Source organism: Leptolyngbya sp. AN02str, from assembly GCF_050565595.1.
Taxonomy (GTDB): domain Bacteria; phylum Cyanobacteriota; class Cyanobacteriia; order Elainellales; family Elainellaceae; genus Kaiparowitsia.
The window spans coordinates 1-57671 of record NZ_JBNXVR010000031.1 but is presented as its reverse complement, the minus strand read 5'-3'; the positions used below and the strand labels follow the sequence as shown (position 1 = coordinate 57671).

The window sequence follows — 57671 nt, the reverse complement described above, 5'->3', positions numbered from 1 at the left end:
GTGTTGCTCCTTGGCAGTTTAGATAAAGGTGGCTTTCAATACAAGCCACATTTGCTAGACCTCAACACTCTGTGTCACGAGTTGGTAGAGAGCTACCGCTTCAACAACACATACAAGCAAACGTTCATTTATACCCATCACGGCTGCTGCAGTGAGGTTTATACCGACCCATCCCTGATTGCCTACATCCTCAACAATTTGCTGTCAAATGCAACTAAGTATTCACCACCCCAAACCGAAATTCGGGTTCACTTGGAGTGCAGTCAACAGGCGATCGCGTTGACCGTTAGCGATCAGGGCATTGGCATCCCCTTAAAGGAGCACTCCTATTTATTTGAAAGTTTTTATCGCTGTACCAATGTTGGCAAGATAGAAGGTACCGGATTGGGATTAGCCATCGTTAAGCGCTGTGTCGATCTGCATCATGGGCGAATCGAAGTGCAGAGTACAGCCAACAAGGGAAGCACGTTTCGCATTTCGCTCCCGGTTGAATCTTTGAAACCGCAGTCCAGGTTCAGAGTTTAGGTCTACCTGGCGCAAACTCTAGAGTCCACACAGGCTAACCCACAACTTTCATGCCTCCGAGTGGATTGCGCACTGTGCAACCCGCAGAAACACCCTGAACTGAAACTGATACAAAGCGTTGGCTAGAGCTTTAATACAACCAGGCTGATGCGTGAGATGCTCAACCGTCAACGATGACGCAGAGCATCCACGGCTCTGATGCGTTGGGCGATCGCATCGCAAATGCTCAGAAAATCGCTCTTCTCAGAATGTCATGAACAATAGACATTTGGCGATCCCCATTTCGATCCCCGCACGAGAACTGTGTCATGAATTCATGACATTTCGATCCCAGAATGAGTTGATTTGTCGTAGAACCCTCAAAAATAAAGAACTCCACCCCTTGACCAATTCTGCGATTTTTCCCACTATAGGTACCAGAACATTGATCCCCATCGATCCCGCTTTATTAGAATCGGCTTTTTACACATGCTGATGACGGTTCAAGTTGGGTAACGACGGTTTTGTCACGATATGGGAAGGTAAACGACATGGCTCAAGAACGCCCACCCCTCGAGGAAATGACACTCCGGCAGCTTCGTCGGGTGGCTAGCGAATATAGTGTTTCGAAATATAGCCGGATGCGGAAGGATCAGCTCATTGCTTCCATTCAGGAAGCCCAGCGTGCTAGTGGCGCGCCTGTAGTTGTTCGCACAGTGGAGACACAAGAGGTCGTGGAAGCAGCAAAATTTGATGTTGGTCAGACGGATTTGACGGGTGGTGTGTTAGCAACAGTGGATGAGCCGCTGGCCGATTTGCCGGATGGATATGGCGAGAGCCGCATTGTGCTGTTGCCTCGCGATCCCCAATGGGCCTATGCCTACTGGGATATCCCGAACGACCACAAAGAAGAGCTGCGCCGGCAGGGTGGTTCTCGGTTGGCCCTACGCTTTTACGACGTGACAGATATTGATGTCAGCTATCAGCGGCCTCATAGCTTGCAGCAGTACGAATGCGATGAGTTGGCGCGTGAGTGGTATTTGCCCATTCCAGTGAGCGATCGCGACTACATGGTTGAAATCGGCTATATCTGTGCCGATGGCCGTTGGCTCATGTTGGCTCGTTCGACTCCTGCTCACATTCCTCCCGTTTATCCATCCGATTGGATTGAAGATCACTTCATCACCGTCGATTGGAATGAAGATTTGCGCGGTCAGCAAAAGTTTGATCTGGTGCCACCCAGTAAGCGCACATCGCCCAGTGCAGTTAGCGAAGCCATTTACTCCGAAATCTTCGGCATGGCACAAGTTGCTGAAGGTCAACGGGTGGATGGTTCCCTATTTGGCTCGATGCAGCATGTGGCCGGTTCCATCTCTGGTTCCGAGCAGTTTATGGCAGCTCAGGCAGTTAGCTCCTACATCTTCCCTTCGGGCGTGGGCCTGTGGGCCGTGCCCACCATGTCGGGCTTAACCATGTCTGGTGCTGGCTTCTCGGGATCGGCTCCTCCGGTGCGTCCCCGCAAGTTTTGGCTCATTGCCGATGCAGAGCTGATTGTGTACGGTGCAACCGAGCCCGATGCCACAGTTACGATTGGTGGCCAGCCCATCAAGCTCAGCCCCGATGGAACGTTCCGCTTCCAAATGTCCTTCCAGGATGGACTGATTGACTATCCCATCATGGCGGTTGCGGCTGATGGCGAGCAAACACGCTCCATCCACATGAAGTTCAATCGCGAAACGCCTGAGCGCAACACCAACACCAAAGATGAGGCAAAGTTGGAGTGGCTCTCGTAGGCTCAACGTTCATGCATTAATTTTCGTTTCCCTTACCTCCTCGCTCTCTGCCATGGCAGAGGGCGTTTTTTTAGGAGGCCGGATTTGTCAACGAATCAGGCCCTCGGCACTATTCAAAATCAGACCCTAAAACTCTAGAACTCTGTACTGCTCGCACAGCAAGCGGCACAGAGTTCTAGAGTTTTAGGGTTAATGATGGCTGCTTGCTGCTTGGATGAGTTAAAGCTGCCACACCCGCACCGTATTGTCTGAACTGCCGCTGACCAACGTTTTCCCGTCTGCACCCACCGAGAGAGCGTTTACACTATCTGTGTGGCCCACAAGGGTATCAACGAGTTCGCCCGTTTCTGCCGACCACAGCTTAATCGTAGAATCGCTGCTAGCGCTAAAAAAATGCTTGCCATTAGGCAAAAAGGCCACCGCATTCACATCGCGCATATGGTCTGAAAAATTGCGAATGATGCTCCCAGTTTGAATGTCCCAAAGCTTTATGGTTTTGTCGCGGCTGCCACTGACAAGTCGGCGGCTATCGGGACTGTAGGCCAAAGCATTCACTGCACTAACGTGGCCCGAGAAGAGCTTGATTTGCTCAGCGGTTTGCAAGTTCCACAACCGAATTTTGTTATCTAATCCACCGCTTGCAAATGTTCTTCCGTCGGGGCTGGCCACGATAGTTTTGATCATGCTGAGCACCCCTGGCAGAATGCGCAGTGTGGCACCGTTCGACACTTGCCAGAGCCGAATGGTGCGATCTTCGCCACCGCTCACTAACACCCGACCATCGGCTGTAATGGCGATCGCATTCACATCGCGAGCATGGCCCGTCATATTGCGAATCAGCGCTCCCGTTGGCAAGTACCAAATTTTAATCGTGCAGTCATCGCCAGCACTGGCCAGCAATTTGCCATCGGGGCTAATCGCCACTGTATTCACATCGCGAGTATGCCCAACCAAATTAAAGATCAGTGAGCCTCTTTCTGGATTCCACACTTTTACCGTGTCATCCAGGCTGCTGCTGGCAACGAGATTGGCGGTGGAATTATAGGCAACACTCGTTACCCAGGATGTGTGCTCGGTCAACGTATGCACACAGCGCCAGCCCGACGACTGCACAACGGTGCGGGCAACAACCTGGCGCGGCGGAGATGATGGCGGTTGAGATACTCTTGGCGGTGAACTAGGGAGCGATACGCCAGCCCGGTTGGGGGTTGCTTGGGGAGCCGCTGCCGCAGGACGAGCCTTGTTTGCATTTGGCGTGGCAGGTCGTGCCGTCCGCTGCTGCATGGGCGATCGAAACTGGGGAAATTGATTTTTGTTTGGCTTGTTGGAAGGAATGAAATAGTCTGCATTCAGGTCGCGCATCACATCATCGGCCGACTGGTAACGCTCTGCCAGCAAGTCCTTCAGCATCATGTCAAAAATGTGGGCGAGCTGATCGCTGACCACAACCTCACGCTCCGTCAAAAACTCACGCCAAATCCACCGTCCCTCCAGCGGATCGTATAGATTATCGGGGCGCGTCTGCGTCATGAGGTGAATGCAGGTTGCTCCGAGGCTGTAGAGATCGCTCGCGGGATAGGCCTTGCCACCCCGGAACTGTTCGATAGGGGCATACCCCTCAGTGCCAATGCGCGTGCCCGTTTGGGGATCTGCATCTCCAATTTGTTTGGCCACTCCAAAGTCAATCAGCACTAAGCGGCCATCGGCTTTGCGCCGCAAGATGTTGGAGGGCGTGATATCTCGGTGAATGACATTTTTGTTGTGAACAAAGCGCAGCACGGGCAGCAAGTCGGCTAATATTTCTCGGATTTGCCGTTCGTTGAAGGAGCCATTCTGGCGCATTTCTTGCAGCAAGCTCTGGCCTTCTACAAATTGCTGCACAAGATACAGGTAATTATCTTGCTCGAAGTAGGCTAGCAGTCGAGGAATTTGGGGATGCTCTCCCAGCTCATCGAGCCGGACGGCCTCTTGAGTAAACAGGCGAACCGCTTTTTCGAGCGACTTGGTGCCTTGCACTTGGGGCGAAAACTGTTTGATAACGCATTGGGTGCCCAAACGATCATCATCCAATGCGAGATAGGTGCGGCCAAACCCACCCTGACCAATGGGCTGAACTGGTCGGTAGCGCCCCCGTAGCTGCACTGCCAAAGTAGCCCCGCAGTTTTCACAAACCGTTGAGCCGTCCGGATTGAGAGGCTTGTTGCACTTTGGGTTGAGACAGCAGATCATGGCGGGTAGCGCACGTGGCGGGTATAGTCTAATTTTCCCTTGCTACAGGGCGATCGCGATCGCTTGGTTCCACATCCTGAGGTCTTAGGCTACCCGTTTACGTTCATAAGGAAGCGAAAGCAGGTGGATTATAGCGGCTGGGCAGCTGCGGTGAGTCAGCAAACCAAATCACTCGATGGGATGACTTGCGAGCGCTAAGAAGTTCATATTACAAGTGATCTTCTCGAGATGCCACTTTTCCGCCATGAGTCCTGAATGTGAGGCTAAATTCGCTGGGGCTTGTGATGTTGCGACGCCCGAAATTGGGGATTTTTGGCTGCATGTCTGAATCTTAGCTGCGCTCTAAATTTTGGTGGCGCGTTGAATCATGTGCCGGGTTGCCGAGGTGCCAGCTCGCGAATGGGCGGGTCTAGTCATGGATACGGCTGATGATGGGCGATCGCTCTACGGTGATATGACGGTTGCATGGAAATTTTACGGAGATCGTCAATCTGGCATTATGATAATCGTTCGATTAGGTTGGCAGCGCTGGAATGCATTTGCTTTATCGAGGGTGACTGGAGAACAACTTTGAGCCAAGATCATCAGCTTTCTCTGTTTTCGCCGATACAGGATGTCCAAATGCAGCGGTTTGTTGCCCCAACCGATTTGCCCGACCTAACCCAAGATGCACTGTTGAGCTGGAAGCAACGCATTTTTGAATTTCAGGAGCAGGTGCGGCATTGTGGTGTGCCAGAACAAGGCTCTCTTTTTCGAGCGGCAGAGCCAACGGGCACCTACCGTACCCAGCCGAAAGGGGTAGCTGTCGATGGAGAGACCGAGCCAGCCTCATCCCCAACGGTTTACTACGGCAATTTTGGGGGCGATCGCCCATTTCCCAAAGCCGAGGAGATTGATCCCTTTGCCTTGCCACCGCAAAATACCGAGTTTTGGCGCTGGAAAGCTGGAGATGAAGGCTGTGCTGCCCTGTACTTTGTGATCGATCATGAGCTGCCCATCATTTTGTACGTGGGCGAAACGGTGAAATCGAACCAACGGTGGAAAGGGATACACGACTGCAAGCGATATTTGCAGCTTTACATCAGTGCTCACCGAACCTATGATTTGCCCGTTACGGTGAATACTGGCTTTTGGCCCAACGCACCTCACGATACTCGCCAACGTCAGCGCATGGAATCGGCGCTCATTCGTCGCTGGCGATCGCCCTTTAACAAAGAAAACTGGACGTTTTGGGCAACTCCATTCGTGGGCGGAAAAGAAAAACGCCCTTAAGCCACGGCCACTTTAGGCTTTATGCACTTCATACTGAAAAACCAGGGGGTTGAATGATGTTTGGAGCGCTTAGCGTACCAAACGTCATTCAGCTGCGTAAGCCCTGAGGGTTTTGAGTTCTGGTTTTGAATGGGATCGAGGTACTTATAAACGAGGTACTTACAAACAAAAAGGCTGCCTGTAATGGGCAGCCTCTTTGCTGAGCGACAAAAGTTGCGAGTGGAAATCTAGAACCAGCGCAGTTCGGTGTACCCTTTTTGCGGACGGCTTAGCTCCATCTCATCGATCCAGTCCGTTGCCTTGTATGTGCCAAACACATGGTCCCACCAGTCGACCGCAAGGCCAAAATTGTGGTTCCACTGACCGTACTTATGATGCACGTAATGAACGGGCATCTTCATCCAAAAGCACTTCAGCGGATTTTCGTGCTGGAGTTGGTGGGCGTAGGCCGAAAACGCAGCAAACGCCAGCGCACCCAAAAACCAACCTAAACCTACCGGAAGCGATACCAAAAACATGGGCACCATGACCAAAATGGTGCCTTTAATGTAGTCCAAAAACTCCCAAACAACGCCCTGGCCCTCGTTGCGGCGATGGTGGTCGAGATGCCGCGCACCTGCCCCTTGAGGATACCAGTGCATAATTCGATGAACCCAATACTCCACCAGGCTCGCCAAAATAAAAGCGATCATAAACGAGGCGATCGCAATCACCATAGCTTGTTCAACCACTACTAATCTCACACTCACTACCCTTGTAGCTTAACGAATTGCACCGTTTATCGAGTGATTGAGGCATCCGGCGGATGAACTTCCGCCACACGCCACTTCACGATACATGACGACGCTAAAGTTTGTATTGTTGCGGATTTGTTAGAGAGTTGGATGGTGGAGTGTGCCAGTGTTGGGCCAGGAGCCTTATAAAATGACTGTAACCCCGTCTACGGCAATTTCTAACTGGGCAACATAGGAATTGTTGGATTTGAATAGCGAATCCCCAGAGAGGGCGTCAATGGCTTTGGGCGATCGCGATCGACTTGCCTCAGAAGGAGACAGTTGCAGAATCAGCTTGCCTGCATGAGCTGCCAACTTGGTGCCATCCAGCATGACGTAGCCGCCATAGTCCCAATCAAAGCCATAAAACTCAAACTCGCCCAAGATTGTCTTGAGCTCGGCCAAGGTCGTGCCAACCCGAATTCCTTCAACGGTGCCCCAGTCGCGCCCTATATCCATAATCGAAGCAATTTGCGATCGCTCTGGATTTTCCCAAATGATGGTGAACGATGCATCGACTCCTAAATCGATCGTTGTGCCCAGTTCAGCTTCGCCTTCACCAACCATCATCACATCATCTTCTAATACGGCTTCGCCAAATAGCGTTGCCAGGTCAGCGCGGGTCGTGGTGCGGGTAACAGGCCCAAGCCGTTCCCCCGGAAGAATCGTGCGATCGAGTGTGGCAATCGTGCTCGGTACGGTCTGCCCATGGGAGGGTGAAATTGAAATCGTCATGGTTGTTACTCTGAATAGTCTTGGTATAGGGATACAGCAATAAATCAACTGCTTCCGAGTTTTTACGGAACATTGCTCAAACCCTTGTACCCACTCTATTCAGAAGTTTTTCAAACTCATCCGGAGATTATTTTGTTGGGGCGATTTGGTAGTGCCACCGTCCAAATTTGTCCACGTTCAGTAATATTACTTGTCGAACTTTCAGCCAACCGAAGTCCGGCATATGCGATACCTCAACACCTCAAAATTCAACATGCGTTTTTTCCAAGTTGGGCGATCGCGACACCTTTCATCAACCATTCGCAGCGATCATCCTCGCTGTTCTCGCAAATTTGCCTGGATTCCATATTTTAAACTTGACCAATCTCAACGGCGCGATCGCACGATAAACCGAAGAGTATGGTTACAAAAGTTGATTTTTCTTCTCATGTAATATACCGCTGAGTAGATGTGTGGGGCATTCAGCGTTCGATAAGCTGGGTTTTACTCTGGTTGCATACATTTCTCATCGTGTTTTTGTTGCACCGTGCATCAGCGGCTAAGCTGGCTTGAGTTCCGTTGAAGACAGGGAACAGTGGCGCAAAGTGGCAGAAACATTTTGTTTCGTTTCATTGCAAAGCTCTAGTTTTGATTGAAGGGTGGAATGGTTTTGTGTATCTCTGGTGTCATTCATTGAGTTCACAGCACCATGGAGTCATTCAATCTTTCGTTGCAAAAACATGTTGTGAAATTTTGTGCGATCGCATTACTCAGTTGCTGACTGCTAGTGCTTCAGCTCCATCCTTTCTACTTCCATGAAACCTGTTAAAACGATTCCCAAAACGATTACGACATACTGGCAAGAATCGACTCTGTTTCGATATACCAGCTATGTCATTGCATTCTGCCTGAGTGCACTGTTGGTGGTGATTCCTGCGGCATTTTCCCAACAGCCCGTTGAGCTTAGCTTTATCATGCTGGCTCCCGAAACACCCTTCTTTGAGCCGTTAATTCGTGAGTTTGAGGAACAAAATCCCGACATTCGCCTCACGATGGTTGAAGGCCCCAACGCCGCAAATCTTGTTGAGGACTTGAATACCTCTGCCTACCTGCTGGGAAGTTCTCCCTATGACCTGATCAATCTGGACGTAGTGTGGACTTCCAAATTTGCGGCGGCGGGTTGGCTTATGGACTTGAGCGATCGCTTCCCTCCCGAGGCGCGTGAGCCATTTCTCGAAGGTGACATCGAAGGCAGCATTTACAACGGCAAACTCTATCGAGTTCCCTGGCGAACCGACGCAGGACTGCTCTACTATCGGCAAGATTTGCTCGATCAAGTGGGTGCCCAACCCCCCGAAACCTTTACCGAATTGGTTGATACTGCCAAGCAGGTGCAGCAAGCAGGCGCAGCCGATTGGGGATATCTCTGGCAAGGCCGACAGTACGAAGGTGCTGCGGCCATGTTTGTAGAGGTCTTGCAAGGATTTGGCGGCTACTGGATTAATCCCGACACGTTGGAGGTGGGGTTGGATCAGCCCGAGGCCATTGAAGCAGCCAGCTTTTTGGTGAGCACCATTCAAGAGCGAGTTTCACCACCGGGAACCACCACCTATATCGAAGAAGATGTGCGTCGTCTCTTTCAAAGCGGCAATGCGGTGTTTATGCGCAACTGGCCCTATGCGCTGCCGTTGCTGAATGAGGATGGATCGCCCGTACAAGGTAATGTGGGAACGCGCCCCATGGTATCGCAACCCGGTGTGGATGGCGGTGGTTGTCTCGGCGGCTGGGGTTGGGGCATTTCTACAACAACACAGCACCCCGAAGAGGCGTGGCGCGTAGTGGAATTTTTCACCAGTCCCGAGGTGCAAAAGCGATTTGCTTTGGAAGCAGGCTTTTTGCCCTCGATTCGCTCGCTCTATCAAGATGCGGAGCTGTTGGCCCAGTATCCCTACTACACCGACCTGTTTGAGGTGGTGCAAAATGTGGTGCCGCGCCCACTGACAGCGCAATATGCCCAAGCTTCAGATATTTTGCAGCGATACCTAAGTGCTGCATTTTCGGGACGCACTGGTGCAGAAGATGCGCTGCAGGCAGCGGCTCGCGAAACCCGTGCCCTGCTAGAGTCGGGGCGTCCTGCCGATGCACAAGAGACCAATGAACCGGAGGCCGTGGGATGACAAAAGACGTGATTGTACAGCGCGATCGCCGGGTAGGCTGGTTGCTTACATTGCCAGCCCTGTTATTGCTGCTGGGGGTGTTTGCCTATCCTATTGGTCAAGCCTTTTGGCAAAGTGCCTTTACCCAAAACCTGGGAACCCAACTCCAGCCAGAGTTTACAGGTATTGCCAACTATGTACGTATGTCGCAGGACGGGCGCTTTTGGCAAACGTTGTGGAATACCAGTATCTTTACCGTCTTTTCCGTATTGTTTGAGTTTTTGTTGGGGTTGGGGGTGGCACTGGTGCTCAACCAGGCATTTCGAGGCCGAGGGGCTGTGCGCACCATTGCCATTTTGCCCTGGGCCTTGCCCACAGCGCTGATTGCCCTGGCCTGGGCCTGGATTTTTAACGACCAGTATGGAGTCGTGAACGATATTTTGCTGCGGTTAGGAATCATTGACTCGGGCATTAACTGGTTGGGCAATCCAACGTTGGCGATGGCCGCAGTGATTTTTGCCGATGTTTGGAAGACGACGCCGTTCATTAGCATTTTGCTATTGGCTGGGTTGCAGTCCATTTCCGAAGACTTATATGAAGCGCACCGCATTGATGGGGCGACACCCTGGCAAAGCTTCCAGCAAATTACTTTGCCTTTGCTCATGCCCCAAATTGTAATTGCGCTGCTGTTCCGGTTTGCCCAAGCCTTTGGCATCTTTGACCTGATTCAGGTCATGACGGGGGGTGGCCCTGGCGGCGCAACCGAAACGGTGTCGCTCTACATCTATTCCACGGTGATGCGCTACCTGGACTTTGGCTATGGTGCCGCGCTGGTGGTGGTCACATTTTTACTGCTGGTGTTGGCGGTGGCGATCGCCGCCTTCTTCCTCAATCGTTCTCGATCTAACGCAAGTGGGGTGAGCTAAGCCATGACGACAACCTTTCCCGAATCCGTTCCACCATCCAGACATGGCCCAGAGCCATCGGCTAAGCAGCGTTCTGGCATCAACTGGCGATCGATTATTCTACCGATCGCCGTGGCCCTAGTCGTTATCTTTTGTTTGGCTCCGGTGTTATGGCAACTGCTCACCTCCGTCAAGGTGAATCAAGACATCTCGGCAGTACCCAATGTGTACTTGCCTCGCCGCTTTACCCTCGACCATTACCAACAGCTGTTTGCGCGCCGCCCGTTTTGGAACTATTTGCTCAATAGCTTTTTTGTGGCAACGGCCTCAACCCTGCTGGCATTAGGCTTTGGCGCGCCAGCAGCCTACGCCTTGGCGCGGCTGCGGCTCCAAGGGGAGCGCTTCTTGCTCGCCGGAATTTTGATTGTGACACTGTTTCCGCCCATTCTGCTGTTTTTGGGCTTGCTGCGAGTGGTGCAAGTGCTCAACCTGGGGGACAACTACTTGGCATTGATTTTGCCCTACGCAGCAATCAACCTGCCCCTCACGATTTTAGTGATGCGCAGCTTTTTTCAGCAGCTCCCCAAGGACTTGGAAGATTCTGCCAAGGTCGATGGCTATAGCGTGACCGGAACCCTGCTCAAAATTGTGCTGCCCCTCACCTTGCCTGCCCTGGCAACGACGGGCATCTTAACGTTCATTTCGGCTTGGAACGAGTTCATTTTTGCGCTCACCTTCATTACTCGCGAGGGAATGAAAACGGTTCCAGTAGCAGCATCGCAGTTGGGCGGAGCGTCTATTTTCGAGATTCCCTATGGGCCGATTGCAGCGGCAACAGTGCTGGGAACGCTGCCGCTGGTGCTGCTGGTGCTGTTCTTCCAACGACAAATTATCCAGGGGTTGACCTCGGGTGCGGTCAAGGGCTAGCCAGGAAAACTGCGTTCACTGGCATGGGCAGTGCTAACGGGTTCGATGGTTCAACTCCTTGTTTCTAACCTCTTTTCTCAATTCTTTTGATCGTTCTTGTTTGCATTCTTTAGCGTTTACTTGTTGCCTTTCTCATGACACAAACTGATGTTCGTCCAACCGAATCTTCCATTTCCAATGCCCCTGCGTTGGAAGTTCGTAATTTGAATAAAACCTTTGCGCCATCGGTGGTTCCGGTCAAAAGCCTGAACCTGGCGGTTGAATCGGGAGAATTCCTGACGCTGCTGGGGCCGTCAGGCTGTGGGAAGTCCACGGTGCTGCGGATGATTGCTGGATTGGAGCAACCCACCAAGGGCCAAATTTTTATTGATGGTCGGGATGTGACGCGCCTATCGCCGAGCGATCGCAACATTGCCATGGTGTTTCAAAGCTATGCGCTTTATCCCCACATGACGGTGTACGACAACATTGCGTCGGGTTTGCGGCTGAAAAAGGTTCCCCAAGAAGAGATCAAGCCCCGCATTCAAGAAGTGGCCGACTTTTTGGGATTGCATGAGCTGATGAACCGCAAGCCGGGGCAACTCTCCGGTGGTCAGCGGCAGCGAGTTGCCGTCGCCAGAACGTTGGTGCGGCGGCCCTCGGTCTTTTTGCTGGATGAGCCGCTCAGTAACCTGGATGCCCTGCTGCGGGAGAATGTACGGGCGGAGCTGAAGCACCTGTTTGAAGAGCAACAGGCTCCGGTGGTGTATGTGACCCACGATCAGGTGGAAGCGATGACGCTTTCGACCAAGGTTGCGGTGCTGAGCGAGGGCTATTTGCAGCAGCTCGATACACCCGATCGCATTTACACTCATCCAGCGAATCGGTTTGTAGCCGGGTTTGTGGGCAGTCCCCAAATGAACTTTTTGACGCTACCAACGGATGGTCAATCGGTGATGATTGGCGATCGCCGTGCTCCGTTACCCAATGGCATTACCACCCATGCCCGCGAGGTCGTGCTGGGGCTACGACCTGAGCATGTGCGTATGGCTCGCGAAGGCGAAAATCCGACGGTGCAAGGTCGCGTTTCGTTGGTGGAAAACTTGGGAATGCACAAGCTGTATACGGTTTATGTCGAGGGCAAATCTCCCACATCGGTGCGCGCGCTGTTGCCCAACAATGTATCAGTGCCGCAAGGGGAAACGATGGGTCTGGTGTTTGTGGGCAGTGCGGCCCACTGGTTTGATGCAAAAACGGGCGATCGCCTCAACTAAAGCCAACCAATCATCGATTGGACTTCCTGCATCAATGCATTTTTGAAGGCGTGAATTGTGGTGTGACAGTGCCACACCACAATTCACGCAAGAGGTCTATTGATGGATTAATTGAGAAACGCTCCCCATGCTTTACATGGGGAGCGTTTCTTATCATGGATTTTTGAAAGATAACCAAAATACAATAAGCCGTAGCAACGGCTGAAGAAGCTCGCCTAGGCTGCTACTAGCTCAGGGGAAAGCGTGAGGATTTCCACCCCATCGGGAGTGACAACGATGGTGTGCTCAAACTGAGCAGAGAGCTTGCGGTCTTTAGTTACCGCGGTCCATTTGTCAGCCAGCACTTCCACTTCCCACGTGCCCTCGTTGATCATCGGCTCAATGGTGAACACCATGCCGGGGCGAAGTTTGCGGCCCTTGCCACGGGTGCCGTAGTGGGGCACTTGCGGTGCCGTGTGGAAAATGCGGCCCACCCCATGTCCTACAAAATCGCGCACCACCGAAAAGCCTTGTCCTTCTGCATATTCCTGAATGGCTGCGCCAATGTCCCCAATGCGGGCACCCGGCTTCACCTCGGCAATGCCGCGCATCATGCACTCTTCGGTTACTTCCACTAGCTTGCGAGCCAGGGGCGACGGCTCACCCACAAAGAAAGTCTTGGAGGTATCGCCGTGATATCCATCCACCATCGGCGTGACATCAATGTTGATGATGTCGCCCTCTTTCAACACTTGCTTGGCATTGGGAATGCCATGGCACACCACCTCGTTGACACTGGTGCAAATAGACTTGGGGAAACCGTGATAGCCCAGGGGAGCACTTTTTGCACCGTGCTTACGAGTCCACTCTTCGGCTGCGTCGTTAATGTCGAGGGTGCTCACGCCAGGTTTGACCATGGGTTCTAGATGGGCCAAAAGCTGTGCGGCCAGCTGCCCGGCTTGGCGCATTTTGTCGATTTCGCGGCTCGATAGAATGATAATCGGTTCGTTATCCATGAAGCGTCCTTTCGTTATCCCCAGTTAATACTTTAGCTTTTTCGTCTGCCTCGTGCGTAGTTGAGTTGCGGGAGCTGTCATGTTTGTTCGGAAAGATTTGCCGCCTCAGCGGGTGCATTGGCCGTTTGCCCAAGGTCAATGGCGAATGAGTTTGGGGCTGAAGGCGCTGGACTTGCGGGAGTGGATCGAAATTGATGCAGAGTTTGGGCAATATTTGCAGCAAAAGCGAGTTTTGTTGCGCGATCGCCCCCAGTCTGTTTTGGCAGCGCTGCCGCATACGGTGGCGGCTCAGCAGGAGCTGTTGGATATGCTGACACATCATTTAACGACCCGGTTTCCTCAGTGGTTTCAGCTAGAGGGCGATCGCATCTGTAACCAGCTCACAGGCGAAACCTGGTGCTCCTCCGATTTTGCCGAGGCTCCGATTGACCTGGCCGGACGGCTCGTACAAGAAGACCTGTGCTTAATGATGCCCAGCAAGGCTGGATATTGGCTAGGGGCGGCTTCGCTGTGTTTTCCGCTGTATTGGCAGTTGCAAGAGAAGCTGGGACGGGTGATGGGAGCCATCCACGAACCGGTGCCGGGGTACGAATCCAGCCTGCACAATCCGGTGACGCAATACTTTGATCGGCTCACACCAGAACATTCAGGCTATCGGTTGAATTGGAGCATTGTGGATACGCCAGAGCTGTTTTTGGGCCTACACCGCACTCATGCTGTGGCAGATGACATTACCAGCGAAAACGCAGGCGATCGCCTCTGGGTGCGAGTGGAGCGGCAAACCTTGCGACGGTTGCCCATCACAGAAGCCATCGTGTTCACAGTGCGATCGTTTGTGTATCCCCTCTGGCAAGTACACGCGCAACCCCAGGCAGCACAGGGGCTAGATCGCACGATCGCCCAGCTCACTCCCGAAATGCGCCAATACAAAAGTATCGAACCAATTCGGTCAGCGATCGCCGCCTACCTGCGCACCCCATAACCACTCCGAACAGTTTAGATCCATTCTCCTAACCCCTATACCTCTGGAGCGGCTAGACAATTGCAGAAAATAATGGCTTTCTTGTGACCGACGATGCTGGATGTGAGCGCGAACCAGATTTTTTGGGTTCACTAGACATTGAGTTTTCACGAACTTTTCGCTCCCAGCTTCATTCCATCCTTACTTGGTTGGTTACTTCCAGCTATGATGTCAAACTCTGCTACCGATGTGACGCTACGTGAGCGCAATGCGCTCCTCAATTCGATCTTGGAAAGCACAACTGACATTGTGTTTGTGAAGGATCGAGAGGGACGCTACATTTTGGTCAATTCTAAGTTGGAGCGTTGGCTAAATCGCCCCCGGTCAGAGATTTTGGGTAAGACGGATAAAGACCTACTGCCTGAATATGCAAGCAATATTCAGCAGCGCGATCGCTTAATTTGGACATCAGGAATTGCCGAAACCTACGAAGAACAGATGAAGCAGGGAGATCAAGAATTTTTCTTGTCAACAACCAAGGCGCCCTGGCTCGATGCGCACGGCAATGTACTGGGCGTGGTGGGCATTACCCGCGACATTAGCGATCGCAAACGCGACGAGATGGAACGCAAGCAAGCCCAGCAAGCCCTCGAAGCCAGCGAGGAGCGCTTTCGCCTCGTGGCAGAGCAAACAGGACAGCTGATTTACGATTACGACATTAGCGCTGGAACGATTACCTGGGCAGGGGCGATTGAAACCATTACGGGCTATTCCAAAGAGGAATTTCAGCGGATTGGGATTCATCAGTGGGAAACGTCAATTCACCCGCGCGATCGCCCCACGGCATTGGCCGCGCTCGATCGCGCGATGCAGCGGATTGAGCGGTACCGAGTCGAGTATCGCTTTCAAAAGGCGGATGGCAGCTATCTTTATGTGGAAGATCGGGGGGTGTTTTTGCCCGATGAAACTGGCAAACCCAGGCGCATGGTCGGCACCATGACCGATGTGAGCGATCGCATTGCCACCGAGCAAACGCTTCGGCAGCAGGAGTCGCTCTATCGAGTTGTGTTTGAAAGTGTGAATGACGGATTGTGCATTACCGACATTCAAACCGGACAGTTGATAGCGTTTAACCCTTCGTTTGCCAAGATGCACGGCTACAGCGTCGAAGAAATGCAGCAGCTCACGCCACCCGATTTTTTGCATCCCGATAGCCTGTCGCTGTTTCAGCAATTTGTGGAGGTCACGGGCCAGAAGAAAGAGTTTTCTTGCCAATCGAAGCAATACCACAAAAGCGGTGCCCTGATTGATGTGGAAGTGTCGGGTGTGCCCTGCATGTTGAATAACAAACCTCACGGTTTGGCTGTTGTGCGCGATGTAAGCGATCGCAAACGGGTCGAAGAAGAACGCAACCAGGCCGAAGCCGCCCTGCGAAAAAGCGAAGAACGGTTTCAGGTGTTTATGGACAACAGCCCCACCGCCACGTGGATTATTGATGGCGATGGCAATCTGCTCTATGTCAACAAAACTTACTACACCATGTTTCAGCTGCCATCCATTGATCTGGTTGGCAAAAACCTGATAGAGCTATACCCCGAAGAAGCCGTCGCCGAGTTTGTTCAAGTCAACCGCACCGTGCTGCAACAGCAAAAAACCATGACCACCATTGAGCCATTACCCTTGAGCGATGGCACCATGGGCGACACTCTGGTGTACAAGTTTCCGATGCAGGATGTGTCGGGTCAGTCTGTCGTGGGCGGCATAGCCATCGACATTACCGATCGCCGCCGAGCTGAACTAGCGCTGCAAGAATCTGAAGCAACTTTAAGACAACAAACTGAAGCCCTAGAGCAAACCCTACAAGAACTTCAGCATACCCAGGCTCAACTGGTACAAACCGAGAAAATGTCGAGCTTGGGGCAGTTGGTGGCTGGCGTGGCACATGAAATCAATAACCCAGTGAACTTTATTTACGGCAACCTCACCCATGCCGATAGCTACATTCAAGATTTGATGAATTTGCTGGATCTGTACCAACAGCACTACCCCAGACCGCATCCCGAGCTGAGTCAAGCTGCTGAGGAAATTGACCTGGAGTTTTTGGTGGAGGATCTGCCAAAGCTGCTAGCCTCTATGAAGTTGGGAGCCGAGCGCATTCAAAAGATTGTACTGGCGTTGCGCAATTTTTCGCGGATGGATGAGGCCGAAGTGAAGGCGGTTAATTTGCATGAGGGCATTGATAGCACCCTCATGATCTTGCACAACCGCTTGAAGGATCGGCCCAATCGACCTGCCATTAATGTGGTGAAAGATTATGCGGTTCTGCCAAATGTCTTGTGTTACGCAGGGCAGCTCAATCAGGTATTTATGAACCTGATTGCCAATGCGATCGATGCGCTCGATGAACGCGATGAGGAGCGATCGCTCGACGAGATCCAGCACCATCCCAGCGAAATCACCATTACAACCCAGTTGGTCAAGCCCAACCACGTTCAAATCCGCATTGCTGATAATGGGCCGGGAATTCCAGAGGCAGCCAAACGACGACTATTTGAGCCGTTCTTCACCACCAAGCCAGTCGGCAAGGGGACAGGGTTAGGTCTATCGATTAGCTATCAGGTTGTGGTCGAAAAACACGGCGGTAGCTTAAAGTGCAATTCTGCCTTAGGACAAGGAGCAGAGTTTTTGATTGAAATTCCGCTGCGAAGTCAAGACGAGGCTTGAACTTGAGTCAAGCCTCATGCCTTTGGTGTAGAGTTGAGCATCGCCGCGTCAGCCTTGGAGCGCGTTTCCATGCTGCTCAGGATATTGCTCAAATATTGCTCAAGCAGTTTTTCCCAACCGGATAGCGACCCAAAACCGCCGCGATCGCGCCAGTAACAAGCCGACTGTTTGACCGAGAACTGTGCCAACCCAATCGGCTTTTTCTGTTGATGAACTTCCGTTAACGTTAGTTTCGGTTAAGAGCTTTTCTGAGGTTTGCGCGACGCGCACGCAAAGATGGGCACTTCAGCTTATCCAAAGCTCAGGTTCCGTTAATGGACTTCTGTTAATGGGCTATAGACTGAAGCCTGCTTCAGCCCTTGTTTCACCAAAGCGGCAACTGGATAAGTCCCCCGACCCTATTCAAACCATACTCTAAAGCTCTGTGCCGTCCGCACAGCGGGTGACACAGAGCTTTAGAGTTTTATATTGAATGATGGTTACTTGCTGAGTTTGGCAAGTGATTAGCCTTTGCTTTTCAGCTCCAGTTGCTCAGAGACATCAAGCCATAGATCTTCGCTGCCGTGGTGTGCTGTTTTCACCCACTTGAGCCGCTTAGGCCGTACAGAAATACGAGCAGTGGTGCTGGCCATGACTGGCAGCCAGTGCAGCATATACGCCGTGCCCCATGCCGACTGACGCAGCGCCCGCCATGCCAATGCAACCGATCGCGTACCATCGCTACGCCGCGCCTGCTGTTTTTGGATGCGGCGCAATCCAGCGTACATGCCGACCATAGACATGATGACCGAGAGGCTGGTCATGGGGGCCAACATGGGTGCCCGACTGCGGGCGATCGCCATCACTAAATCGGGCACGGTGGCCGTTGGCAAAATGTATTGCAGCAAAAAGAATGCCAGCAAATCCATCGTTTTTCGCAGTCCCAATCGGTTGCGAATGATGAGCCGCCAATAGTCTAAATAGCGCTGGTAACCGCCTTCAGCCCAGCGGTTGCGCTGGTGCCATAGGCTGGTGGCCTTAGTAACACCTTCTTCAACAACAGCAGGATGCATCAAAAAGTCAATATCCCATCCAGCTAGGTGCAAGCGAAAGGTGAGATCCAGGTCATCAGTAATGGTTTCCTCGTTCCAGCTCCCGCACTGATCCAGTGCTTCGCGCCGTACAAACATGCCGTTGCCCCGCAGTTCGCCCACACCGCCAATGGCAATGCGCTGCTGCTGATAAAAGCTGTCGATCGCCATTTCGGCAACTTGTCCCTGAAGCCACAGATTACTCACGTTGGGATCGCGCTCAGCCTGGGCGATCGCCTTGCGAACCTGCACAGCCCCAATCTTGGGTTGTTGAAACAGCGTCAGCACGCGGCGCAGCATATCACTTGGCACCTGAGCATCGGCATCAAACACGCCAATAATGTCGCCACTTGCCAAGGAGCAAGCCTGGTTGAGTGCGCCCGACTTACCGCCACCGGCTTCGGCCGCCCGACGCAGCACCTTGAGTTGGGGATACTCAGCCTTAAGCTGGTCGAGCACTTGAGGCGTGCGATCGGTGCTGTGATCATCAATCACCCACAGCTCGTATCGATTGGCAGGATAATCGACCTGGCAGAGCGCTCGCACAAGGGGTGCAATCACCGATTCTTCATTTTTTGCAGCCACCATTAGCGAGACAAATGGCAGTTTGGCGGGATCTGCTTCAGCCAACGGATCGGGCATGGACTTGGCACGGGCAACCAGCAGCCGCAGCAAATGCACACTCATGAGGGTGGTTAAGCCTAAAACCACCCAGTACCCCCACGAAAACAGATGCAGGGCAAAGGTGCTGCTCCACACAATGGTGAGCGCAACAGCCGCCTTGCGGCGGCGACCAGCGAGCCCCCGATAAAAATGGGCCCCTACATCTTCTGATTCTGCCAAATCAGAAACGAGGGTGCTCATGGGTTCTAGCTCGTTGTAGGCATCGGTATCGTGCCAGGAGGGATGGGACATAGTTGTTTAGAAAATAAACCTTAGAACTTGACGACAATGATTGAGAGATTGAGAGCGATCGCAGATGGGAGCACTCGAGCGCTTAGGATCTACACAACCGAACTAGTTAGGCAAACCCCGTAAACTAACCCCATCCTGACTACCATTCAACGATAACAGCCTTTGTTAGGTTACCCTGTGGCGAGGCGATTAAACCTTTCGTTCGCCAGCTGATGGGCCGAGGATGAAATGACCCGGCAGGGAAACCAATAGACCCAACGTGTCGCAGCGATCGCAGTCCTAACTCGAAATTCGCTCTTCGTAAAATTTATCGCTTCCCCAGACCTTTCGGGCATTGTGTCCTCGGCAAACCAGCTCGAAAATTTAGAGAACTCCGGTATTCTAAATGAGGTTCCATTCAGCGATCGCACGTGCGATTGTTCATCGCCCACCATTGACCACCCCCAGTTCACGGCAATTCGCACAGGCTGATTTGTTGAGGTCGCGAATTTAGAATGGCACCTCATGGGGTGGGGATGGGTGGAATGCACTTGGGATTACGTTTTTGGTGGTGGGAGAAGAGTTATGGTTTGGATACGTCCCGATGGGCGATCGCCCGATCAGCTGCGTCCAATTCGGTTTGAGCGGCGGTTTACTCAGTTTGCGGCGGGTTCGGTATTGGCCCATAGCGGCAATACACAAGTGCTGTGTACAGTAACGGTGCAGCCAGGGGTTCCCAAATTTTTGGAAGGCAGCGGTCAGGGTTGGCTCACCGCCGAATATCGCATGCTGCCCTCGGCTACGCCCCAGCGGCACGCCCGCGAGTTTATGAAACTGTCGGGCCGCACGCAAGAAATTCAGCGGCTTATTGGCCGCAGTCTACGCTCGGCACTAAATATGAAAGCACTGGGTGAACGCACGCTGCTGGTTGATTGCGACGTCTTGCAAGCCGATGCGGGAACGCGCACCACCGCGATTACTGGCGGCTATGTAGCCCTGTGCGATGCAATTGATGGATTGCTCAAATCGGGGCAACTGCAAGAGTCGCCGCTATGCCACCAAATTGCGGCAGTTTCGGTTGGGCTGTTGCAGGGTGAGCCATTCCTCGACCTGTCTTATGAAGAGGATGTCGCCGCCGAGATTGACTTTAACGTCGTGCTGAATGACCAGCAGGAAATTATTGAACTGCAAGGTACAGCGGAAGAGGGCAGCTTTAGCCGATCGCAGCTGAATAGCATTTTGGATCTGGCAGAACGGGGCATTGGCGAGTTATTGCAATTGCAGCAAGCAGCCTTACAAGATGGGTAATCCAAAACTACTTCATCGAGCCTAGTAGAGCAGGTGCGATCGCTCCCTTTGCCGGACCTTTTTGGAACAGAATCATGAGGCGCGATCGCATTTTATCGCATTCCCATTTCCCTACTCAGCATCGAGTAGCTTTTTATCTTCCAGCAATTCTCGTCTGCGTTCTTCATCCACAACGGGATAGTGCAAGTTCAGGCTTTCTAACGTTTGGCTAATTACACGGCTAACCGCCAATCGAGTGTACCATTTGTGATCAGCAGGAATGATATACCATGGAGCCCACGTTGTGCTGGTGTGATTAAACACATCCTCATAAGCATTCATGTAGTTATCCCAAAACGATCGCTCTTTCACATCATGGGTTGAAAACTTCCAGTTTTTTTCAGGTTCATTAATGCGATCTAAAAACCGCTGTCGTTGCTCATCTTTCGATACATACAAAAAGAACTTGAGAACGATGATGCCGTTATTCACCAAATAGTGTTCAAAGTTGTTGATTTCCTCAAATCGACGTTGCCAAATGTAGGGATCTTGTTTGATGGGCTCGGGCAGTTGCTGACTGGCCAACATTTCGGGGTGAACCCGAACCACCAGCACTTCCTCGTAATATGAGCGATTGTGAATTCCAATCATGCCTCGCTCTGGTAGTGCCTTCATCGATCGCCATAGATAGTCATGGTCACGCTCTTCTGCCGAAGGTGACTTAAAGCTATAAACTTGGCATCCTTGAGGATTCACTCCCGACATCACATGTTTGATGGTGCTGTCTTTCCCTGCAGCATCCATCGCCTGAAACAAAATCAGCAGTGCATAAGTATTTTGAGCGTATAGCTTATCTTGATCCAGGGTTAATTGTTTAAGACTGGTTTTGAGCAACTCTTTGGCATGTTGCTTCTCATAACTTCCAACATATCCCGGATCGAAGTTTGAGAGAGAGATGCGAGAACCCGGTTTTACAATCAGGTGATCGATATCCATAATATACCAACCAGATGAAGGGCTTTCTGGGGAATTTGGTTGGCTTTAACCATAGCGCAATCTCATCAAATTTCCATCTTTCTCGTGTCAGTCATCAGTTAGGACTTACGCACGTCATCCGAAGAACCAGGGGGTTGAATGATGTTTGGGGCGCTAAGCGCTCCAAACATCATTCAACTGCGTAAGTCCTGACCAGTAATGTTCTAAGTCCCTCGACACTATTAAAAACCAGACCCTAAAACCCTGTGCCGCCCGCTGCGCGGGCGACGATGTGGCCGAAGCTCACAAAGGGGAGGAATTGAGAGTTACTGTAATTGGCAAAACTTGCGATCGCGATCGGATTGAGGTTCTTGCCAGGAGTAGGCAAAGTGGCTCATGGTCTGAATTTGGGGAGCCACCTGATGAATTGCCAACATTTGCGACTCCAGCGCCGGACGGTTGCGCACCGACTGGCCCCACGTGCCCGCTAGCACAGGCATCACTTTGGAGGGATTGGGCGATCGCTCCAGCACACGCTGCACCTGCGAGACAATACAGCCCGTATTGCCACAAATCCCATAGGCCATGGGGTGCCACTCTAGCGACGTGGGAAATTGATCCCACGGCTGCAAGCGCGAATCATAGCCTCCCGCATTCACCGTTTGGTTACCTTCGGGAAAGAAGACGGCCCCAGCCGGAATATTGCGTTGTTGTACAGGAGTCGCGGCCATATTCAAAAAGTCCACTACGCCCTGCATGGCATGGGCAACCGATAGCTGCCAGAGCTGCTGCTGCAAAAAGGGTCGTCGCTGCTCAATGCTGGCTGTCGGATAGGCCGGATCAAGACTAATGCCCTGCCACAGCGGTTGTGGATCCTGAGGATAGCGCTCGGCCAGTTCGGCCACATCCTGCCCCAACACGCTGCCCCGCGCCACAAACCGCCGAATCAACTCTTGGCCGCTAAGGTTGAGCGCCCGTCGCAACAGCGCATCCTGAGCAGCAGGCCCGTAGATCCAGAGATCTTGCACGCGGCTGGCCACAGAATCGCCACCATTTCCACGGGGATAGCGAATGTAATCGAACAGCACGCCATCGGGTCGCCGCCGCAGTACAGCCTGTACAAGGGTGTAGTAGTCCAGCTTGGCTTGGTTGCTGTACGGGTCGATAAAAAGCTCTTCTTCACCCCCGGCGTTAATTTCCTGACTTGCGATCGCCCGATTGCCAGCCTGCCCACGACCGTTGCGGGCAAGGGCTTGTTCCGTACCAGGTCGCCGCGTGTAGCTATAGCCAAAATTCATGGTAAACAGCCACGCATAAACCTTAAGCCCACGCTCCCGGCCTTTGGTAATCGCTTCTTCCAGCAGGTCGTAATCACCATAGCCATTGTCTCGAATTAGGGATGGCCACGCGGTGGGATTATCGTTTTGCGGCAGCATCACCTGGCCGCTGCCAAATACTTCGATGTAGACCTGGTTGTAACCTTTGGCAACCATTTTGTCGAACAGAGCTTCTAGAGCACCTGGCTGGGCATCGCAGGGATACAGGCGAATCCACAAGGCCTGGTTGCGCAGCCAACTGCTGCGACGACACCGCTCAAGTTTGTCTTTGTGATCATCCACTAGACGACGATAGCGTTGTTGACTGTCGCGATCGCCCTGGAGCGCCAACTGCCGTAGCGACTCTTTGCGTTCCACCTCGACAGGAGAGAATTGGCAAAACGGAGCAGACGGATCAACTTGAGCGAGAGCGACTAGATTGCCAATGGGAAAGCTACTGGCAGCCATGAAAGCCGCTGCGAAAAAGCGCTGAGCGCTAGACAAAAAGCGAGCCACTCGGATAAACCTATGAATGAAAACTTATGAATGAAAATTCCCTGAATAACAAATCACTTGTTTGTCAGTTCAGTGATTCCAATATGCCAATGAAGCATATTCGTTGATTCATGTTTAATGGGTCGTGTTCACCAAACCTCATCCCCAAAAAACGTCAGACCTCTGCACGCAATGTGTAACACGCAATGTGCAAAGCGTAGCCAAACACCCAATGAAGAATCTTTGAATGCAATCCCTGAAGCTGTATACGAAACGAAAATTTTAGCTCAACTTTCTTCAATTCGATCAAGCGAACTGTCAGAACAAATGACGTGTATCAATCGAGACGTTGATAGATTGTTGAATACCGAGTTGGCGAATTCAGGAATGAACCGCTGATACCTTTTTTGACGACAGCCATTCCCGCCCATTGGTTTAAACGACACCTTATCCATCACTGATGAATGGCTCATACATCGTCCGTGACGCGATACCGAAGCGTGATGAGATCATTTCTAAGTCCGTGCTGGATAAGCCGAAGCGCCTCTTTATTATGGGCGCAAAACGAAGCTGTTTTGAAAGCTGTGCAGCGCAAAACCCTCAGAGCAACTCTGCACCAAAACGGACGGTTTCTAGCATCGGAAACTGGGTTGAGATCTTGAGTTAAAGTCGCGCAGGTTCGTGGATAAATTGACTTGCTTAAATGGTGATGATTGATAAACGGCAATGATATTCCACCCAGTTGCCGGCAGTATCGTTAAGCTTTTTTACTCAATCGTTGATTTCGTCATATGTTCAGGTGCAGTTTACTTTGCCTAAAGTAAACTGCACCTAGTTTGCTGGCTGCACTTTTAACCCACTTCTTTTACTGTGAACAGGTTAAAAAATTGAACACCACTCTTGCCCCCTTGCATCAGGCTGCGCGTTGGCTAGCGGTTTTGAGTTGGGCGATCGCCCTCACCCCACTTCACTCATCCTCGGTTGTGGCACAGGTTCCTCCTTCAGCAGTTCCTCCCCCGGCACCTGTGCCACCAGGGGGACCGCTGCCACGCCCTATCGTGCCGATTGTTCCACCACCCGACCGACCAGAACCGATCCTTCCTCAAGAGCCGCTGCCTCTGTTACCAGATCCGGCTGAGCTGTTGGCACCGCCGCCGACAGCGCCTCCCTCCAGTCAGGAACCTGGTCCCATTCCCGATACGATCTTTGTGCAGCAATTTCAGGTGAATGGGAGTACCGTTTACAGCGATCGCCAACTAGAGCAAGTACTTTGCGCAACTCCCGGCTTTGCATGCGATGGCACCGAGGGCGATCGCACCTTTCGAGGGCAGAATTTGACCTTTGCTCAGTTATTACAAGCGCGTTCTGCCATTACCCAACGCTACATTGACGATGGCTACATTAGTTCTGGAGCATTCATTCCGCCTCAAACCTTGGAAGCTGGAGTCGTGACCATTCAAGTGATTGAGGGTCGGCTTGCCGCGATCAACGTGCGGGGAAATCGACATTTGCAGTCTAGCTATGTGCGCAGTCGGCTGGCGCTGGCTGGCGCTACACCGTTAAATGTGGCGCAGCTATTGGAAGGATTGCAGCTGCTTCAGCTTGATCCGTTGATTGCCTCCATTTCAGCCGATTTGCAGGCAGGGCCACAGCCAGGAACCAATGTTTTGGAAGTGAGTTTGCAAGAGGCCGATCCTTTTGCAACGCGAGTGGTGCTAAACAATGGGCGATCGCCCAGCGTAGGCAGCTTTCGGCGGCAAGTTGAGGTCAACCACGGCAATGTATTGGGCTTTGGCGATGGACTGTCACTCAGCTACAGCAACACCGATGGTAGCCATGCCGTGGATGGTAGCTATACCGTACCCATCAATCCTCGCAACGGCACCATTCGATTGGCAGCAGGCTTTTCATCAAGCGATGTGATCAAGCCACCATTTAACGTGTTGGATATTGAATCGAATGCCCAATACTACGAGGTGAGCCTGCGCCAACCGCTGTATCAATCGCCGACTGAGGAATTGGCCATTGGCCTCACGGGTTCGCATCAGCGCAGCCAAACCGAATTTGTGGTGGGGGGGTTTCCAAGTCCGGGTGCCGATGCCAATGGGGTCAGTCGGGTTACAGCACTGCGTTTTTTTCAAGACTGGACCGAGCGCAGTAGCCTGCATGTATTAGCGGCGCGATCGCAGTTTAGCGTGGGCCTCGATCTGCTCGACTCTACCGTCAATACCAACGAACCCGACAGCCGCTTCTTTGCATGGCGGGGGCAGGGCCAGTGGGTGCGACTGCTTGCCCCCGAAACTTTGCTCCTTGTGCGAGCCGAAGCTCAACTGGCCGACAGCGCATTGCTATCGCAAGAACAGCTAGGGCTGGGGGGTCAGCGAACTGTGCGCGGCTATCGGCAAGATGCCCTGTTAGCCGACAACGGGCTTCAGTTTTCTACGGAGGTACGCCTGCCGATTGTGCGCGTTCCCCAAATTGATGGGCTGCTGCAAGTGGCACCTTTTTTCGACATCGGCACGGTTTGGAGCGCGGGTAACCATGACGGCTCGGCTGCGGAGACGTTGGCGGGGGTTGGGATTGGCCTGTTGTGGCAGCAATCCGATCGGGTGACGGCTCGGCTCGATTGGGGCATTCCGTTAACCGATGTGTCGTCTGTAGGCAATACGCTGCAAGAGGATGGTATCTATTTCTCCATTGAGGTATCGCCGTTTTAGTCAGCGTGCGATCGCTCCATACGACAGCATCTCCTGTGCGTGTTTTTGGGAGAGCAGCGTTGCGATTCGACAGGATATTGCGATTCGCAGGGTAAACATTGTTGGGTTGGGTTCTATCTCAACACTTTTAGGCATGCACTCAGGGTTGAAGGGGCTTTCGGTAATTCACAAACAGCTAACCCAGCTGCCAACACAAACCTTGACACAGATATTTCTTTCACTGCGGTAAATACAGAGACCGCGACCCGAAGCTATTCGACTGGCGTGAATCGTAGTCTCCGTAAGAGTACGGGGAACTGAACTCGTCAATGTCTAAGACTTTACAGACTCTTTATGAAAAGATTGCCAAACTTCATTGAAAGTCTCTGAATCGAGATAGGTTTTTTACGTATGATCACTTACAAAGGCCGTTAGGGGTTTGGCATCTCACGTGCATCTACCCTGTGAATCTGTGGGCATCTATGTGCATCTAATCCGGACGAAACGATTGAGACAAAGTTTATCGGTTTAAGAGCGATCAAGCAGATCAGGGTGCGATCGCCATCTTTGTTTTTCAACACTCATGGTTGAATTGATCAATTTCAAAATTTTAGAAAGATACGCATCTACACAAGCTTAGTAACATCGTTGGTGGCATCGTACAAACCTCGATACCTGCGCTCAAGCATATCTTCAAAGGTATCTGTTGAGGCTTCGTCAGGCTGGGCTGATTTCTCGCCTTTACCTGTTGTTGAGAACGCGCCAAACCTTTGTGATTGGAAATGTTTCATCATTGGCTTTGCACGATCGCCAGGCAGAATCCCTGGGGTTAATTGCTGCATAGCTAGGCCAGTTTGTTTTCCCTGTTTTGTGTAATCAACGATAGGTTGTTGAGTGAATGTGTGGCGATCGCTTTGCCTATAGGCAAGCGTTTATTAATTATCTAGAGTGAATCATTGATGAATTTCTAGATTGTCCGTCGCAGTCATGAGCGCAATGAATGAAGTCCCAAAAAACAATGCTTGCACCGAATTCAATCTATGGCATCAAGAAATCTCAATTGAGACTATTTTAATCTCCACAAAGGTCATCTATCTCAGGTATGAAACCCTGCCAAAATTGATAATTGACTGAGTTTTTGAGTCGATTGAGTAAAGCTTTGGATTGGCGCTAAGCTGGGCTCTTCTGAATGACTGATAAACCTTCACCAGAGTTCATTTGACCTTCACTCCGATACTGTTCTTCTTCATTCAACCTTTAACAATCTCCGGGTAATTACCGTTTATTGTTGACCTATCAGGATCCCCGACCGTAAAAACTCGCAGTTGTGTGAGCCGAATTTTAGATAGCTGAGGCAATGCTATGGAGCTTAATCAATATCCTGACGATTTCAATCTTCAGAAGTACTGGATGGTATTAAAACGGCGCTGGTTGCCCGCAGCAGCGGTATTTAGCATTGTCGTCTCCCTGTCTGCATTGGCTGCGGTACGGCAAAAGCCCGTTTATGAAGCCGAGGGAAAGCTACTGCTGAAGGTAGATCGTCAGACCGATCTCATCGGTTTGGTGGAAAATCAAAACCAGCGGCTCACGGTCGATGGTCAAAGTAGTGCACTTACCACACAAGCAGAGGTCATCCGCTCAATTCCAGTTGCGCAAAAGGTCATTGATGCATTGAATCTGCGCGACACCGAAGGACAACCGCTTCAGCCACAGGCCTTTGTTGAGAATCTGGCAGTGCGCCCTGTTGGTGGTACCGATGTCTTGCGAATTACCTACACAGCAGATGATCCCGAAGTTGCTGCTGCCGTGGTGAACCGCGTTGCCAGAGCTTACGTTGAGCAGTCGGTGTTTGCCAATCGTCAGGAAGCCGCCGAAGCCAGCCAGTTTATCCGCGAACAATTGCCCAAAACCGAGTCCGCTGTGCGAGAAGCCGAATCTGCTCTGCGGGAATTTAAAGAGCAGAACGGTGTCATTGCCCTACAGGAAGAAGCAAGAGTTGCCGTTGGAGCCATTACCAACTTGCAGCAGCAGCTAACTCAGGCTCGTGCCACCCTGGCCGATGCCGATGCCCGAACAGCCATGCTGCAAAGCCAGTTGGGAATGACACCGCAGCAGGCCCTGGTGGTCAGCTCACTCAGCCAATCTACAGGGGTTACTGAAGTGCTGACACAGCTTCAGGAAACCGAAAGCTTGCTGTCGGTGGAGCGGACTCGCTATCGGGATGCGCACCCCACGATCGCCGCATTGGAGCGTCGGGTTGCAGCACTAAATGAAACGTTGGACAGCCGCATTGGCCAAATTGTTGGCAGCGCCCAAGGAGTTTCTATGGGTGACTTGCAAATTGGGGAAGTAGAGCGCACCCTAATTACCGACTTCATTCGGGCTGATGCCGAGCGTTCTGGTTTGTCCAATCAGGTGAGTTTGTTGGCCAGTACGGAAAGTGCCTATCGCGGTCGGGCGAGTGCACTGCCTCGGTTAGAGCAAGCCCAACGGGAACTGGAGCGTCGGTTAGCGGCAGCGCAAACAACCTACGAAGCGTTGCTCACCCGCCTACAGGAAATTCAGGTTACCGAAAACCAGAATGTGGGCAATGCTCGCCTCATTTCTCCGGCGTTAGTACCTGAGGGTTCGGCTGGGCCGAGCAAGTCGGTGTATTTGCTGCTGGGTGGTCTGGCGGGTCTAGCAGCGGGCGTGATCTCAGCCTTCTTGCTCGACATGATGGACAGCTCGGTGAGAACCATCAAGCAGGCTCGCGAACTATTTGGCTACACATTGTTGGGAGTCATTCCTACCTTTAACCGCAATGGTCGGGTGCGTCCGGGGCTAAGCATGGAGCGCACGGTGCCTCGGGTGATTCTGCGCGATTGTCCCCACTCGCCTGTGGCCGATTCATATCAAATGCTGCAAGCTAACTTGAAATTCTTAAACTCGGATAAGCAAGTGAAGACGGTGGTAGTCACCAGCTCTGCCCCGAAGGAAGGAAAGTCGGAAGTATCGGCCAATCTCGCAGATGCGATCGCTCAGGTGGGTCACAAAGTGTTGTTGGTTGATGCGGATATGCGCCATCCAACCCAGCACCACACATGGGATTTGACCAACTCGGCAGGCTTGAGCAATGTGCTGACCAACCACATTGAGTTTAAGGATGCCGTGCAGCGAGTCAGCCCCAGCCTGGATGTGCTCACAGCGGGCTCCGTGCCGCCGAATCCTATCGCTCTGCTGGATTCCAAGCACATGGCATTGTTGGTGGCCAAGTTTGCGGATGACTACGACTACGTTGTGTTTGACACACCGCCTGTCGCCGGGACTGCCGATGCTGCCGTGATTGGCAAAATGGTGGATGGCGTTGTGATGGTGGTTCGCCCCGGTGTGGTTGATCCCGGTAGCGCTAGCGCTGCGAAGGAATACTTGGCCCAGTCTGGTCAAAATGTGCTGGGTATTGTGGTGAATGGCGTTGACGTACGCAATGAGCCCGATAGCCTCTTCTATTACTCTCGCGAGTACAACACACGTCGCAACCTGACGGGGGGAATGAACGAACCTCTAGGTCGGGTGTTGGCAGGGTCTCGCGAGACAACTCGCTAAGGACGAGCGATGGACTGCTGGCGGTCAGTAGTCCCATGCTGCTCGTTTTGCATCACGGGTTTCTTGCCAATGGTGTGCAAGTCGGTTCTGCAATCCGGTCGTTCTGTCATTCGTAGTTTTGTCGTTCCATGAGTGCGATCGCCCAATGCCTTTCGTTCTTGCAAGCGATCGCTTACCCCAACATCGGTAGGCTGCAACGATAGCGAACCCAGGAGGGTGCGATCGCACCCATCCGCCTCAAGCTCACGCCCCAACCCTCCTCTCATTTCCTCAAAGACATGGCCAAGCATATGCGTAAAAACCATTCGGATATTTGCCGCTCAGTGGCTGCCGTTTTGCTGCTGGGGGCCACTCTACAAGCTCCAGCCTTTGCCCAAACCGAGAGCACAAATCTCAATTCGGTCGATCCCTCCATGGCACCCTTGGTGGTGGCTCCGGTTGATCAAGTTGCCGCCCCCACGCCGTTGTCCTATCCTCAGTACAGCCTAGGCCCTGGCGACCAAATTTCTATCTCTGTATTGGGATACGACGAGTTTACTGAGCAAAAAGTGGTGAACTCTGACGGCACTATCATTGTGCCGCTGTTGGGAACCGTCATGGCGGCTGGCAAAACGCCAGCCGAGCTGGATCAACACCTTGAGCAACAGCTGAACCAGTACTTGGTTGAGCCGGAAGTGGCAATTACGCTGCTAACCCAGCGCCCTGTCGTCGTGACTGTTGCAGGAGAAGTGCAGCGTCCCGGTCCCGTGCGCTTGCGCAGTCTCACCAACGACCCCGGCGGCGGCAACAACGACAATCCCGACAACCCAACTCTCACCACTGCACTTGTGCAGGCGGGTGGGGTAACCCGGTTTGCCGACATTCGTCAGGTGGTGCTCAGCCGCTACAACCCCAATGGGGAGTCAGAGCCACAGGTCATTAACTTGTGGGATAGCGTCGCCGCCGGAACCAATATTCCTGATATTGTGCTGCAAGATGGCGATTCTATCTTTATTCCTCGCTTAACCGAGGCGGCCACGCTAGACCGACGGCTGCTGTCGCAGTCGAGCTTGGCTCCTGCAACGGTTCGCGTTCGCGTTGTGGGTGAAGTGACCCGCCCTGGCGAAGTGCAAATTCCCCCAAATAGCTCGCTATCCAGTGCGGTGGCAACTGCTGGTGGTCCCACGGTCGATGCTCGCTTAAGCCGAGTTGCCTTTGTTCGGTTGAATGAACAAGGTCAAATTGAGCGGCGCGAGGTGGACTTGCGCAACCTGACCGATGAATTTCAGGTACAGGAGGGCGACGTGGTAATCGTACCGAAGCGTGGTTCTTCCTCCTTCCTGGATATTGCCGCTCGTATTCTCAATCCCTTTGGCACGCTGGTCAACATTATTGACAACATTGGCGGCGGCGATAATTAAACCTGCGCGCATGGAACAGATTTGGCGATCGCCCTTCCTTAACGAGGGAAGCCAGCTATCGCTCCTCACCACACCCTGAACTAACGGGTTTTGAATCATTGCTTTATGCAAGGCTTCAAAACCCTTTTTTGTGCCTGAGCTGAAGGTTTGCTGATGGCGATCGCCCACTAGGGGTTGATTGCTTTTGGGGCGCTAGGCGTTCCCAAAAGCAATCGTTGGCCTCCCTATTCAAGCACTTGAAGCCTTGGACAAACTGCGTCAACCCTAAAAATTTTGAGCGGATCGGGGTTGAGCAGAGATGAAAGAAACAGCATCACATTGTCATCAGTCTGTCACTGCCAGCGTCTAAAATTTTTGAAGGCTTTTAGAAACATTCCTTAAGGTCAACGCATGAACTTCGGTAATCGATGCGTTGCTGGCTTCAGGAGCGAAGCATTCGATTGAACAAACTGTGCGATCGCCATTCACTTCGCAACCATGCAGTAGGACGGTAGACATGACAGGTAGGGAAAATCTAATGGGAATTCGGGGCGTACAGTGTCTAGCGCTGACAACGATGTTGTGGGGGCTATGGCAGCAGATGGCGATCGCCCATCCGGGGCACGCCAACCCCGATTTGGTGCATTTGCTCCAGGCCGAGCAACCTTTAACTCCTGGATTGATGGTGGGTGGACTGGGTGTGGCGATTGCCTTTGGAGCTGGACATGCGTTGGCTCCTGGCCATGGCAAAACCCTGGCGGCGGCGTATCTGTTGGGAGAGCGGCAAACGCCCTGGCATGCGATCGCCCTGGGGCTAACCACAACCATCACTCATACGGTGGGGGTGTTTGGGCTGGGGGCAATCGCGCTGCTAGCTGCCCATTGGGGTTGGGGCGATCGCATCTATCCTGTGTTGAGTACAGCCAGCGGCATTTTGGTATTGGGTTTGGGGGTGTGGCTCCTGGCTCAGCGGCTCAATGGTTTGGATAGCAATCATGGCGATGCACACGCGCTCCATCCGCATGGCCATCATCACGAGCACCCGCAGAAACATCCGCATGACCACCCACAGAAAACCATGCAGGAACATTCACACGAACACCCGCACGAGCACCCGCATGACCATCATGGATACCATCCCCCTGCTCATGCCCACGGCCATACTCACACCCATCTGCTCTTTCATGCCCACACGCATGACCACCATCATGACCACCATCATGACCGTGGGCATGATCTGGCAGGCTCCGGCCCAATCCAACGGTCGGGGGTGCTGGCGCTGGGGATTGCCGGGGGATTGGTGCCCTGTCCGTCGGCGCTGGTACTGTTGCTAACGGCGATCGCGCTGCATCGCACGGCCTATGGTATGGCCTTGGTAACCGCCTTTAGCCTGGGGTTAACGTTGGTGCTCGTTGGGTTGGGGCTGAGTATTGTGTACTCTCGCCAATGGCTGGATAAGTTGCCTCAGGCTCATCCCGCCGTTCGGTATTTGCCGATTGCCAGTGCCGTTTTTATGATGGCGGTTGGTGCCATATTGACGGCCCGCGCGGTCGTGTAACAGGGGCGCTCCAAATTCAGTTGCGATTTGATGATAAATCAGAACGAAATGACAGGCTAAAATCAGGTCAGTTTAGCAAAAGACCCCGTATCGATTAGTCCACCTGTATCGATTAGTCCAATAGTCCAAATCGATCAAGACTGAATCAACATTTTTGGCTTAGGGAACCGGGCGATCGCTATATTTATCGACGTGTCTGCTGATTGAATGGATTGCGAACCGATAGTTCTATCCACAAGCTGTCCACGAGCTTTTCATCAACGGGTTTGATTGCATTCACCTCATCTCGGTTTCCAATCTCGATTTCTATTGGTTCTTTTCTGGAGAAGATGACATGAAAACGCTGCTGGTTGTTTTTTCTTTGGTGTTGAGTGTGGTGCTGTTTCCTGCAAGCGCTTTGGCTCATGGAATGTGGACAGAGTACCAAGTTGACAATGCCGTGCTGGAACTGACGGCGGTATTTAGCACAGGCGATCGCTTTGAAGGCGCCAAAGTTGAAATTTATGCACCCAACAATCCCGACCAGCCGTGGATGGAAGGCGTAACCGACGCCGAAGGAAACTTTGCCTTCACACCGGATACGGGCCTAGAGGGAGATTGGAAAATTCGGATTGGCGAAGGCGACCATGGCGATATTTTACAAGTGCCTGTCACTGAAGCTGGAGTTGACGAGCAGCTGATTAGCCAAGCTCCCTATGATGCGCCCCATCGCTGGATGAAGCAAATGACAGTTGCAAGTTTGGCGTTTGGCAGTGGGGTTGGCTCAGCGCTGTATGGTCGCCGTTGGTTTCGGTTTTAGGCCCAATTCCATCTAGCTCAACAAAAACTCGGTTCTAGGAGCCAAAAGGGGCGATAGTTGTGGGGAATCCCCATGGCGATCGCCCCTTTTGGCTCCCCAACCTGGGATTATGACAAGAACTCTTGTTGGCACCAGCCTGAAGGTTTGGGGTTCACATCTCTAGATCATCACCACAGGTTGCTGTGGATCGTCCATCCACACTCACTAGTTCATTTGTTTTTATCATGAATCGCTTACCCTAGTAAATAGCGACTCTGGCTGCTTCCTCTATGTCCTACGAACCGCTGCACCATAAATATCGCCCCCAAACATTTGCAGAACTGGTGGGCCAAGAAGCGATCGCCACCACGCTATCGAATGCGTTGCGGCAGCAGCGGATTGCGCCCGCCTACCTGTTTACCGGAGCACGGGGGACCGGCAAAACGTCGAGTGCGCGCATTTTTGCGAAGTCGCTGAACTGCCAGAGCCAGGATGTACCCACAGCAGAGCCATGTGGCCACTGCCAAATTTGCCGCGATATTACCCGTGGGGCCTCGCTGGATGTAATTGAAATTGACGCAGCCAGCAATACCGGGGTCGATAATATTCGTGAATTGATTGAACGAGCGCAGTTCGCTCCGGTGCAGTGCCGCTACAAGGTTTACGTCATTGACGAAGTTCACATGCTCTCGAATGCGGCGTTTAATGCGCTGCTAAAAACGCTGGAAGAGCCGCCCGATCGGGTGGTGTTTGTGCTGGCAACGACCGATCCGCAGCGGGTGCTCCCCACCATCATTTCACGCTGCCAACGGTTCGATTTTCGTCGCATTCCGCTGGAGGCAATGGTGCGTCACCTGGGAGCGATCGCCCAAAAAGAAGCGATTTCCATTGTGGATGAGGCGCTGCAGCTTATTGCCCAAATTTCGCAAGGGGGATTGCGGGATGCGGAAAGTTTGCTAGATCAGCTGAGCTTGCTGGAGGGCGACATTACCACCGAGCGCGTGTGGGATTTGGTGGGGGCCGTGCCCGAGCGCGATCTGCTGGGGCTAGTGCAGGCGATCGCCCAGTCTCAGCCCGATGCCATGCTCGACTGTGTGCGCCGACTCATGGATCGAGGTCGTGAACCGCTGATTGTCCTCCAAAATCTCACCAGCTTCTACCGCGACTTAATGATTGCTAAAACGGCTCCCAGCCGTAGCGACTTGGTGGCCATTACAACCCCAACCTGGGCGGCCATGTGTGAGCTAGCAGCAACGCTGCCCATGGATCTGCTCCAGCACAGCCAAAAGCATTTGCAAGATCACGAGATCCAGGTCCGCAATAGTTCGCAGCCCCGCCTCTGGCTAGAGGTGACGCTACTGGGATTGCTGCCTGCGGCTGGAGATGCGGCGACGTATGCTCCCGTGGCGATCGCCACACCAGCCATAACTGCTTCTCCATCGGTCGTCACTCCAGCAGCGACTCAATCAGCAGCGGCTCAACCTGTGGCACCGCCCGCTCCTGCCCCAACGAATGACGCCTCTGCTTACCGAGCCGAGCCAGCACCCACAAAAATCGAGGCGATCGCCCCACCCCCTTCCATTCCCGAATCTGTACCTGCACCAGCAGTCCCAACCCAACCTGCTCCTGCCCACCCTCCAACCCCTGCTCCCAGTACGGCAACTGCGGCTCCTGCCCAACCTGCCCCTGCTGCCAGCGTCAACCTAGACCAAACGTGGCAAGAGGTGCTGTCCCTGGTGCAGCCCTTTTCTACCCAAACGATGCTGCGTCAGCAGTGCCGCCTGCTGGCATTTAACGGGAAGGAAGCTCGCATTGGCACCATGTCTCAGCCGTTGTTCAAAATGGTGCGAGACCGCATGCCCAATATTGAAACGGCGTTCAAAACGTTGTGCCAGCAGCCTGTACAGGTAAGCCTGGAAGTGGTGTCGGTCGCCGAAGCCACCGAGGCCGCCGTTACCCCACGGCCCCAACCGCAGGCAACTCAAGCCCACAGCGCGATCGCCCCATCGCCAGAGCCCGTTGCCCATCCGGTTTCCCATGCTGCCAATGGTGCTGCAAGTGCCCCTGTGGCGACGCCTGCCTTACCCGAACCGATCCCAGAATCGGTGTCAACTACAGCAGCAACCGCACCTCCGCCGGCTCGGCCCATGCCTACCATGCAGCCACCAACTCCCAGTGCGATCGCAGATCCCATCGCCCCATCGCCCATAAGCTGGGTTGAAGAAGATGAAGTGCTGAAAGCGGCCAAGAGCTTTGCAGAAATGTTTAACGGGCAAATTGTGAATCTGGACGGCGGCGGGGATGACCTGAGCAGCGCTACCCTGGCCTCGGATGTGGATGACGTAGATGACGATGATGACGACATCCCGTTCTAGCGCACGATGCTGGGTTAAATAGCGCTAGAACGCTCGCTGTGCTTATCGATTTTTGGGGGTGCAGCGGGAAACCAAGGCACAATGCGAATGCGATCGCCACACTCTGCCCAAAAAATTAGCCGCACCTTCCGTATGTCATAGCACGGAGAGTGCGGCAATTTGGATAATGTCGGTTAGCTAGACGTTAGTCTGCGTCTGGGGTAGCGTCGGGCTCTGGGGTGGCCTCGGCCTCAGGTTCCGGTTTCGATGCTGCTGCTGCATTTTGTTCCGCTAGCTTTTGCATACGAGAGTCGGCCTCGGCCATCACCGCATCGCGGTTATCTAGCATTTCGCCGGGATAGGTTTCCAGCACCTTGGTGGATAGAGAAACCCGCCGCTTCACTTCGTCTAAATCAACCACCACGGCTTTGACAGGTTGCCCCACCTCAAACAGCTTGTCCAGCGAGGAAACATAATTCTTGCTGATTTGGTTGATGTGCAACAGCCCCGATGCGCCATCAAAATCAACAAATACGCCAAAGGGGCGAATGCTGGAGACCTTGCCCGAAATGAGTTGACCAACTTCAATTTGGCTCAGGCTGGCGGCCTGCGATGCCAACCGCTGCGACAACACCAGTTTTTTGGCGCTTTGGTTCACCTCTAGCAAAGTCACGGTGAGGGCTTTGCCCACCAGCGCCTCCAAATTGTCACGATCGACCAGGTGCGATCGCGGAATGAACCCCCGCAACCCATCCAAATCGACGGTCACGCCGCCCTTGTTCACTCCGCTCACGCGCACCCGCAGCGTTTTGGGGGTGTCTTGCATTTCGGCAAGTTCTTCCCAGCGTTGTTTTACTTCGAGCTGGCGCAGCGATAGAGCAACCTGTCCCTCCGCGTTTTGCTCCCGAATGATGAGAAACTCGCGCGGCTCACCCAAGGGCAGGGCCTGAGTTATGTCATCGATCCATCGCATTGACACTTCTTCGTTCGGCAAAAAGGCTGCCGATTTACCGCCAATATCAACCAGAATTCCATCGGATTCATAGCTAAATGGCGTGCCTCGAACAAGCTGGCCTTTGCTGAATTCGTAGTTGTGTTGCTCAAGCGCTTTTGCAAAATCGTCTAGAGAGAAGGACAAGGCAACCTCCCAAAACAGTGCCAAATATCGCCCATCTATGGGTTGGGCTTATCTAGTGTAAGCAATTCTTGCGGGTTCAACACCACCTTGGGGCAATTCTTTAACGCGATCGCCCCCTATCAGGTGTTTGATCCTGGAATCGAAGTTTACCCGACGAGGAACCTTAAAGCTTAGGCGGCGATTGACCCAAAACATCATGGAACAGCGTTTCCACCCGTTGCCATGCATCCTCAGCAGAAGCCGCATCGTAGCTGGCGCGGCGATCGCAGCAAAAGCCATGTTGGGCACCAGGATACTGAAAGATGCGGTGCGACACCTGGTTTTGCTGAAGCGCCAGCTCAATCTCGGCAATGTGCTCCGGCGGAATGCTGGGATCATCGGTGCCAAAGAAGGCGTAGAGCGTGCCAGCAATGCGCGGTGTGTAGGTAATCGTTGGGGCTCCATTGCCAGGACACCAGGTGGGAATGCCTGCCCCGTAAAACGAGGCGGTTGCCTTGATTTGCGGCAAGGTCGCGGCCAAATACGCCACATGCCCCCCAAAGCAAAATCCAATACAGCCAATCGCCTCTGAACGAACGTTGGGCATGTGCTGCAAATAGGCGATCGCGGCGGTTAGGTCGCTGAGCAGCTGGTCAACATGGGTTTGCTCCTTGTACTTGCGACCCAGCACCACATCCTCGGGACTGTAGCCAATTTCAAACCCAGGAGCCTGCCGCTGATAAATCGCGGGGGCGATCGCCACATAGCCCATGCTAGCCACCCGCTCGGTCACCTCGCGAATGTGAGCATTCACCCCAAAAATTTCTTGAATGACGATCACAGCAGGAAACGCCCCCTCGTCAGTCGGCTGTGCCAGGTAGGCATCGATTTGCAGATCGCCGTTTGGGATGGTGATGTGGCTGGTGTGCATAGACTAGGGACTAGGGGTTGGGATTTAGGGGCTAGAGTAGTGGGTGGGCGGTGCTCAGCAGGTAGACGGCTGCGCCTTAGAAACGGGGTTTGGGGGGTGTCGCGCCAATGGCAATTCTAAGGGGTGGAATCGAAATTGGCGCGATCGCACATCACAACACTTGCATGACTAAAGCATCATTAAAAGTGCTGAATGATGGCCTCTGCAAATTCCGAGCACTTGAGCGGTTCGACATGGGGCTCCATCAAGCGGGCCAAGTCGTAAGTAACCTGACCGTTGGAAATCGCAGCTCCGATTCCTTTCTTGATCAGGTCGGCAGCCTCTTGCCAGCCCATGTATTCCAGCATCATTAACCCCGACAGAATGACTGAACCGGGGTTAATGCGATCCAGTCCGGCGTGCTTGGGTGCGGTGCCGTGGGTCGCCTCAAATACGGCACACTCATCGCCAATGTTTGCTCCTGGCCCCATGCCCAAACCGCCAACAATTGCCGCTGCCGCATCCGACAGGTAGTCGCCATTCAGGTTCATCGTCGCCAAAATGGAGTACTCATCAGGACGAGTCTGAATTTGCTGGAAGATGCTATCGGCGATGCGATCGTTCACCATCACCTTATCCTTCCACTGCCCGTTGCCGTGGGTAACCCAAATGCTATCCAATACAGCCTTCACTTCATCGCAAATTTGCGCTTTCTTTTCAGGGGTCAGGTTATCGTAGCCGGGGTCGATTTGGCGCGCGTTGTCTTCAATGCTCAGGTCTGGATTTTTTTCCTTATTCCCCAAAATCCAGGATTCGCGCTCGGTCACGCACTCGTTGCGAAACTCGGTAACGGCTAGCTCGTAGCCCCAATCCCGAAATGCGCCTTCGGTGTACTTCATAATGTTGCCCTTGTGCACCAGGGTCACCATTTGCTTGGCTTTGGGCAGGCGCAGCGCATGGCGCATGGCCCGACGCACCAATCGTTGCGATCCGGTTTTGCTGATGGGCTTCACGCCAATGCCAGCATCCAACGGAATGCGCTTTTTGCCGTGCTCCGGTGTGGCAGGAATCAACTCTTCGTTGAGGTACTTAATCAGGCGATCGCCCCCTTCGCTGCCCTGCTTCCACTCAATTCCCAGGTAAATGTCTTCGGTATTCTCCCGATACACAATCACATCCAGTTTTTCGGGTGTTTTGTGAGGGGAGGGGGTGCCCGCATAGTACTTGCAAGGACGAACGCAGGCATACAGGTCAAAAATTTGCCGCAAAGCCACGTTTAGCGACCGAATGCCGCCCCCCACAGGAGTCGTCAACGGGCCTTTAATCGCTACCTTGAACTCGCGAATGGCGTTCAGCGTATCCTCTGGCAGGTATTGGTAGGTGCCGTACTGCTCGCAGGCTTCGTCTCCAGCGTAAACCTTGAACCACACAATCTTGCGCTCACCACCGTAGGCCTTGGCAACGGCAGCATCAAAGACCTTTTGAGCCGCTGGCCAAATGTCAACTCCGGTACCGTCTCCACGAATGAACGGCACAATGGGATCATTCGGTACAACAGGTTCGCCGTTTACAAACGTAATGCGGGATCCTGCTTCGGGAGGAATGATTTTTTCGTACATATGGCGCGAGCTCCTGGGCGAAAGATGTTAGCCGGAAAAAATCATAGCTTCAAACTTAAGGAATTGTGTAATTTTGAAGGTAGGCAGGGCTAGATGCGAATACTGGCAAGGCATCTCAACTTTTCACCTATCATCCTGGAGGCGGGGGCCAGAAATTTTAGAAATTTAGAACAAGGTTTTTAGCCTTACGCTATGGTTAATCATCTAGAATTAAGCTAATTAGCTGGAATTTGAGGAGAATCCTCTATTCACTTAGTGATGTTTGGCTCATGAAGCCCCTTGCTTATCGGCTTGTATGAATCAATGTTCTAAGTACGAAATCCTATAAAGTTCGTCTGTAGTAATTCATTTTTGATAGAGCGTTACGCCTTAAAGTTTGATTGCATGAACGATTGGGTGAGGTAGAGAGCGACAAAGACCTTTAGGGAACACTAAAAGTTCTTAAGATTGCCAATCTATGTTTAGTTTTGAAGCGCTAGCAGCTTGGATGATGTGTGAAGATGCCAACGCATGAAAAACTTGCAAGATACCTTAGAAGTTGAAGCAGAAATCTGGGTTCGCTTTTTCTTGGAGATGTCTCGGTATCCAGGACAGCTTTATCATTCATTTAGATAGTTTTCCAGCGATCGCCCGCTTTTATCTGTTATCTCTTTAACTTTATTCTGTTAAAAGAATCAACCCAGTTTGGTTTAGTTCAGTTCTTTGTTCTTAGAGTTTGGATTTTTTTAATGAAGAAGGTTTTGCTAGTTGATGACGATGTAACTCTACGTACAGCGCTTACACGTTATCTGCAAAATCGAGGTTATCTGGTGTACGAAGCCACCTCTGGAGAAGATGGATTGACCGCATTTGAGTCTGATCCGCCAGATGTGGTCGTTTCGGACGTGATGATGTCGGGCATGGATGGGTTGGAATTTTGCCGTCGCCTGCGTGAGTCGCGGGTGGGCCAGCTGGTGCCGTTCATCTTTTTGTCAAACCGGAATGACGTGCAGGATCGGGTGCAAGGCCACCAAACAGGTGCAGATGATTACTTAGGCAAGCCCTTTGAGCCAAAAGAGCTGCTGGCCAAAATTGAGGCTCAAATTGAGCGATCGCGCCGGATTCATACCGAGATTGTGCGGCTCATGCAGCAGGCCGTCCCGGCTGCAGATACCAAATCGGGCACGAAGGCCGTCACGCCCCAACCATTGCCACTCACCCCAGCAGAAGAAAAAGTATTTTGGGAAGTGATTCGCGGCAAAACCAATAAACAAATCGGCGATCGCCTATTTGTGAGCCCCCGCACCGTGCAAACCCACCTCAGCAATATCCTCGGCAAACTCGGACTAGAGAACCGATCCCAGCTCATTCGCTATGCCTTTGAGCGGGGCTATCGCCTACCCGATGACCCCCAAGAAGACGGAGAAGAGTCTTAGAAAATCCGTGAAACGGCAACATCTGCCGCTAAAGTGAGAATGAGACCTTTTGTAACTCGTATTCATGGATGACGTGCAAACCAACCTGAATCAGTCGCCTGCCAGTTCCAATGCTGCTTCAGTTTCTTCACCTGCCGAGTTTATGGCAGATTTTTTTGCACGCCTGCAATCCGAATCTGAAAAGAATCAACTCCAACTGGTGCAAGAGCTCGCCAACAAGGGAGATTCGGGGTTGGAGGTTTTGATGACCTGGCTGCAAGAGCGGCGTCACTCCGCAGCGGGCTTTAGCCCATCCATGGTGGATGGCAAAGTGCATCAGCTACTAATGGCGGCCAATAGTCCGGCCACTCAGTCTTTTTTAGAAACGCAATTGGCAGACGGGTTAGCTCCATGGCGATCGCAAAGCGGAGTTGACTTTGCTCTGCTGGCGCAGTTGCTAGCCAAGCAAGAATACCAAGCAGCCGACAAACTGACGCTAGAGCTGATGTGCCAACTTGTGGGCGACACAGCGTTACAGCGGCGGTGGATTTACTTCACCGAGGTCGATAAGCTATCGGTGGCGGATCTGCGCACAATTAATACCTTATGGCTGATCTACTCCGAGGGTCGGTTTGGGTTTTCAGTACAGCGCGATTTGTGGCTGAGCACGGGCCGAAACTGGGAGCGTCTGTGGGAAATGATCGGCTGGAAGCAGGGCATTAACTGGACTCGCTATCCCGGCGGGTTTACCTGGAGCTTAAACGCTCCGCGAGGTCACTTACCCCTGTCGAATCAATTGCGGGGAGTGCGTTTCATTGCGGCGTTGTTTTCCCATCCAGCTTGGCTAAAAGACACGCCCAGCGAGTAGGGTGTGCAACCGCGCGTGAATCAGCACGAACGCTATTTATTTGATGTGCAAGGCTATGTGGTGGTGCCCCATGCGATCGCCCCCCATCACGTACAAGTCTTGAATGAGCTGCTAAATCAGCACATTGCCCTGTGCAATGGTGGCGATCGCCCCTGGCTACGGTTCAACCACCTGTTGTCCTGGGGAGAGCCATTTCACGCATTGATAAACCATCCTTGGGCCATGCCTTATTTGGAAGCGCTGCTGGGTCCGGGCTTCCGATTGGATCATGAGTATGCGCACATCATCCAGCAGCCTGGGTCCGGGCCGATTGGCAGCCACTTGCATGGTGGTGGCACCCCCTACGATCCCTGCCAGTACTACCACGTGCAAAACGGGCGCATGTATAACGGCTTGGTGGCGATCGCCTACCATTTGACAGACGTAAAACCTGGAGAAGGCGGGTTTGGCTGCATTCCCGGTAGCCACAAAAGCCAGTTTCCCCTGCCGAGCGACTGGCGCACTCTGGAACATCCACCAGAGTGCGTCCGAGAGATTTCTGGCCCAGCGGGAACGGCTATCATTTTTACCGAAGCACTGACCCACGGTACACTGCCCTGGCGCGGAACTGGCGATCGCCGCACCTTGTTCTATAAATATTCGCCTCGGCCCAGCGCATGGTCGCGTCACTACTACACCGCAGAGCAGTTTCCATCGCTAACAGAAGAACAACGCCGTCTGCTCAAAACTCCCGGTATCTATCCCTAAAAAAAACAGTCCAGAGGAAAAACAGGTGTACCCCTTACAGCAGGCAGAGACCATTATTGTTCTACGGATCTACCACTAGAGCGATCGCCAAGCCCACGAGGATCAATCTTTTTTGAACGTCAGTTTCGGTTAAGGGCTTTTCTGAAGTTTGCGCGGCGCGCAAACTTCAGAAAAGCCCATTTTTGCGTGCGCAACGCGCACGCAAAAATGGGCACTTCAGCTTATCCAAAACTCAGGTTTTTTGAGCACTCTGGCTGAGCAATGGGTCTCCCAAAAGACCATCACCAACCAGCACACGATAGCACTCGGTTTTGAAGGGTTGAAGCGGGTTCTGAGCGCAGGGCGATCGCTCACGCCCGATCAGCTTGCTTCTTGGCGAGCGGTCAGCCGCTGAATTAACATCAGGTGCTTCAAACCCCACAGCTTTGTTTCAAAAAGTTGAATAAAAATGACAGGTGTTCCAAGATACCAGCCTCGACGCTTGGGCTGTATTTTTACAGACTTTTCTAGAACTCAAGTTTCAGGATTAATCACGCAGTTTTCTGGAAATCAAAGGCTTTTCAGCCGAACAATTCCTAGAAATAGCATCGTTGAGCAAACCATGAGATGTAGCAATTACATCCTATATTTGTGGGCGATCGCTGGAGAGGGTTTGACCCATCAGCGCGCCTGTCTCAAAAGGTAGATTCGTCTTGTATGATTCATGGGGCATGATGTAGCGGATTCTATCCCTCTATAAATCTGCCGGCCCATTCAGGGAGACAAGAGGTTTGCCTCTTCGTCAACCTTCGATGTTTCCCTCTTCTACCGAGCAGAGATGGCTGGAGTGAGTGTGTTCTTGTGTTGCGTACGCCAAAACTGTCGGTTTGATATGACAAAGGTTGGGGCGTGCATTCTGCTACTTCTGCATTTGCCACCAAAGAGTTTCGGGGAGCGCTAACCCATGGACACGAAAACTAGCTCAGATTTCACTCAGCCCACACTAAACTCATCAACACTGGGGCTAACCACAGCTCAAAAAGACCGCGCTCAGGGCCACTTTAAGCGTGCCCAAGATCAGTTCAAATTAAAGCACTACAACGAAGCAATTCAAGAACTGCGCGATGCAATTCAAATTGATGCATCGAACAGCGAGTATCATGCATGGTTGGCCAAAGTGCAGCTCAAGCGTGGATTGCTGGGCATGGCTACTATTAGCCTCCGTCAGGCATTGCGGCTAAACCCCAGCGATGCCGTGGCTTTGGAGTGCCAAAAGCAAATGGATGCCCAAACCAACCAGCAGCAAGCTCCCAAAACAAACCGCTCTAGCAACCTGCTGGGTGGTTTGTTTTCGAAAAAATAGCCTTTATTTAAGCTCGGAGCCTGCGTCCGAAGCATCCCTATCCCTTAGGGGGTAGGTGCATCCATGGTTGCTGGTACGGCTAGCACTGGGACTGGCGCAGGCTCGCTAGTCGTCGAATTGAGCCCTGATTGATTGGGCGACACGGGCTGCGATGGCGGGGCTGTGCCAGTGGCAGCGGTGGGTGCGATCGCAGGTATGGCGGGGGAAGCGGTAGAGCGGATGGGTGCGGTGCTGCTTTCAGACATACCCGCAGTCCCTAGAGAGCGATCGCTCTCTAGGGACTGATTTTGCTGAATTGCAGCTTGTAACGGATTGAGCCCTGCCTCCGTTGGTGAGCTGGCGTTCAAGCGGTTCGAGGCATCTATGGCAAACATTGGAACGGTGGGCGATCGCTCCTGAGACGCAAAATTTGCCCGACGACTCGATCGCTCCCCACTACCCGAACTGAATAAGCCTAAAATCTGCCCATTGGAAACAAATGGATTTCGAGAAGACGCAACGGTTTCATTTGGCAGCGTGGTTACTAAGGCAGCATTTCCCACACTAACCGCTGAGGGAGACGGAGCCGAGGATGGAATCGGCAACTTATCAGTCGAGGGTTGGGTAATGGGTGCAAACGGGAAGTTTAAAAGCGCTTCGATGTAGGGCTGCGAAGGGTTTGTCTCTGGGCCTTGTTCGCTAGAGGGAAGGGGAGAGTTGGCTGAAAAGGCTTGCGGCTCGGAAACCTGTGCGGCTCGGAAACCGCCTAATGAGGTGTAAGCCAGTAGGAACCCAACGATTGCCAGCGATGCGCTAGTAAATACCAGCGCCCCCTGTTGCTTTAAGGTGTGAAGCCTGGATTTGCGGGAACGAGTGCGAATTCGGTTGGCGTAGGGCATAGTCACCACCGTGGAGCTAGGTGAAGAGTTGGATTTAACGCTAACAGTGAACTCTTGTTTCAGTTGTATACAAAAAACCTTTTAGGAAATGAACTAGCTGCAGTTTGCAGGGTAATGAGACCAGTAGGAAGAGGGCGTTTGGCGAGCGATCGCAGATTCTTGTATCGCTGACAGAGCGATCGCCCACCCTTTGCCAACTATGCCAAATATTGGGATTTCCGGCTCGGGTGGGATAACCATGGCTTGTTCACAAGATCTCTCAGCTTGAGAGTGTTTGAAGCATCACCCAACTCTGCTCCATTGAAATCTCTCGCAGAGATCCTAAACGGATTTCACCAGCTTATCTGCTCTCACTGGGAACGCAAGCCCTTGTTGACTGACTTAATTTATTCTTTTTCTAATGTGTATCTAAGTTCGCATTGGCTTCGCGTTGGGAAAACCCCGCTGTTTTGCTTATGTTTCACAGCTGTGGATGGTTCTTGTCGAACATCACTGCTGTTTCCCAAAGCTCAAGAACCAACCATTGCGTCTAGATTGATGAGAGATAGACACGCATGAGTGGGATTGATAGCGGCCTGGATACCCAATGTTGAATTAAATGTTGATAGACCTCCTGCACGAATGCTTTTTTGAAGCATGAATTGGAAGCACGAAATGTTGTGCGGCGGAGTCGCGCAACATTTCGTGCAGCAGGCCCAATGGAAAACATCGAGCCTGCTCTAACCCAACGCAAAAAAAGGCTTTTGTGAGGTTTGCGCGGTGCGCAAACCTCACAAAAGCCCTTAACCAAAACTGACGTTTGCCCAGCAGGCTCGATGTTTCGAACCAGCGAATTTTAACTATCACTGAATGATTTGAAGATTCAGCGGCTCAGCACAGTAGCTAGGTAGTGTGAAAGGGCCAGTTGGGATTAGCTACTGGCCACGCCATCTTGCCGAGCGGCTCTCTGTACCGCAGCCGATACGGTCGGCACCACCCGCGAGTCAAAGACTGATGGAACAATGTGTTCGCGATCCAAATCGACGGGATTGATGAGGGAGGCGATCGCTCCAGCAGCTTCCAGGAACATGCTGGCGGTCATCGTAGCGGCACGGCAGTCGAGCGCCCCTCGAAAAATACCAGGAAATGCCAGCACGTTATTGATCTGGTTAGCATAGTCGCTACGGCCTGTGGCCATCACAGCAACCTCATCCATGACCAGCTCCGGCTGAATTTCGGGCACAGGGTTGGCCATAGCAAACACGATGGGGTTGGCCGCCATCGACTTCACCATGGCAGGAGTCACCACGCCAGGTGCACTCACTCCCAGAAAAACATCGGCAGACTCCATTGCATCTTTGAGGGTGCCACTTTTGGCGATCGCCAGGGATCGCTTTTGGGACGTGAGATCGGTGCGATCGGTACTCAGAATGCCTCGAGAGTCGCACATGCAAATTTTGGACGCTCCTGCCTTTTGCAGCAATTGGGCGATCGCCACTCCAGCTGCACCTGCTCCATTAATGACAATTTGCACGTCCTCCATCGACTTTTTCACCAGCTTCAGCGCATTGTAGAGAGCGGCCAGCGTCACGATCGCCGTGCCGTGCTGGTCATCGTGAAAAATCGGGATATCCAACTCTCGCTGAAGCCGTGCTTCGATTTCAAAACAGCGAGGCGCACTAATGTCTTCCAAATTGACACCCCCAAATACGGGTGCAATGTTTTTCACTGTTTCAACAATTTGGTCGGTGTCTTGCGTTGCCAAGCAAATGGGAAACGCATCAATTCCCGCAAATTCTTTAAACAGCATGGCTTTGCCTTCCATCACCGGCAGGGCACCGCCCGGGCCTAAGTTGCCCAGCCCAAGTACGGCGCTGCCATCCGTCACGATCGCCACAGTGTTGCTTTTAATGGTGAGGTTGTACACCTCTTCGGGCTTTTCGGCGATCGCCGTGCAAATGCGCCCAACGCCAGGGGTGTAGGCCATCGCCAAATCGCCCTGGTTATGCAGCGGTAGCTTGCTGGTGACGCTGATTTTGCCCCCCCGGTGCAGGTTAAACGTGCGATCGGACACGCTCATGACTCGAATATCGTCGAGCGCCTTGATAGCAGCCACAATGGTTTCAGCGTGTTCGGTGCTCGATGCATCAATCGTAATGTCTCGCACCAGCCATTTCATCGTCTGTTCAATCAGGTCAATTTGTCCAATATTGCCGCCAGCTTCACCAATGGATCGAGTGAGTGCGGCGAGCTGCCCCACTTGATTGGGCAACTCTACTCGCACCGTCAAACTAAAGCTGGGGTTCGGTGTCAAACTGACCATAAATCTACTCGCCTTGTGTAAAGAGACTGATGAAAGTGAAGAGAGAATCTCACCGTTGAGCCTATGATCTTACCGCTCAATGTGCTGTCCGTTGCGCTACGGCATGGGGTCGATCGTGAGCTTGTAACTCATGTGAGATTGGACTCCCATTCCAGTCTTAAGATGCCCTGTCATGGGTGCAGTTTCGCGAGAGCTAGGAGCCGCAACCAGGGCAATATGGCGATCGCCCACAGCTAGCGCCTGAGTAGGGTCATATCCACGCCACCCGGCTCCGGGTAAGTACACTTCAACCCACGCATGTAGGTGTCGATCTTCCCAGTCAGGATCTCCCTCCTGGTAGCCACTCACAAATCGCGCCGCCAAGCCAACTGCTCTGCACACCTCGGCAAACAAAATGGCAAAATCGCGACAAGAGCCACTTTGATTTTTCCAGGTAATGCTAGGGGGCAGTGGGTCGCCCGTTTCGCGAATGGTGTACTGGCAGGTGCGGTGAATGCGCTGGCTCAGTTCCCATAAAAAGGTGATAGGGTTACCCGCCGTTTTATACAGCAGCTCATGGCCTAGCTCAATGGCAACGGGGTCGAGCGTGGGCAAGTTGCCAGCGCCACCTCCTAAGTAGGGCTGTAGCCGAGCTTGTAGGGTCGATGAATAGTTGAACGGCAAATGGTTGGCGGTTGGGTCGAGCAAGAAGTTAAACGGATTGGTACGCCAGGTTTCCACTTCGGATTGAACGGTGACGCTAAAGTGGTCGAGCGGCTCATCATCAAAGTAGAGATGCAGTAAGTTGTTGCCGTCGAGGTCAACCCAGTCGGTAATGCGAGTTGGCTCCGGGGTGACCTTCAGGTCAAATCGGTGGAGGGTTTGCGTCACATCGCAGCGGGGTCGCAGCCGCACGATGTGGGGAGCCAGCGTAACAGGACGCGTGTATTGGTAGGTGGTGGTGTGAGTGATGGAATATTTCATGCAGGTTGGGGGGTGATGCGTGAATGCCAGCAGCAGTTTAATAGACGTGAGGGGTTGAGACACTCATACAAGATGAGGATTTTTGCGGTTCTGATATGGCGAATTCGGGCGATCGCGCCTCATCCTGAATCCATCGTTCAGGCCCGTTGAGCGTACAGGCATGGGATCGAGCTCGCTAACCTCATCCATAAGAATTCATTAGAATTCATTCACGCTCGCCAATCACCAAACCAATTCTTGTCGAGGCTAATTTAGGCTAAGTCTTGGATGCCCCTCATTTACGAGTCTTGAATAAAAGCATGGTTTGGGTGGACAGGCGAGGCTCGCGCCCTCCGAAATCATGCCCTCACTATCAGGAACTTTGGTGAAGCGGCTGTAACGCAAAAAAGGTTTCGTGAATCTTTTTGCCAATGGTGTTGAGCGAAATCTGGGTTTGATCCAGAAATTCATGCAAACCCTGGTTCATCATTTCCTCAATGGTGATGTAATCCAGCTCAGCTCGAAGGCGACCCAGCGATCGCTCAACAGGATTACTCCACATCCCTGCTGTACAGCCTGTAATGCAATGGAGCGATCGCTCTGCCTGCAATAGGCAAAACTGCACCGAGCGTGGAAACTCCCGATCCAACACCAAAAACGACGCCACTTCCTTCGGCGAAATGCGATGCTGCCGTTTGCGATACATCTCATAGCCACTGGCCGACTTCAGCAGCGCAATCCACTGCAAGTCATCTAGAGGTGTACCCACATCCCGCACCGACGGCAGCAGAATAAAGTACTTCACATCCAAAATGCGCGCAGTTTTGTCGGCCCGTTCCAGCATGCGCCCCATTTCACCAAAGTGCCAGCCCTCGTTATGCGACATCGTTGCGTGCATGATGCCAGCAAACAGGTGACTCGCCATTTTAATTTCGGTAAAAAATGGCGAGAACTGCGAAATTTGCCCCTGGCTGGCATTTTTCACCAGCATATAAAAGTCATTGACCTGCTCCCACATTTCCGATGAAATAATTTCGCGGACGCTGCGAGCATTCTCGCGGGCAAGCCGCAGGCACGACAGGATGGAGTTGGGATAGGTGGTATCGAAGGTGAGAAATTGAATCACTTTCTCAGCGGTCGCGTCGCCATAGTGCTCTTTGAAAAACGCTTGATCCCCGGTTGTGTACACCAAAGGCTCCCATTGCTGCCCGGTGCCCGATGGCGAATCGAGCGACAGAATGAGATTGACATCAATGAAGCGGGCAATGTTTTCGGCTCGTTCGACGTAGCGATTAAGCCAAAAGATGGATTCTGCAACGCGGCTAAGCATGGAGACAAGGTCACGTAAGGGACGGAAAGCGATGAGGGGGGGTGGGTTGAGGGGCTTAGGTTAGCCCGCAGGCTAGGCGATGACCCAGGTATCTTTGCCGCCGCCGCCTTGAGACGAGTTCACCACGAGCGAACCCTTGCGCAAGGCCACCCGGGTAAACCCACCCGGATTGACGTACACATCCTGTCCATACAGGATGTAGGGGCGCAAATCGACGTGGCACCCTTCAAATGAGTCGCCAATGAGGGTTGGGGCTCGTGACAGGGTGAGGGTGGGCTGGGCAATATAGTTGCGTGGATTTGCCCGAATGCGATCGCCAAAGTCGGCCCGTTCGGCATCTGTTGCATGGGGGCCAATGAGCATGCCATAGCCTCCCGACTCGTTAGCCGCCTTCACCACCAGCTGATCCAGATGGTTCAGCACATAGTCCTGATCATGGGGTTCCCAGCACAAATAGGTCGGCACATTGGGGATAATCTGCTCTTCGCCCAGGTAGTACTGCACCATTTTGGGCACGTAAGCGTAGATCACCTTGTCATCGGCAACGCCTGTGCCGGGGGCATTGGCCAGGGCAACGCGCCCCTTGCGGCACACCTCCATCAGCCCTGGCACTCCCAGCATGGAATCTGGGCGAAAAGCCAGCGGATCAAGAAAGTCATCATCCAATCGGCGATACACCACATCAACTCGCTTTAGCCCCTTGGTGGTGCGCATTTGCAAGTAGCCGTCGGCCACCACCAAATCGCGCCCTTCCACCAATTCCACCCCCATTTGCTGGGCCAAAAAGGAGTGCTCGAAGTAGGCGGAGTTGTAGACGCCAGGGGTCATCACCACAACGGTGGGATCGGGCAGACCTGAGGGAGCCAAATTCAGCAACGTTTCCAACAGTTGACTGGGGTAGTCATCGACTGGCTTGATGCTCATTTGGTTGAACACCAACGGAAAGGTGGTCTTCATCACGCGGCGATTTTCGAGCACGTAGGATACGCCAGAAGGGCAGCGAAGATTGTCTTCTAGGACGTACCACTGACCGTCGCGATCGCGCACCAGATCGGTTCCTGTAATGTGGCACCAAATTCCTTGGGGGGGCTTTAGGCCAATACAGGCTTCCAAAAAACCTTTGGAGGATTTGATGACTTCTTCGGGAATCACCCCATCCTTTAAGATTTTTTGATCATTGTAAATGTCATCTAAAAACAGATTGAGCGCCCGAATGCGCTGTTTAAGCCCACGTTCGAGCCATTGCCAGTCGGGTGCCGACACAATGCGAGGAATAATATCGAACGGGAGAATACGCTCGGTGCCTTGGCTATCGCTGTATACGTTGAACGTAGCACCGAGCTTAAATAAAGCGTTTTGGGCAGCGTCTTGCCGCTGCTTGAGATCGTCAATGCTCAGGGATTGGATGCGCTCGATGAGGGGGGCGGCTTCGGGCCGAGGTTGCCCTTTCGCCTCGAACAGCTCATCGTAAAAGTCTCCGGGATCGTAGTTAAAGATAGACACAATGAAACCAGCAAACTGGTAAACAACGGAATCGAACCAGGGAAAATCTGTTGATATAGAAGATATGGAAGAGGAAGGATGAGATGGCGATCGCCACTCTAACCTCAGCGCGAGTCTCAAAATAGGGTACTAAACCCTACACTATGAGCAAAGCCGGGACTGCAATCGGTTACAAGGACTACAATCTACCGCTTGAGGATGGAACAATGGCATATCATGCAGCGCTGGGACCGGGTGCCCAGCTGTGGGTGCAGGCTCTAGAAAACCAAACCCTGTTAACGTTGCTTCATCAAAGTGCAGGCCAACAGCAAGCACAGTCTACTCAGTTAGAAACGGGTGAGTGGATGTTGCCACCGAGTTTGTTTCAGGTTGCAAATGGCTATGTGCTGCGTCTAGAGGCGCAGCAAGGACAATGGTTTGTTCTCATTCAAGCCAGCAGTTTGCAGGTGTTGGCCACGCCACCCTCTCTCACCAATGCCGTGGCGATCGCCCTTACCCCCACAACCGACTCGGAGTCCGAAGTTGCAGAATCAACCACAGGCTCTTCTTCCACGGGAGCCACACCGCTAAAACCAATGGAACCCATGCAGCCCCTACCACCGCTCAAAATGGGAAACATGAGCATGAGCCAAAACCCCATGCGAATGCGAATGGGAGAGATGGAGCTCACGATGGGAGAGTCCAATGCTCAACCTTCGACTCAACGCTTTTGTCCGCAGTGTGGCACTTCGGTAAATCTGGGCGATCGCTTTTGTGCCCAGTGTGGACATCGATTAGCCGAAATTAGCCAGGGATAAGCAACCCCATGGATTCGCCAGATCTGGAAACACAAGAGAAACACCCCTTGCATTAAACCAATGGATGAGCCATTGAAGCTGTCACCTGAAGCCGTCATCCCAATCTGCCCTAGGCCAAGCTGAGTTTCAATTTCCGTTCCGAACGAATTAATATTTTTTATAGCCTCTCAGCCGACCCTGCCAACGTTAAAACTTGCGAGGGCGATCGCTCGTTCCCATGCTTACAACCCTTATGCGGATTGGCATAGCCCTTACGAGTAAACCAGCAACAGTCTTCAGTTTGAATAGCCAAGCACCGCTTTCAAGTGAGGATAATTTCTCTATCATAATTTTGAATTGATGAATCCCCCAGATAGAGAATTGTGGTCAAATAAGAAGGGAATTTTTCGATTTTTTTGGAACTTCATGCACCTAAAATAATTCAGAATACTCAGATACCTACAACAGTCAGTCTTTCAAAATTTCTAAGGCTTGTTCAAAATTGCCATGATTCACTTGACTTCCTCGGTGACCAAAACAGCAAAACGCTTGGCTCTTCGCTTACTCATGGCAGGGGCTCTATCGACAGCAGGCGTGGCCGTTGGTCTTGCTCCTAGTCTGCACGCTTCGTCGATCTCTGAAGCATTCAGCACTTCGGCTGTGGCGCAGGCTGTTTCCGATGCCCAAATTCAAAGCTATGCTCGCTCTGTACTGGCGATCGAAGATTTGCGTCGTACAGCCTACGAAACCATTGAAGGAATGTTGGGTTCTGGTCGGCCAATGCCCAATATTTCATGCAACCAGCGCGATAGCTTGAATAGCCTCTCTCGGCAGGCTCGGCGTATTGCCGTGGACTATTGCACCAATTCAATTCAGGTGGTGGAACGGTTCAATCTGTCGATTGAAGATTTCAACCGAATCACAGCAGAACAACAGCGCGATCGCGCCCTAGCCGATAAAATTCGAACTGAGTTAGTGCGTCTGCGGCAAAACCGATAGTCTTATGCCCCGATTCAACCCGTTTAATCTACAAGCCCAAATCTCTCGAATGTTCGTTGAGGGACAGTCCTTCTTCGCCACAACTCGAGTGCAAGACTGGCTGCGTGAGCATAACGAAGACCCCAATGATTACGACATCACGTTCCACCAAGAGCCTGCGCCTCCTGGCTCTGGGCTGGTGTTGATGGTGCGGGTTGAGCTACGTCGAAAAGATGGACAACCCGTTGCAGACTGGCTCCAACAGGAACTCGATCAGTTCTCATAAATTTCATCGTTTGTGCGCTTCACAGGCTGTGCGACCACATGCCCAGCTACGTTCTGAGAAGTCAAGAACCAGAATAGCCTACACACACTTCTCCATTCATCAAAAAACCCACAGCAGACACTTATTGGTATTGTCTGTTGTGGGTTTCTTGCAAAACGATAGAAATCAGCTACGGCTTGTTATACCTCTTCGACTTCAGCCGCATCGCCATCGGCCTCCTCGCCTTCTACTGCAGGGGGAACTAGGGCTACAGCTGCGATCGCATCATCTGGATCAAGTCGCTGCACCCGTACCCCTGTAGCAGCACGGGATTGGCAGGAAATTGCGTTAACCGCTTGGCGAATAATGACCCCACGATTGGTCACGATCATCATCTCGTCCTGCTCATTTACAATTCGCAAGGCGGCTAACTGATCATTGGCTTGGCGAAACTTAATGGCACGCAAGCCCATGCCCGCTCGGTTTTGCAATCGAAACTGGGCGATCGGCACACGCTTGCCCAGGCCACCCGTTGTCACCACCAATACCCACGGCCCCTGAGTATTCGTAGGCTCCAAATCGGCTTCTTCTGCGGTTTCCAGATCGGCCTCCACCGCCACGGCATCGGCACCGTTATCCCCAGCATCAGCATCACCCGCCACACTGGCCACCATATCAGCAATCTGGCTTGGCAAAATGTCCATACTAATGAGCTCATCCCCCTCGCGCAACGCCATCGACTTAACGCCACGCGTAGGCCGCCCGAGTGGACGCAGCTGCTCATGGCTCGCTCGAAAGTGAATCGTCATCCCGTTGCGCGAACCAATGATGATGCTGTCCGCGACCCGAGCTAACCGCACCCAGCGCAGCTGATCGGATTCCTCCAGCGAGATTGCGATCAAGCCATTGGCCCGGATGTTGCTAAATGCAGCGAGTGCCGTCTTTTTGATGAAGCCCTTTTGGGTCAGCATCACCAGATACTCATCATCCGAAAACTCTGAAACTGGCACGATAGAGGTAATTTTTTCTTCGTGAGATATCGGCAATAGCTGCACGATGGGTACGCCGCGCGAGGTGCGCGATCCCGTAGGAATTTGGTATGCCTTGAGGCAATAGGCCACTCCCCGCTCGCTAAAAAACAGCACGCTGTCGTGGTCGTTGCAGGATAAGAAATGATCGACCCCATCTTCCTCTTTCATACGGGTGCCCACTTTGCCGCGAGTGGCGCGGTTTTGCACCTCAAACACACTAACGGGCATGCGCTTGATATAGCCTTGCTCAGTCAGCAAAATGATGGCCTGTTCGTTGGCAATCAGGTCAATATCTTCGAGTTCGCCATCAGCAGGCTCAATCACCGTACGGCGCGGGTTGGCATGGGTTGCCTTGAGTTGCTCTGCCTCTTCTCGAATGATCTGGAGAATGCGCTCACGACGGGCCAAAATATCTTGTAAATCTGCAATCTTGAGCTGTAGCTCGTCGTGCTCTTGGTGAATCTTTTCTGCTTCGAGGGCGGTCAAGCGACGGAGCTGCATTTGCAAAATCGCATCGGCCTGGACTTCCGACAGGCTATAGGATGCAACCAGCTCTTGCTTGGCGGTCGGGGTATCTGCTGCCCCCCGAATGATGGCAATGATCCGGTCTAGATTTTCCAGGGCAATTAGCAAGCCTTGGAGCAGGTGATCCCGCTCTTCGGCCTTGCGCAACTCGTAGCGCGTACGGCGGGTAATGGTTTCAATCCGGAAGTCGAGGAATACTTCCAGCGATTGCCGCAAGCTCAACAGCTGAGGTTCACTGTTCACCAGGGCCAAGGCATTGACCCCAAAGTTGGCCTGGAGTGGGGTTTGCTTGTACAGGTTGTTGAGCACAACACGGGGATAGGCATCGCGCCGCAGCTCAATAACGATACGCATACCGTCGCGATCGCTCTCATCTCGAATATCCGAGATCCCTTCCAACCGCCGCTCATTCACCATTTCAGCAATCTTTTCAATGAGCGCGGCTTTATTGGTTTGGTAGGGTAGCTCAGTGACAATGATGGCTTCCCGATCAGGCTGGCCTCGCCGCTCCATCGTTTCAATACGGGCGACACCGCGCATCGTAATAGAGCCCCGACCCGTGGTGTAGGCTTCGCGAATACCACTGGTTCCCAGAATGATCGCCCCTGTGGGAAAGTCTGGCCCAGGAATGTACTGCATCAGCTCCAAATTGGTTAGGTCAGGGTTATTGATTAATGCAATCACCCCATCCATTAACTCGCCCAAGTTGTGGGGAGGCATGTTGGTAGCCATGCCCACAGCAATACCCGACGAGCCATTCAGCAACAGCTGGGGGACCCGGGCGGGAAGCACTAACGGTTCCTGTTGCGAACCGTCGTAGTTATTGCCAAAATCAACCGTCTCAGACTCGATATCGCGGAGCAGCGCATCGGTGGTAATAGGGCGCAGACGACACTCCGTATATCGCATGGCCGCAGGCGGATCGTTATCGACTGAACCGAAGTTCCCGTGACCATCCACCAAGGGCGATCGCATGGAAAAGTCCTGAGCCATCCGCACAAGGGCGTCATAAACTGCCGTATCACCATGGGGGTGATACTTACCAATCACGTCCCCGACGACACGCGCACACTTACGAAAGGGGCGATCGGGTGTGAGACCCAGTTCATGCATAGCGTAGAGAATGCGTCGATGAACGGGCTTGAGCCCATCTCGCGCATCGGGGAGCGCCCGCCCTACAATCACGCTCATGGCGTATTCCAGGTAAGACCGGGACATCTCTGTGCGTAGATCGGTGGGCACAATCCGGTCTTGGGGCGACTCCTGGGAAAAAGTCATAAGGATAAAAACTCCAGCGTGAGGGGTTCGAGACGGAACGCTGACCAGCTTCGCGATAGTGCGCTTGAACTGCTAGCCCCGGCTTGCATCATCGATGCAACTGCCTGAACTGATACGTTGCCAATCTGCCGAAATCCTTGTCAGGCAAGGATTTTGAGTTCTCAAATTTTAACACAAAGATGCACCCTTTGGGTGCTGCTCCTGTTGACAGGTTGTGCAGGCAAACCCAAAAGGTGCGAACCCTAAGGATACTGATTGGCGTTGACCAATCGATGGATTGGAACAGGAAAGTCTCGACGAATCTAACTGTACTGCTGGCTCGATTGTGCTTCAGCTTCCAGGTTGAACAGGGTTTTAAGGGTTTCCATAGCTCGACGACGAGCTTCAATATCCTGTTGAGCACGCAATTGAACCATCGGATCATGCAGGATCTTATTCACGATGCCCTTGGTCATGGCTTCAATCGTGGCTTGGTGCTTGTCGCCAAACTCAGCGCCTAAACGAGACATGGCCTTTTCTAGCTCTTGAGCCCGAATGGCTTCTACTTTGTCTTGTAGGCTACGGATTGTAGAAACCGTTTCGAGCGATCGCCACCAGGTATCAAACGTCTCAACTTCCTCATCGAGCAGCACCTCGGCTTCCATGGCCATTTGGCGACGGCTTTCCTGATTTTGAGCCACGACCGCTTTCAAATCATCCACGTTAAACGCATGCACATGGGGCAACTCGTTCACATCCGAGTCCACATTGCGAGGAACCGAAATATCAAACAACATGAGCGATTGTTCAGGCTTGGTCAGCGTTTCGAGCTTGGCTCGGTTTAGCAACGGCTCAGTCGAGGAGGTGCTGGTAAACACAATGTCTGACTCGGGCAGCACCTGCTCCAAATGCTCCATAGTGTACAGCTGTAGCGGAGTCTCTGCAAACTGCTTCGCCAGATCCTGGGCACCGCTCATAGACCGATTCACAATGGTGATGTGATTCGCCCCTTTGGCGAGCAAATGCTGAACCAGCAAACGCGCCATCTTACCCGCACCCAAAATACAGATACGGTGAGCCGACAGGCTGTCTACCTTCATATGGGCAAGTTCCACCGCAGCCGAACTGATGGACACCGCTCCGGTGCCAATGCTGGTTTCTGTACGAACGCGTTTACCCGCTGTAACCGCACTCTTAAATAAATGGTTCAAAATTCGGCCAATACCGTTGCACTGTTGGCCAACTTTGTGAGTGTGCTTTACCTGCGCCAAAATTTGACCTTCGCCTAGCACCAAGCTGTCCAAGCCCGCAGAGACGCGCATCAGGTGCATGACGGCATCTTGATGCAACAGCATGAAGAGATGCTGTCGGAGGTGATGAATAGGCAGTTTGCTGTGCTCCGACAAAAACTGAGTCACTTCGCGAATACCGCGATCGCTCTCCCCAGTCACAATGTAAATTTCAAGACGATTGCACGTGCTCAGAATGGCAGCTTCCTGAATATGAGGATAACTGCATAAATCGGCGATCGCAGCTTCCATCTGTGGAGTTGGAATGCTGAGTTTCTCCCTCACTTCAACCGGGGCTGTTTTATGGCTCAGACCCACGACAGCAATGTTCATAGTCCTCCCAACTTTCTCTCATAAAGCACGGTCGTCAGCGTGGAACCCGCCAGGCATGGACTTTTGGCCAAAACGACCATTCACCAACCGCAACGGAATTAGGACGAGCCGATGGATCGATTCATAAAGCGTTTCACGTCCTTCAGGTCTGTGACAAGACGGAAACAGAGTTTTAGAAAACAACAGATTCGAACTAAAGTCTATCAATTCAAGGTGACATGAATTTGCCGCGATCGCCCAAGCTCAAGCCCTTTAGCCCATAAATTTTTGTGAACGAGCCCTGCTCTCTCATGAACCGAAACGCTTTACAAACATCGCCTTAAGCCATTTGGCTCAAGAAATTGTTAAGAAACTGAGACAAGACCTGGATCTCCACCTTCTAATTGATGAAGACTCTACAGTGCAAAAGCTTTGTTGGCAGGAGATTTGGCAAGCGTTACAAAAAATCTGAGGAATTACTCCGCCGATCTTTACAAAAGTCAACACATCCCTTAACATTTAGTTCAGTAGGTCAAACGCCTACGCCTAAGTTACTTGTAGTTAACAAGCACTCATCGAACTATGACAACTACACTACAGCGCGCTGAGCGCAATACCGTGTGGGAACAGTTCTGCAACTGGGTAACCAGCACCGACAACCGCCTGTACGTGGGCTGGTTCGGCGTGTTGATG

46 protein-coding genes and 1 pseudogene (1 of these 47 running past the window's edge) are annotated in these 57671 nt (G+C 52.6%); 26 read left to right on the top strand and 21 right to left on the bottom strand.

Annotated features, from left to right (window positions below; genetic code table 11):
* Positions 1-525, top strand: the 3' portion of a protein-coding gene (locus ACQ4M4_RS20270) for an ATP-binding protein (RefSeq protein ID WP_430686277.1). Its footprint begins 621 nt before the window's first position; the window shows 525 of its 1146 coding nt (coding positions 622-1146); its start codon lies beyond the left edge, outside the window; its stop codon occupies positions 523-525.
* Positions 526-1055: 530 nt separating this feature from the next.
* Positions 1056-2297, top strand: a complete 1242-nt coding sequence (locus ACQ4M4_RS20265; RefSeq protein WP_430686276.1) for a DUF4912 domain-containing protein — start codon at positions 1056-1058, stop codon at positions 2295-2297.
* Between the two features lie 219 nt (positions 2298-2516).
* Here ACQ4M4_RS20265 and ACQ4M4_RS20260 read toward each other — a convergent pair whose 3' ends face one another.
* The gene (locus ACQ4M4_RS20260; protein WP_430686275.1) at positions 2517-4526 is read right to left on the bottom strand and encodes a protein kinase domain-containing protein; all 2010 of its coding nucleotides are present in this window, start codon (positions 4524-4526) and stop codon (positions 2517-2519) included.
* A gap of 367 nt (positions 4527-4893) precedes the next feature.
* On the opposite strand from ACQ4M4_RS20260, the gene ACQ4M4_RS20255 reads away from it, so the two are divergent.
* Positions 4894-5100 (top strand): hypothetical protein, encoded by a 207-nt coding sequence (locus ACQ4M4_RS20255; protein WP_430686274.1) that lies wholly within the window; start codon positions 4894-4896, stop codon positions 5098-5100.
* Positions 5097-5798: a GIY-YIG nuclease family protein gene (locus tag ACQ4M4_RS20250; protein ID WP_430686273.1), complete on the top strand. Its 702-nt coding sequence runs from the start codon at positions 5097-5099 to the stop codon at positions 5796-5798. The genes ACQ4M4_RS20255 and ACQ4M4_RS20250 overlap by 4 nt, the downstream gene beginning before the upstream one ends.
* A gap of 227 nt (positions 5799-6025) precedes the next feature.
* Here the strand turns inward: ACQ4M4_RS20250 and ACQ4M4_RS20245 are convergent, their stop codons facing one another.
* A complete protein-coding gene (locus ACQ4M4_RS20245; RefSeq protein ID WP_430686272.1) occupies positions 6026-6529 on the bottom strand; it encodes a sterol desaturase family protein in 504 nt (167 codons plus the stop codon).
* Positions 6530-6715: 186 nt separating this feature from the next.
* Complete coding sequence (locus tag ACQ4M4_RS20240) at positions 6716-7306, bottom strand: hypothetical protein (protein WP_430686271.1); 591 nt, start codon at positions 7304-7306, stop codon at positions 6716-6718.
* Between the two features lie 794 nt (positions 7307-8100).
* On the opposite strand from ACQ4M4_RS20240, the gene ACQ4M4_RS20235 reads away from it, so the two are divergent.
* From ACQ4M4_RS20235 to ACQ4M4_RS20220, 4 genes are all read left to right on the top strand, one after another.
* On the top strand, positions 8101-9462 hold the full coding sequence (locus ACQ4M4_RS20235; RefSeq protein WP_430686270.1) for an ABC transporter substrate-binding protein: 1362 nt from the start codon (positions 8101-8103) through the stop codon (positions 9460-9462).
* Positions 9459-10367, top strand: coding sequence for a carbohydrate ABC transporter permease (locus ACQ4M4_RS20230; protein ID WP_430686269.1), 909 nt, complete (start codon positions 9459-9461; stop codon positions 10365-10367). Before ACQ4M4_RS20235 ends, ACQ4M4_RS20230 begins: the two co-directional genes overlap by 4 nt.
* Before the next feature lie 3 nt (positions 10368-10370).
* Positions 10371-11273, top strand: a complete 903-nt coding sequence (locus ACQ4M4_RS20225) for a carbohydrate ABC transporter permease (protein WP_430686268.1) — start codon at positions 10371-10373, stop codon at positions 11271-11273.
* Positions 11274-11407: 134 nt separating this feature from the next.
* Positions 11408-12526: an ABC transporter ATP-binding protein gene (locus ACQ4M4_RS20220; protein ID WP_430686267.1), complete on the top strand. Its 1119-nt coding sequence runs from the start codon at positions 11408-11410 to the stop codon at positions 12524-12526.
* A gap of 215 nt (positions 12527-12741) precedes the next feature.
* Here ACQ4M4_RS20220 and map read toward each other — a convergent pair whose 3' ends face one another.
* Positions 12742-13521 carry a type I methionyl aminopeptidase gene (gene map, locus ACQ4M4_RS20215; protein WP_430686266.1) on the bottom strand — a complete coding sequence of 260 codons (780 nt, stop codon included), beginning with the start codon at positions 13519-13521 and terminating at the stop codon, positions 12742-12744.
* A 79-nt stretch (positions 13522-13600) separates the two neighbouring features.
* Here map and ACQ4M4_RS20210 point away from each other — a divergent pair, with 79 nt between their 5' ends.
* Both ACQ4M4_RS20210 and ACQ4M4_RS20205 read left to right on the top strand, forming a co-directional pair.
* On the top strand, positions 13601-14503 hold the full coding sequence (locus ACQ4M4_RS20210; protein ID WP_430686265.1) for a heme-dependent oxidative N-demethylase family protein: 903 nt from the start codon (positions 13601-13603) through the stop codon (positions 14501-14503).
* A 204-nt stretch (positions 14504-14707) separates the two neighbouring features.
* Positions 14708-17206, top strand: a complete 2499-nt coding sequence (locus tag ACQ4M4_RS20205; RefSeq protein ID WP_430686264.1) for a PAS domain-containing sensor histidine kinase — start codon at positions 14708-14710, stop codon at positions 17204-17206.
* 14 nt (positions 17207-17220) lie between these two features.
* Here ACQ4M4_RS20205 and ACQ4M4_RS20200 read toward each other — a convergent pair whose 3' ends face one another.
* Together ACQ4M4_RS20200 and ACQ4M4_RS20195 are read right to left on the bottom strand one after the other, a co-directional pair.
* Complete coding sequence (locus ACQ4M4_RS20200) at positions 17221-17394, bottom strand: hypothetical protein (RefSeq protein ID WP_430686263.1); 174 nt, start codon at positions 17392-17394, stop codon at positions 17221-17223.
* 315 nt (positions 17395-17709) lie between these two features.
* Entirely contained in the window at positions 17710-19191 is a 1482-nt protein-coding gene (locus tag ACQ4M4_RS20195; protein WP_430686262.1) for a glycosyltransferase, read from the bottom strand.
* A 564-nt stretch (positions 19192-19755) separates the two neighbouring features.
* On the opposite strand from ACQ4M4_RS20195, the gene rph reads away from it, so the two are divergent.
* Positions 19756-20478, top strand: coding sequence for a ribonuclease PH (gene rph, locus ACQ4M4_RS20190; RefSeq protein ID WP_430686261.1), 723 nt, complete (start codon positions 19756-19758; stop codon positions 20476-20478).
* A gap of 111 nt (positions 20479-20589) precedes the next feature.
* On the opposite strand, the gene ACQ4M4_RS20185 is transcribed toward rph, so the two are convergent.
* Positions 20590-21453, bottom strand: a complete 864-nt coding sequence (locus tag ACQ4M4_RS20185) for a polyphosphate kinase 2 family protein (protein ID WP_430686260.1) — start codon at positions 21451-21453, stop codon at positions 20590-20592.
* Positions 21454-21758: 305 nt separating this feature from the next.
* Positions 21759-23264, bottom strand: coding sequence for a family 10 glycosylhydrolase (locus ACQ4M4_RS20180; RefSeq protein WP_430686259.1), 1506 nt, complete (start codon positions 23262-23264; stop codon positions 21759-21761).
* Between the two features lie 866 nt (positions 23265-24130).
* Here ACQ4M4_RS20180 and ACQ4M4_RS20175 point away from each other — a divergent pair.
* Entirely contained in the window at positions 24131-25960 is a 1830-nt protein-coding gene (locus ACQ4M4_RS20175; RefSeq protein ID WP_430686258.1) for a ShlB/FhaC/HecB family hemolysin secretion/activation protein, read from the top strand.
* A 605-nt stretch (positions 25961-26565) separates the two neighbouring features.
* Here the strand turns inward: ACQ4M4_RS20175 and ACQ4M4_RS20170 are convergent.
* Positions 26566-26781 carry a hypothetical protein gene (locus ACQ4M4_RS20170; RefSeq protein ID WP_430686257.1) on the bottom strand — a complete coding sequence of 72 codons (216 nt, stop codon included), beginning with the start codon at positions 26779-26781 and terminating at the stop codon, positions 26566-26568.
* A gap of 520 nt (positions 26782-27301) precedes the next feature.
* On the opposite strand from ACQ4M4_RS20170, the gene ACQ4M4_RS20165 reads away from it, so the two are divergent.
* A complete protein-coding gene (locus ACQ4M4_RS20165) occupies positions 27302-29524 on the top strand; it encodes a GumC family protein (protein WP_430686256.1) in 2223 nt (740 codons plus the stop codon).
* On the opposite strand, the gene ACQ4M4_RS20160 is transcribed toward ACQ4M4_RS20165, so the two are convergent.
* On the bottom strand, positions 29521-29829 hold the full coding sequence (locus tag ACQ4M4_RS20160) for a hypothetical protein (protein ID WP_430686255.1): 309 nt from the start codon (positions 29827-29829) through the stop codon (positions 29521-29523). The genes ACQ4M4_RS20165 and ACQ4M4_RS20160 overlap by 4 nt on opposite strands.
* Between ACQ4M4_RS20160 and ACQ4M4_RS20155 the strand changes: the two genes are divergently transcribed.
* From ACQ4M4_RS20155 to ACQ4M4_RS20140, 4 genes are all read left to right on the top strand, one after another.
* A complete protein-coding gene (locus ACQ4M4_RS20155; RefSeq protein WP_430686254.1) occupies positions 29815-30924 on the top strand; it encodes a polysaccharide biosynthesis/export family protein in 1110 nt (369 codons plus the stop codon). The genes ACQ4M4_RS20160 and ACQ4M4_RS20155 overlap by 15 nt on opposite strands.
* Positions 30925-31420: 496 nt before the next feature.
* On the top strand, positions 31421-32461 hold the full coding sequence (locus tag ACQ4M4_RS20150) for a sulfite exporter TauE/SafE family protein (protein ID WP_430686253.1): 1041 nt from the start codon (positions 31421-31423) through the stop codon (positions 32459-32461).
* 334 nt (positions 32462-32795) lie between these two features.
* On the top strand, positions 32796-33260 hold the full coding sequence (locus ACQ4M4_RS20145) for a carboxypeptidase regulatory-like domain-containing protein (RefSeq protein ID WP_430686252.1): 465 nt from the start codon (positions 32796-32798) through the stop codon (positions 33258-33260).
* 269 nt (positions 33261-33529) lie between these two features.
* Positions 33530-35614: a DNA polymerase III subunit gamma/tau gene (locus ACQ4M4_RS20140; RefSeq protein WP_430686251.1), complete on the top strand. Its 2085-nt coding sequence runs from the start codon at positions 33530-33532 to the stop codon at positions 35612-35614.
* Between the two features lie 184 nt (positions 35615-35798).
* Here ACQ4M4_RS20140 and ACQ4M4_RS20135 read toward each other — a convergent pair whose 3' ends face one another.
* From ACQ4M4_RS20135 to ACQ4M4_RS20125, 3 genes are all read right to left on the bottom strand, one after another.
* Positions 35799-36731 (bottom strand): S1 RNA-binding domain-containing protein, encoded by a 933-nt coding sequence (locus ACQ4M4_RS20135; RefSeq protein ID WP_430686250.1) that lies wholly within the window; start codon positions 36729-36731, stop codon positions 35799-35801.
* Positions 36732-36894: 163 nt separating this feature from the next.
* Entirely contained in the window at positions 36895-37641 is a 747-nt protein-coding gene (locus tag ACQ4M4_RS20130) for a dienelactone hydrolase family protein (protein WP_430686249.1), read from the bottom strand.
* A 179-nt stretch (positions 37642-37820) separates the two neighbouring features.
* A complete protein-coding gene (locus ACQ4M4_RS20125; RefSeq protein ID WP_430686248.1) occupies positions 37821-39239 on the bottom strand; it encodes an NADP-dependent isocitrate dehydrogenase in 1419 nt (472 codons plus the stop codon).
* A 728-nt stretch (positions 39240-39967) separates the two neighbouring features.
* On the opposite strand from ACQ4M4_RS20125, the gene ACQ4M4_RS20120 reads away from it, so the two are divergent.
* From ACQ4M4_RS20120 to ACQ4M4_RS20100, 5 genes are all read left to right on the top strand, one after another.
* The gene (locus tag ACQ4M4_RS20120) at positions 39968-40654 is read left to right on the top strand and encodes a response regulator transcription factor (protein ID WP_430686247.1); all 687 of its coding nucleotides are present in this window, start codon (positions 39968-39970) and stop codon (positions 40652-40654) included.
* A 64-nt stretch (positions 40655-40718) separates the two neighbouring features.
* The gene (locus tag ACQ4M4_RS20115; protein ID WP_430686246.1) at positions 40719-41501 is read left to right on the top strand and encodes a GUN4 N-terminal ARM-like repeat domain-containing protein; all 783 of its coding nucleotides are present in this window, start codon (positions 40719-40721) and stop codon (positions 41499-41501) included.
* 15 nt (positions 41502-41516) lie between these two features.
* On the top strand, positions 41517-42248 hold the full coding sequence (locus ACQ4M4_RS20110) for a phytanoyl-CoA dioxygenase family protein (protein WP_430686245.1): 732 nt from the start codon (positions 41517-41519) through the stop codon (positions 42246-42248).
* A 241-nt stretch (positions 42249-42489) separates the two neighbouring features.
* Positions 42490-42642, top strand: a complete 153-nt coding sequence (locus tag ACQ4M4_RS20105; RefSeq protein ID WP_430686244.1) for a hypothetical protein — start codon at positions 42490-42492, stop codon at positions 42640-42642.
* A 549-nt stretch (positions 42643-43191) separates the two neighbouring features.
* On the top strand, positions 43192-43590 hold the full coding sequence (locus tag ACQ4M4_RS20100) for a tetratricopeptide repeat protein (protein ID WP_430686243.1): 399 nt from the start codon (positions 43192-43194) through the stop codon (positions 43588-43590).
* 44 nt (positions 43591-43634) lie between these two features.
* Here the strand turns inward: ACQ4M4_RS20100 and ACQ4M4_RS20095 are convergent, their stop codons facing one another.
* The 6 genes from ACQ4M4_RS20095 to ACQ4M4_RS20070 all read right to left on the bottom strand — a co-directional run bounded on the left by ACQ4M4_RS20095 (position 43635) and on the right by ACQ4M4_RS20070 (position 50545).
* Entirely contained in the window at positions 43635-44468 is an 834-nt protein-coding gene (locus ACQ4M4_RS20095) for a hypothetical protein (protein ID WP_430686242.1), read from the bottom strand.
* Between the two features lie 93 nt (positions 44469-44561).
* Entirely contained in the window at positions 44562-44708 is a 147-nt protein-coding gene (locus ACQ4M4_RS20090; RefSeq protein ID WP_430686241.1) for a hypothetical protein, read from the bottom strand.
* Positions 44709-45378: 670 nt separating this feature from the next.
* Positions 45379-46770 (bottom strand): malic enzyme-like NAD(P)-binding protein, encoded by a 1392-nt coding sequence (locus tag ACQ4M4_RS20085; protein ID WP_430686240.1) that lies wholly within the window; start codon positions 46768-46770, stop codon positions 45379-45381.
* A 96-nt stretch (positions 46771-46866) separates the two neighbouring features.
* On the bottom strand, positions 46867-47733 hold the full coding sequence (locus ACQ4M4_RS20080; protein WP_430686239.1) for a transglutaminase family protein: 867 nt from the start codon (positions 47731-47733) through the stop codon (positions 46867-46869).
* Positions 47734-48085: 352 nt separating this feature from the next.
* Entirely contained in the window at positions 48086-49042 is a 957-nt protein-coding gene (locus ACQ4M4_RS20075; protein ID WP_430686238.1) for an alpha-E domain-containing protein, read from the bottom strand.
* A 72-nt stretch (positions 49043-49114) separates the two neighbouring features.
* Entirely contained in the window at positions 49115-50545 is a 1431-nt protein-coding gene (locus ACQ4M4_RS20070; protein WP_430686237.1) for a circularly permuted type 2 ATP-grasp protein, read from the bottom strand.
* 143 nt (positions 50546-50688) lie between these two features.
* Here ACQ4M4_RS20070 and ACQ4M4_RS20065 point away from each other — a divergent pair, with 143 nt between their 5' ends.
* The 3 genes from ACQ4M4_RS20065 (at position 50689) to ACQ4M4_RS20055 (ending at position 52585) form a co-directional block, all read left to right on the top strand.
* A complete protein-coding gene (locus tag ACQ4M4_RS20065) occupies positions 50689-51342 on the top strand; it encodes a zinc ribbon domain-containing protein (RefSeq protein ID WP_430686236.1) in 654 nt (217 codons plus the stop codon).
* Positions 51343-51828: 486 nt separating this feature from the next.
* Positions 51829-52320, top strand: a complete 492-nt coding sequence (locus tag ACQ4M4_RS20060) for a DUF4168 domain-containing protein (protein ID WP_430686235.1) — start codon at positions 51829-51831, stop codon at positions 52318-52320.
* 4 nt (positions 52321-52324) lie between these two features.
* A complete protein-coding gene (locus ACQ4M4_RS20055) occupies positions 52325-52585 on the top strand; it encodes a hypothetical protein (RefSeq protein ID WP_430686234.1) in 261 nt (86 codons plus the stop codon).
* Positions 52586-52764: 179 nt separating this feature from the next.
* Here the strand turns inward: ACQ4M4_RS20055 and gyrA are convergent, their stop codons facing one another.
* Both gyrA and ACQ4M4_RS20045 read right to left on the bottom strand, forming a co-directional pair.
* The gene (gyrA, locus tag ACQ4M4_RS20050; protein WP_430686233.1) at positions 52765-55398 is read right to left on the bottom strand and encodes a DNA topoisomerase (ATP-hydrolyzing) subunit A; all 2634 of its coding nucleotides are present in this window, start codon (positions 55396-55398) and stop codon (positions 52765-52767) included.
* A gap of 302 nt (positions 55399-55700) precedes the next feature.
* Positions 55701-56999 carry a glutamyl-tRNA reductase gene (locus ACQ4M4_RS20045; RefSeq protein ID WP_430686232.1) on the bottom strand — a complete coding sequence of 433 codons (1299 nt, stop codon included), beginning with the start codon at positions 56997-56999 and terminating at the stop codon, positions 55701-55703.
* Positions 57000-57560: 561 nt separating this feature from the next.
* Between ACQ4M4_RS20045 and ACQ4M4_RS20040 the strand changes: the two are divergent.
* Positions 57561-57671 (top strand): annotated as a pseudogene (locus ACQ4M4_RS20040) (photosystem II q(b) protein); the annotation flags it as partial.

What these genes read in the sequence shown, in the direction of transcription:
- ACQ4M4_RS20265 (WP_430686276.1), top strand. Translation starts at nt 1,056, where the DNA reads ATGGCTCAAGAACGCCCACCCCTCGAGGAAATGACACTCCGGCAGCTT.
- ACQ4M4_RS20260 (WP_430686275.1), bottom strand. Translation starts at nt 4,526, where the DNA reads ATGATCTGCTGTCTCAACCCAAAGTGCAACAAGCCTCTCAATCCGGAC.
- ACQ4M4_RS20255 (WP_430686274.1), top strand. Translation starts at nt 4,894, where the DNA reads ATGTGCCGGGTTGCCGAGGTGCCAGCTCGCGAATGGGCGGGTCTAGTC.
- ACQ4M4_RS20240 (WP_430686271.1), bottom strand. Translation starts at nt 7,306, where the DNA reads ATGACGATTTCAATTTCACCCTCCCATGGGCAGACCGTACCGAGCACG.
- ACQ4M4_RS20235 (WP_430686270.1), top strand. Translation starts at nt 8,101, where the DNA reads ATGAAACCTGTTAAAACGATTCCCAAAACGATTACGACATACTGGCAA.
- ACQ4M4_RS20230 (WP_430686269.1), top strand. Translation starts at nt 9,459, where the DNA reads ATGACAAAAGACGTGATTGTACAGCGCGATCGCCGGGTAGGCTGGTTG.
- ACQ4M4_RS20225 (WP_430686268.1), top strand. Translation starts at nt 10,371, where the DNA reads ATGACGACAACCTTTCCCGAATCCGTTCCACCATCCAGACATGGCCCA.
- ACQ4M4_RS20220 (WP_430686267.1), top strand. Translation starts at nt 11,408, where the DNA reads ATGACACAAACTGATGTTCGTCCAACCGAATCTTCCATTTCCAATGCC.
- map (WP_430686266.1), bottom strand. Translation starts at nt 13,521, where the DNA reads ATGGATAACGAACCGATTATCATTCTATCGAGCCGCGAAATCGACAAA.
- ACQ4M4_RS20210 (WP_430686265.1), top strand. Translation starts at nt 13,601, where the DNA reads ATGTTTGTTCGGAAAGATTTGCCGCCTCAGCGGGTGCATTGGCCGTTT.
- ACQ4M4_RS20205 (WP_430686264.1), top strand. Translation starts at nt 14,708, where the DNA reads ATGATGTCAAACTCTGCTACCGATGTGACGCTACGTGAGCGCAATGCG.
- ACQ4M4_RS20195 (WP_430686262.1), bottom strand. Translation starts at nt 19,191, where the DNA reads ATGTCCCATCCCTCCTGGCACGATACCGATGCCTACAACGAGCTAGAA.
- rph (WP_430686261.1), top strand. Translation starts at nt 19,756, where the DNA reads ATGGTTTGGATACGTCCCGATGGGCGATCGCCCGATCAGCTGCGTCCA.
- ACQ4M4_RS20185 (WP_430686260.1), bottom strand. Translation starts at nt 21,453, where the DNA reads ATGGATATCGATCACCTGATTGTAAAACCGGGTTCTCGCATCTCTCTC.
- ACQ4M4_RS20170 (WP_430686257.1), bottom strand. Translation starts at nt 26,781, where the DNA reads ATGCAGCAATTAACCCCAGGGATTCTGCCTGGCGATCGTGCAAAGCCA.
- ACQ4M4_RS20165 (WP_430686256.1), top strand. Translation starts at nt 27,302, where the DNA reads ATGGAGCTTAATCAATATCCTGACGATTTCAATCTTCAGAAGTACTGG.
- ACQ4M4_RS20155 (WP_430686254.1), top strand. Translation starts at nt 29,815, where the DNA reads ATGCGTAAAAACCATTCGGATATTTGCCGCTCAGTGGCTGCCGTTTTG.
- ACQ4M4_RS20160 (WP_430686255.1), bottom strand. Translation starts at nt 29,829, where the DNA reads ATGGTTTTTACGCATATGCTTGGCCATGTCTTTGAGGAAATGAGAGGA.
- ACQ4M4_RS20150 (WP_430686253.1), top strand. Translation starts at nt 31,421, where the DNA reads ATGACAGGTAGGGAAAATCTAATGGGAATTCGGGGCGTACAGTGTCTA.
- ACQ4M4_RS20145 (WP_430686252.1), top strand. Translation starts at nt 32,796, where the DNA reads ATGAAAACGCTGCTGGTTGTTTTTTCTTTGGTGTTGAGTGTGGTGCTG.
- ACQ4M4_RS20140 (WP_430686251.1), top strand. Translation starts at nt 33,530, where the DNA reads ATGTCCTACGAACCGCTGCACCATAAATATCGCCCCCAAACATTTGCA.
- ACQ4M4_RS20130 (WP_430686249.1), bottom strand. Translation starts at nt 37,641, where the DNA reads ATGCACACCAGCCACATCACCATCCCAAACGGCGATCTGCAAATCGAT.
- ACQ4M4_RS20125 (WP_430686248.1), bottom strand. Translation starts at nt 39,239, where the DNA reads ATGTACGAAAAAATCATTCCTCCCGAAGCAGGATCCCGCATTACGTTT.
- ACQ4M4_RS20120 (WP_430686247.1), top strand. Translation starts at nt 39,968, where the DNA reads ATGAAGAAGGTTTTGCTAGTTGATGACGATGTAACTCTACGTACAGCG.
- ACQ4M4_RS20115 (WP_430686246.1), top strand. Translation starts at nt 40,719, where the DNA reads ATGGATGACGTGCAAACCAACCTGAATCAGTCGCCTGCCAGTTCCAAT.
- ACQ4M4_RS20100 (WP_430686243.1), top strand. Translation starts at nt 43,192, where the DNA reads ATGGACACGAAAACTAGCTCAGATTTCACTCAGCCCACACTAAACTCA.
- ACQ4M4_RS20095 (WP_430686242.1), bottom strand. Translation starts at nt 44,468, where the DNA reads ATGCCCTACGCCAACCGAATTCGCACTCGTTCCCGCAAATCCAGGCTT.
- ACQ4M4_RS20090 (WP_430686241.1), bottom strand. Translation starts at nt 44,708, where the DNA reads ATGGTTATCCCACCCGAGCCGGAAATCCCAATATTTGGCATAGTTGGC.
- ACQ4M4_RS20085 (WP_430686240.1), bottom strand. Translation starts at nt 46,770, where the DNA reads ATGGTCAGTTTGACACCGAACCCCAGCTTTAGTTTGACGGTGCGAGTA.
- ACQ4M4_RS20080 (WP_430686239.1), bottom strand. Translation starts at nt 47,733, where the DNA reads ATGAAATATTCCATCACTCACACCACCACCTACCAATACACGCGTCCT.
- ACQ4M4_RS20075 (WP_430686238.1), bottom strand. Translation starts at nt 49,042, where the DNA reads ATGCTTAGCCGCGTTGCAGAATCCATCTTTTGGCTTAATCGCTACGTC.
- ACQ4M4_RS20065 (WP_430686236.1), top strand. Translation starts at nt 50,689, where the DNA reads ATGAGCAAAGCCGGGACTGCAATCGGTTACAAGGACTACAATCTACCG.
- ACQ4M4_RS20060 (WP_430686235.1), top strand. Translation starts at nt 51,829, where the DNA reads ATGATTCACTTGACTTCCTCGGTGACCAAAACAGCAAAACGCTTGGCT.
- ACQ4M4_RS20055 (WP_430686234.1), top strand. Translation starts at nt 52,325, where the DNA reads ATGCCCCGATTCAACCCGTTTAATCTACAAGCCCAAATCTCTCGAATG.
- gyrA (WP_430686233.1), bottom strand. Translation starts at nt 55,398, where the DNA reads ATGACTTTTTCCCAGGAGTCGCCCCAAGACCGGATTGTGCCCACCGAT.
- ACQ4M4_RS20045 (WP_430686232.1), bottom strand. Translation starts at nt 56,999, where the DNA reads ATGAACATTGCTGTCGTGGGTCTGAGCCATAAAACAGCCCCGGTTGAA.